Origin of the sequence: Kitasatospora sp. NPDC088160 (assembly GCF_044741445.1) — a bacterium.
GTDB lineage: Bacteria > Actinomycetota > Actinomycetes > Streptomycetales > Streptomycetaceae > Kitasatospora.
On the sequence record NZ_JBIUSS010000039.1, the window covers coordinates 1 to 57671 of the forward strand.

The 57671-nt window shown below is 73.5% G+C and carries 42 protein-coding genes; 9 read left to right on the top strand and 33 right to left on the bottom strand.

Annotated elements, in window-relative coordinates; translation table 11 throughout:
* Positions 1–313: 313 nt before the first annotated feature.
* The 9 genes from ACIOGZ_RS39065 to eccD all read right to left on the bottom strand — a co-directional run bounded on the left by ACIOGZ_RS39065 (position 314) and on the right by eccD (position 11345).
* On the bottom strand, positions 314–1999 hold the full coding sequence (locus ACIOGZ_RS39065; RefSeq protein ID WP_363586538.1) for a ribonuclease J: 1686 nt from the start codon (positions 1997–1999) through the stop codon (positions 314–316).
* A gap of 170 nt (positions 2000–2169) precedes the next feature.
* A complete protein-coding gene (dapA, locus tag ACIOGZ_RS39070) occupies positions 2170–3069 on the bottom strand; it encodes a 4-hydroxy-tetrahydrodipicolinate synthase (protein WP_063347602.1) in 900 nt (299 codons plus the stop codon).
* Between the two features lie 228 nt (positions 3070–3297).
* Positions 3298–4029, bottom strand: coding sequence for an FAD-dependent thymidylate synthase (gene thyX / locus ACIOGZ_RS39075; RefSeq protein WP_363586537.1), 732 nt, complete (start codon positions 4027–4029; stop codon positions 3298–3300).
* Positions 4026–4484, bottom strand: coding sequence for a tetratricopeptide repeat protein (locus ACIOGZ_RS39080; protein ID WP_363586536.1), 459 nt, complete (start codon positions 4482–4484; stop codon positions 4026–4028). The genes thyX and ACIOGZ_RS39080 overlap by 4 nt, the downstream gene beginning before the upstream one ends.
* A 7-nt stretch (positions 4485–4491) precedes the next feature.
* The gene (gene dapB / locus ACIOGZ_RS39085; protein ID WP_063347605.1) at positions 4492–5238 is read right to left on the bottom strand and encodes a 4-hydroxy-tetrahydrodipicolinate reductase; all 747 of its coding nucleotides are present in this window, start codon (positions 5236–5238) and stop codon (positions 4492–4494) included.
* Between the two features lie 14 nt (positions 5239–5252).
* Positions 5253–6605 carry a pitrilysin family protein gene (locus ACIOGZ_RS39090; RefSeq protein ID WP_350887436.1) on the bottom strand — a complete coding sequence of 451 codons (1353 nt, stop codon included), beginning with the start codon at positions 6603–6605 and terminating at the stop codon, positions 5253–5255.
* A gap of 114 nt (positions 6606–6719) precedes the next feature.
* Positions 6720–8927, bottom strand: a complete 2208-nt coding sequence (locus ACIOGZ_RS39095) for a polyribonucleotide nucleotidyltransferase (RefSeq protein ID WP_363586535.1) — start codon at positions 8925–8927, stop codon at positions 6720–6722.
* A gap of 460 nt (positions 8928–9387) precedes the next feature.
* On the bottom strand, positions 9388–9678 hold the full coding sequence (gene rpsO / locus ACIOGZ_RS39100; RefSeq protein ID WP_363586534.1) for a 30S ribosomal protein S15: 291 nt from the start codon (positions 9676–9678) through the stop codon (positions 9388–9390).
* A 209-nt stretch (positions 9679–9887) separates the two neighbouring features.
* A complete protein-coding gene (eccD, locus tag ACIOGZ_RS39105) occupies positions 9888–11345 on the bottom strand; it encodes a type VII secretion integral membrane protein EccD (RefSeq protein WP_363586533.1) in 1458 nt (485 codons plus the stop codon).
* A 358-nt stretch (positions 11346–11703) separates the two neighbouring features.
* On the opposite strand from eccD, the gene eccCa reads away from it, so the two are divergent.
* Positions 11704–15648, top strand: coding sequence for a type VII secretion protein EccCa (gene eccCa, locus ACIOGZ_RS39110; RefSeq protein ID WP_363632070.1), 3945 nt, complete (start codon positions 11704–11706; stop codon positions 15646–15648).
* Between the two features lie 482 nt (positions 15649–16130).
* Complete coding sequence (locus ACIOGZ_RS39115; protein WP_363632068.1) at positions 16131–17543, top strand: APC family permease; 1413 nt, start codon at positions 16131–16133, stop codon at positions 17541–17543.
* A 70-nt stretch (positions 17544–17613) separates the two neighbouring features.
* Here the strand turns inward: ACIOGZ_RS39115 and ACIOGZ_RS39120 are convergent, their stop codons facing one another.
* The 6 genes from ACIOGZ_RS39120 to ACIOGZ_RS39145 form a co-directional block, all read right to left on the bottom strand.
* A complete protein-coding gene (locus ACIOGZ_RS39120) occupies positions 17614–18852 on the bottom strand; it encodes a hypothetical protein (RefSeq protein ID WP_400989449.1) in 1239 nt (412 codons plus the stop codon).
* Positions 18853–18944: 92 nt separating this feature from the next.
* Entirely contained in the window at positions 18945–19487 is a 543-nt protein-coding gene (locus ACIOGZ_RS39125; RefSeq protein WP_350885682.1) for a SigE family RNA polymerase sigma factor, read from the bottom strand.
* Positions 19488–19617: 130 nt separating this feature from the next.
* Positions 19618–20850, bottom strand: coding sequence for a type VII secretion-associated serine protease mycosin (gene mycP / locus ACIOGZ_RS39130; protein WP_400989451.1), 1233 nt, complete (start codon positions 20848–20850; stop codon positions 19618–19620).
* Positions 20851–20950: 100 nt separating this feature from the next.
* Positions 20951–21247 carry a WXG100 family type VII secretion target gene (locus ACIOGZ_RS39135; protein ID WP_363586526.1) on the bottom strand — a complete coding sequence of 99 codons (297 nt, stop codon included), beginning with the start codon at positions 21245–21247 and terminating at the stop codon, positions 20951–20953.
* 102 nt (positions 21248–21349) lie between these two features.
* The gene (locus tag ACIOGZ_RS39140) at positions 21350–21655 is read right to left on the bottom strand and encodes a WXG100 family type VII secretion target (protein ID WP_350885676.1); all 306 of its coding nucleotides are present in this window, start codon (positions 21653–21655) and stop codon (positions 21350–21352) included.
* A gap of 181 nt (positions 21656–21836) precedes the next feature.
* A complete protein-coding gene (locus ACIOGZ_RS39145) occupies positions 21837–23570 on the bottom strand; it encodes a type VII secretion protein EccB (protein WP_363632063.1) in 1734 nt (577 codons plus the stop codon).
* Positions 23571–23749: 179 nt separating this feature from the next.
* Between ACIOGZ_RS39145 and eccE the strand changes: the two genes are divergently transcribed.
* The 3 genes from eccE (at position 23750) to ACIOGZ_RS39160 (ending at position 28194) form a co-directional block, all read left to right on the top strand.
* The gene (eccE, locus tag ACIOGZ_RS39150) at positions 23750–25183 is read left to right on the top strand and encodes a type VII secretion protein EccE (protein WP_400989452.1); all 1434 of its coding nucleotides are present in this window, start codon (positions 23750–23752) and stop codon (positions 25181–25183) included.
* Positions 25183–25950 (top strand): hypothetical protein, encoded by a 768-nt coding sequence (locus ACIOGZ_RS39155; protein WP_363586523.1) that lies wholly within the window; start codon positions 25183–25185, stop codon positions 25948–25950. Before eccE ends, ACIOGZ_RS39155 begins: the two co-directional genes overlap by 1 nt.
* Before the next feature lie 129 nt (positions 25951–26079).
* Entirely contained in the window at positions 26080–28194 is a 2115-nt protein-coding gene (locus ACIOGZ_RS39160) for a MinD/ParA family protein (RefSeq protein ID WP_400989454.1), read from the top strand.
* A gap of 55 nt (positions 28195–28249) precedes the next feature.
* Here the strand turns inward: ACIOGZ_RS39160 and ACIOGZ_RS39165 are convergent, their stop codons facing one another.
* The 10 genes from ACIOGZ_RS39165 to rimP form a co-directional block, all read right to left on the bottom strand.
* Positions 28250–29194, bottom strand: coding sequence for a bifunctional riboflavin kinase/FAD synthetase (locus tag ACIOGZ_RS39165; protein WP_363586521.1), 945 nt, complete (start codon positions 29192–29194; stop codon positions 28250–28252).
* Positions 29195–29259: 65 nt separating this feature from the next.
* Positions 29260–32880: a serine protease gene (locus tag ACIOGZ_RS39170; RefSeq protein WP_400989456.1), complete on the bottom strand. Its 3621-nt coding sequence runs from the start codon at positions 32878–32880 to the stop codon at positions 29260–29262.
* Between the two features lie 295 nt (positions 32881–33175).
* Entirely contained in the window at positions 33176–34105 is a 930-nt protein-coding gene (truB, locus tag ACIOGZ_RS39175) for a tRNA pseudouridine(55) synthase TruB (RefSeq protein ID WP_363586519.1), read from the bottom strand.
* A 34-nt stretch (positions 34106–34139) separates the two neighbouring features.
* A complete protein-coding gene (locus ACIOGZ_RS39180) occupies positions 34140–35243 on the bottom strand; it encodes a bifunctional oligoribonuclease/PAP phosphatase NrnA (RefSeq protein ID WP_363586518.1) in 1104 nt (367 codons plus the stop codon).
* 2 nt (positions 35244–35245) lie between these two features.
* Entirely contained in the window at positions 35246–35686 is a 441-nt protein-coding gene (gene rbfA / locus ACIOGZ_RS39185; RefSeq protein WP_350885658.1) for a 30S ribosome-binding factor RbfA, read from the bottom strand.
* 153 nt (positions 35687–35839) lie between these two features.
* Positions 35840–36136 (bottom strand): DUF503 domain-containing protein, encoded by a 297-nt coding sequence (locus ACIOGZ_RS39190; RefSeq protein ID WP_063347622.1) that lies wholly within the window; start codon positions 36134–36136, stop codon positions 35840–35842.
* A gap of 167 nt (positions 36137–36303) precedes the next feature.
* Positions 36304–39447 (bottom strand): translation initiation factor IF-2, encoded by a 3144-nt coding sequence (gene infB / locus ACIOGZ_RS39195; protein ID WP_400989458.1) that lies wholly within the window; start codon positions 39445–39447, stop codon positions 36304–36306.
* Between the two features lie 249 nt (positions 39448–39696).
* Positions 39697–39996, bottom strand: a complete 300-nt coding sequence (locus tag ACIOGZ_RS39200) for a YlxR family protein (protein ID WP_079135592.1) — start codon at positions 39994–39996, stop codon at positions 39697–39699.
* A gap of 94 nt (positions 39997–40090) precedes the next feature.
* Positions 40091–41101, bottom strand: a complete 1011-nt coding sequence (gene nusA / locus ACIOGZ_RS39205) for a transcription termination factor NusA (RefSeq protein WP_063347626.1) — start codon at positions 41099–41101, stop codon at positions 40091–40093.
* Between the two features lie 57 nt (positions 41102–41158).
* Entirely contained in the window at positions 41159–41713 is a 555-nt protein-coding gene (gene rimP, locus ACIOGZ_RS39210) for a ribosome maturation factor RimP (protein ID WP_350885651.1), read from the bottom strand.
* A 974-nt stretch (positions 41714–42687) separates the two neighbouring features.
* On the opposite strand from rimP, the gene ACIOGZ_RS39215 reads away from it, so the two are divergent.
* Entirely contained in the window at positions 42688–43122 is a 435-nt protein-coding gene (locus ACIOGZ_RS39215; RefSeq protein ID WP_400989474.1) for a ferritin-like domain-containing protein, read from the top strand.
* A gap of 87 nt (positions 43123–43209) precedes the next feature.
* Complete coding sequence (locus tag ACIOGZ_RS39220; RefSeq protein WP_363586515.1) at positions 43210–44133, top strand: aminoglycoside phosphotransferase family protein; 924 nt, start codon at positions 43210–43212, stop codon at positions 44131–44133.
* Between the two features lie 8 nt (positions 44134–44141).
* Here the strand turns inward: ACIOGZ_RS39220 and ACIOGZ_RS39225 are convergent, their stop codons facing one another.
* From ACIOGZ_RS39225 to dxr, 5 genes are all read right to left on the bottom strand, one after another.
* A complete protein-coding gene (locus ACIOGZ_RS39225) occupies positions 44142–44693 on the bottom strand; it encodes a GNAT family N-acetyltransferase (protein ID WP_063347629.1) in 552 nt (183 codons plus the stop codon).
* 70 nt (positions 44694–44763) lie between these two features.
* Complete coding sequence (locus ACIOGZ_RS39230; RefSeq protein WP_350885688.1) at positions 44764–45639, bottom strand: GNAT family N-acetyltransferase; 876 nt, start codon at positions 45637–45639, stop codon at positions 44764–44766.
* 157 nt (positions 45640–45796) lie between these two features.
* The gene (gene ispG, locus ACIOGZ_RS39235) at positions 45797–46957 is read right to left on the bottom strand and encodes a flavodoxin-dependent (E)-4-hydroxy-3-methylbut-2-enyl-diphosphate synthase (protein ID WP_363586514.1); all 1161 of its coding nucleotides are present in this window, start codon (positions 46955–46957) and stop codon (positions 45797–45799) included.
* Positions 46958–47100: 143 nt separating this feature from the next.
* Positions 47101–48405 (bottom strand): site-2 protease family protein, encoded by a 1305-nt coding sequence (locus ACIOGZ_RS39240; protein WP_363586513.1) that lies wholly within the window; start codon positions 48403–48405, stop codon positions 47101–47103.
* Between the two features lie 119 nt (positions 48406–48524).
* Positions 48525–49754 (bottom strand): 1-deoxy-D-xylulose-5-phosphate reductoisomerase, encoded by a 1230-nt coding sequence (dxr, locus tag ACIOGZ_RS39245; RefSeq protein ID WP_350885642.1) that lies wholly within the window; start codon positions 49752–49754, stop codon positions 48525–48527.
* Positions 49755–49838: 84 nt separating this feature from the next.
* On the opposite strand from dxr, the gene ACIOGZ_RS39250 reads away from it, so the two are divergent.
* Positions 49839–50507, top strand: a complete 669-nt coding sequence (locus tag ACIOGZ_RS39250) for an NAD(P)-binding oxidoreductase (RefSeq protein ID WP_400989460.1) — start codon at positions 49839–49841, stop codon at positions 50505–50507.
* Positions 50508–50596: 89 nt separating this feature from the next.
* On the opposite strand, the gene ACIOGZ_RS39255 is transcribed toward ACIOGZ_RS39250, so the two are convergent.
* The 3 genes from ACIOGZ_RS39255 to ACIOGZ_RS39265 all read right to left on the bottom strand — a co-directional run bounded on the left by ACIOGZ_RS39255 (position 50597) and on the right by ACIOGZ_RS39265 (position 56066).
* Positions 50597–52039, bottom strand: a complete 1443-nt coding sequence (locus ACIOGZ_RS39255) for an aldehyde dehydrogenase family protein (RefSeq protein WP_063347635.1) — start codon at positions 52037–52039, stop codon at positions 50597–50599.
* Positions 52040–52268: 229 nt separating this feature from the next.
* Positions 52269–53834 (bottom strand): PucR family transcriptional regulator, encoded by a 1566-nt coding sequence (locus ACIOGZ_RS39260; protein WP_363586511.1) that lies wholly within the window; start codon positions 53832–53834, stop codon positions 52269–52271.
* A gap of 153 nt (positions 53835–53987) precedes the next feature.
* A complete protein-coding gene (locus tag ACIOGZ_RS39265) occupies positions 53988–56066 on the bottom strand; it encodes an ATP-binding protein (RefSeq protein WP_400989462.1) in 2079 nt (692 codons plus the stop codon).
* A 240-nt stretch (positions 56067–56306) separates the two neighbouring features.
* Between ACIOGZ_RS39265 and gabT the strand changes: the two genes are divergently transcribed.
* Positions 56307–57647 (top strand): 4-aminobutyrate--2-oxoglutarate transaminase, encoded by a 1341-nt coding sequence (gene gabT / locus ACIOGZ_RS39270; RefSeq protein WP_363586509.1) that lies wholly within the window; start codon positions 56307–56309, stop codon positions 57645–57647.
* Positions 57648–57671 lie beyond the last annotated feature (24 nt).

Sequence of the window (57671 nt, forward strand, 5' to 3'; positions counted from 1 at the left end):
TGACTTTTGGCACGCTGTTGAGTTCTCAAGGAACGGACACTTCCTTCGGACCGCCTTCCAGCGGGCCCTCCGGGCGCTTCGTTCTTTCGTGTTTCCAGCTTATCAGATGTTTTCCGCTCCGTTTTCCGGAGTTTCATTTACCTGATCGGCTTTCGCCTTTCGGCGCTCCCGAACTCTACCAGAGTTTCTCGGGCCGTTTTCCGCGGTCATTCTCGAATTCGCATTCGAGAGACTTCCTGCGGGGCCGTCCCGTGGGGCAACCCGGAGAACATTACGCACCGGGCTGCCCCACGTCAAACCAGCCGTCGGAGGCTCAGACCTCGACGACGACCGGCAGGATCATCGGCCGGCGGCGGTAGTTGTCCGCCACCCACTTGCCGACGGTCCGGCGGACCAGCTGCTGGACCAGGCGGGGCTCCAGCACACCGTCGCTCGCCGAGCGGTCCAGGGCCTCCTGGAGCTTGGCGGCGACCGGCACGAACGCGTTGTCGTCGATGCCGGAGCCGCGGGCCTGGAAGGTCGGGCCGCCCACGATCTTGCCGTTGGTCGAGTCGACCGCGACGAAGACCGAGATGAAGCCCTCCTCGCCGAGGATCCTGCGGTCCTTGAGCGAGGCCTCGGTGATGTCGCCGACCGAGGCGCCGTCCACGTAGACGTACCCGGCCTGCACCTTGCCGACGATCCGGGCGACGCCCTTCTCCAGGTCGACGCAGACGCCGTCCTCGGCGATGACCACGCGGTTGCGCGGAATGCCGGTGGCGATGCCCAGGTCGGCGGCGGCCCGCAGGTGGCGCCACTCGCCGTGGACCGGCATCAGGTTGCGCGGCTTGCAGATGTTGAAGAAGTACAGCAGCTCGCCGGCCGAGGCGTGGCCGGAGACGTGCACCTTGGCGTTGCCCTTGTGCACGACCTTGGCGCCCCAGCGGGTGAGGCCGTTGATCACCCGGTAGACGGCGTTCTCGTTGCCCGGGATGAGCGACGAGGCCAGGACGACGGTGTCGCCCTCGACGATGCGGATCTGGTGGTCGCGGTTGGCCATCCGGGACAGCGCCGCCATCGGCTCGCCCTGGGAGCCGGTGCAGATCAGCACGACGTCCTTGTCCGGCAGGTCGTCGAGCTGCTTGACGTCGACGACCATGTTGCCGGGGACCTTCAGGTAGCCGAGGTCGCGGGCGATGCCCATGTTGCGGACCATCGAGCGGCCGACGAAGGCGACCTTGCGCTTGTACTCGTGCGCGGCGTCCAGCACCTGCTGGATGCGGTGCACGTGGCTGGCGAAGGAGGCGACGATGATGCGCTTGTCGGCGTTCGCGAAGACGTTCCGCAGCGCGGCCGAGATGTCCCGCTCGGGCGGGATGAAGCCGGGGACCTCAGCGTTGGTGGAGTCCACCAGCAGCAGGTCCATGCCCTCTTCGGCCAGCTTGGCGAAGGTCGGCAGGTCGGTCAGGCGGCCGTCGAGCGGCAGCTGGTCCATCTTGAAGTCGCCGGTGGCCACGACCATGCCCGCGGGGGTGCGGACGGCGACCGCCAGGGCGTCCGGGATGGAGTGGTTGACCGCGATGAACTCGCAGTCGAAGGGACCGATGCGCTCGCGCTCGCCCTCCTTGACCTCCAGCACGTACGGCCGGATGCGGTGCTCGGCGAGCTTGGCCTCGATCAGGGCGAGGGTCAGCTTGGAGCCGATCAGCGGGATGTCCGGGTTCTCCCGCAGGAGGAACGGGACGGCGCCGATGTGGTCCTCGTGCCCGTGGGTGAGGACGATGCCGTCGATCTTGTCGAGGCGGTCCCGGATGTAGGTGAAGTCCGGGAGGATCAGGTCCACGCCGGGCTGCTCGTCCTCGGGGAAGAGGACGCCGCAGTCGACGATCAGGATGCGGCCCCCGTATTCGAAGACCGTCATGTTGCGGCCGATCTCGCCGAGACCGCCGAGCGGGGTGATGCGGAGGGCGCCCTCCTTCAGGGCCGGGGGTGCGCCGAGTTCGGGGTGCGGGTGACTCAAAAGACTCTCCTCACGACGCACGCCATATGCCCGGGGTCCTCCCCCTGAAGACATATGGCGTGCGTACTCAGTGTCGTTTTCCTACTGGGTCGGTGCTCTCGCGCCGTCGGTCCGGTCCAGCGGCGGGCCCGTGAGGGTCCGGCGAGCCGGGGCGCGCACGTCTTCGTCTGTTACAGGTGTACCCCGCCGGCGGCGAGATCCTTCGTCAATCGTGCGATCTCCTCGGGAGTCGCGCCGACCAGCGGCAGCCTCAGCGGGCCGGCTGGCAGTCCCTGGAGCTCCAGCGCGGCCTTGGCGAGGATGACACCCTGCGTGCGGAACATACCGCTGAACACCGGGAGCAGGCCCTGGTGGATCGCCGTGGCCTTGGCCACATCGCCGGCCAGGTACGCCTCGATCATCGCACGCAGTTCGCCGGCCACGACGTGTCCGACGACGCTGACCACTCCGGCGGCTCCAACCGACAGCAGCGGCAGGTTGAGGATGTCGTCGCCGGAGTACCAGGCGAGGTCGGAGCGGGCGATGGCCCAGGCGGCCGCGCCGAGGTCGCCCTTGGCGTCCTTGTTGGCGACGATCCGCGGGTGCTCGCCGAGGCGGACCAGCGTCTCGTGGCTCAGCGCGACGCCGCTGCGGCCCGGGATGTCGTAGAGCATGACCGGCAGCCCGGTGGTGTCCGCGATGTGCACGGTGTGCCGGTACAGGCCCTCCTGCGGGGGCTTGCTGTAGTACGGCGTGACGACCAGCAGGCCGTGGGCTCCGGCGGCCTCCGCCTGTCGCGCCAGCTCGGCACTGTGGTGGGTGTCGTTGGTGCCGACGCCGGCCACCACGTGGGCGCGATCCCCGACCGCCTCCACCACGGCGCGGACGAGCTGGGCCTTCTCGGCGTCGCTGGTGGTCGGGGACTCACCGGTGGTGCCGTTGACGACGAGGCCGTCGTTGCCGGAGTCCACGAGGTGCGTGGCGAGGCGCTGGGCGCCGTCGAGGTCGAGTCCGCCGTCGGCGGTGAACGGGGTGACCATCGCGGTCAGGACCCGGCCGAACGGCGTCTGGGGGGTGGAGGTCGGAGCCATGCGTCCAAAGCTACTCGTAGGCGGTGGGGCGGTACCCACACCGGTCCAGTGTTCGGACAGGGGCATACCACGCGAAGCGGCGGAAACAGGCGGTGACATGGGATTCCGGTGCTGCCCGCTCGGGGGTTCGGGCAGCACCGGAATCCGTGTTCATGAATGTAGGGAGCGGCTAGAAAAGCCGCAATCCAGACATGCGTGACACTCCGCCCATATGCCTATCGTCCCAGGTCAGGGAGCGACCCGGCCGTGCTTCTCGAAGGCCGCATGGGTGAGCGGCATGAGCCGCGCCCACTCCTGCTCCATCTGCTCGGCGACCATCTCGATCTCGCGCTGCGGGAAGGACGGCACCGCCGAGTGCTCCCGCTTGGTCCGCAGCGACAGGAAGTGCATCAGCGAACGGGAGTTGCAGGTCGCGTACATCGAGGAGAACAGGCCGACCGGCAGCACCGCCCGGGCCACCTCGCGGGCCACGCCGGCCGCCAGCATCTCCTGGTAGCGCGCGTAGGACTCGCGGTACGCGGCCTCCATCGCCTCGGTGGTGGTCCTGTGCTGCTCGGGGGTGCCGTCGACGAACTCGTAGCGGCCCGGGCGGCCCTGCTGGACGAGCTTGCGCTCCTCCGCCGGGACGTAGAAGACCGGCTGCAGCTCGCGGTAGCGGCCGGACTCCTCGTTGTAGGACCAGCCGCTGCGGTGCCGGTGGAACTCCCGGAACACGAAGATCGGCGCGCTGATGAAGAAGGTCATCGAGTTGTGCTCGAAGGGGGTGCCGTGCCGGTCCCGCATCAGGAAGTTGATCAGGCCCTTGGACTTCTCCGGGTCCTGCTGAACCGCCTCCAGGGACTGCTCCCCCGCGGTCGAGACGCGGGCCGCCCAGATGACGTCCGAGTCGGCGGCCGCGCTGCGGACCAGCTCGACCGTGACGTCGCTGCGGAAGCTGGGGGCCGTCGGTTGGTCGCTCACGCGTTGCTCCTTGCGGGTTCGGTGCTGTGCAGCTTGATGGCGTGCTGCATGGTCTTGCGGGCGCGCGGGGTGTCGCCGGCGTCGGCGTACGCCACCGCGAGGCGGAACCAGACCCGCCAGTCGGCCGGCGCGGCCTCCGCCTCGGTCTGTCGGCGGGCGAACACCGCGTCGGCCGAGGCCCGGTCGATCCGCCCGCCGGTGGTGCGCTGGAGCTCGTCCACCGGCAGGCCGCCCTCGGCCTCCAGCTCCCGGGCGAGCTGCTCGCTGGCCCGGCCGAACCGGACGGTCTGGCGCAGGAACCAGACGCCGATCACCGGGATGACGAAGGCGCACAGGCCGATGCCGATGCCGAGCGGCTTACCGGTGGCGACCAGCTGGACGCCCTCCCCGACGCAGAGGAGGGCGACCAGCAGCAGCACGCCGGACAGGACGAAGAATCCGGTACGGGACGTCATGCCGGGCTCACAGGTCCAGGAAGTGTTCGAGGCCCAGGGTGAGCCCCGGCGTCTCCACGACCTTGCGCACACCGAGCAGGATGCCCGGCATGAAGCTGCTGTGGTGCAGCGAGTCGTGCCGGATGGTGAGCGTCTCACCGGTGTCGCCGAACATCACCTGCTGGTGGGCGAGCAGCCCGCGCAGCCGGACGGCGTGCACCGGCACCCCGTCCACGTCGGCGCCGCGGGCACCGGGCAGGCTGTGGGTGGTCGGGTCCTGCTGCTGCGGGCGGCCGGCCTCGGCGCGGGCGGCCGCGATCAGCTGCGCGGTACGGGTGGCGGTGCCGCTGGGGGCGTCGGCCTTGCGGTCGTGGTGCAGCTCGACCACCTCGACCGACTCGAAGTACTTCGCCGCGGTCTGGGCGAACTTCATGCCGAGCACCGCACCGATGGAGAAGTTCGGCGCGATCAGCAGGCCCAGCTCGGGGGCCTGGTCGAGCCAGCCGCGGACGGTGGCCAGCCGCTCGTCCGTCCAGCCGGTGGTCCCGGTGACCACGTGGATGCCGTGGTGCAGGCAGTAGTCGAGGTTGCCCATCACCGAGTCCGGGTGGGTGAGTTCGACGGCGACCTGGACGCCAGCCTCGGTCAGCTCCGCCGGCTCGGACCCGCGGCCCAGGGTGGCCACCAGTTCGAGGTCCGGCGCGGCCTCGACGGCCTTGACCGCCTCGGAGCCGATCCGACCGTTGGCACCGATCACGGCGACACGCAGCGTCATAGCGAAATGTCCTCTCACACCAGCAGATCGGCGAGCTTGGCGGCCCGCTTGTCGTTGACCGGTCCGATCAGCGCCAGCGACGGCCGGTACGCGCCCAGCACATCACGGGCCACCGCGTGGACGTCGTCCAGGGTCACGGCCGCGATCCGCGCCAGCATCTCGTCCACCGACAGGTGGTGTCCGTAGCTCAGCTCGGCCTTGCCAATCCGGTTCATCAGCGAGCCGGTGTCCTCCATGCCCAGCACGGTGGAGCCGGAGATCTGGCCGATCGCGCGCCGCAGCTCCTCTTCGGTGATGCCCTCGGCGACCACCTTGGCCAGCTCCGCGCGGCAGATCCGCAGCACCTCCTCGACCCGCTTGGGCTGGCAGCCGGCGTAGATGCCGAACAGGCCGCTGTCCGCGTAGGACGAGGAGTACGAGTACACCGAGTACGCCAGGCCGCGCTTCTCCCGCACCTCCTGGAACAGCCGGGAGCTCATCCCGCCGCCGAGGGCCGCGTTGAGCACGCCCATCGCCCAGCGGCGCTCGTCGTGCCGCGGCACCCCGGGCACGCCCAGCACCAGGTGGGCCTGCTCGGTGGAGCGGTTGAGCACCTCGACCCGGCCGGCCGTGCGCAGCGCCTTGACGCCGCGGCGGGCCTCGGCGGGGGCCGCGTCGGAGCGGGCCAGCACCGCCGCGAAGGCCTGCTCGACCTGCTTGACCACCGTGTGGTGGTCGAGGTTGCCGGCGGCCGAGACGACCAGGTTCTCGGGCCGGTAGCGGCGGCGGTAGAAGCCGGCGATCTGCTCCCGGGTGAGCACCTTGATGGTCTCCTGGGTGCCCAGGATGGGGCGGCCGAGCGGGCCGCTGCCGAAGATCACCTTGGCGAACAGGTCGTGCACCACGTCGCCCGGGTCGTCCTCGGCCATCGCCATCTCCTCGAGGATGACGCCGCGCTCGGCGTCGACGTCCTCGGAGCGGATCAGCGAGCCGGTGACCATGTCGCAGACCACGTCGATGGCCAGCGGCAGGTCGGTGTCCAGGACCCGGGCGTAGTAGCAGGTGTTCTCCTTCGCGGTGAAGGCGTTCATCTCACCGCCGACCGCGTCCAGGGCAGCCGAGATGTCCAGCGCGCTGCGCCGCGCGGTGCCCTTGAAGAGCAGGTGCTCCAGGTAGTGGGTGGCGCCGTTGAGCTGCGGGGTCTCGTCCCGCGAGCCGACGCCGACCCAGATGCCGAAGGTGGCTGAGCGCACCGTCGGCAGGGTCTCGGTGACGACCCGAAGGCCGCCGGGGAGGACGGTGCGGCGCACCGTGCCGGCGCCGTCGGCGCCCTTGAGCAGGGTCCGGGTGGAGCCGGGGCGCTGCTTCGCCGCCGGGGCCTGAGCCACGGGGGGTACCTCCAGAGGAAACACGCGTGGGAACGCATGGACGAACGCGGGGGCAACAGGGTGCGGCCCGCACGCCGGGAGGCGTACGGGCCGCAAGGGTCAGCTAGCGGCGCTTCACTCGGAAGCGGTCTCGCCGGCTTCCTCGCCCTCGACGACGGGGATGAGGGAGAGCTTGCCGCGCGGGTCGATCTCGGCGATCTCGACCTGCACCTTGGCGCCGACACCGAGGACGTCCTCGACGTTCTCGACGCGCTTGCCGCCGGCCAGCTTGCGGATCTGCGAGATGTGCAGCAGGCCGTCCTTGCCCGGCATGAGCGAGACGAACGCGCCGAACGTCGTGGTCTTCACCACGGTGCCCAGGTAGCGCTCGCCGACCTCCGGCATGGTCGGGTTGGCGATCTGGTTGATCGTGGTGCGGGCGGCCTCGGCGGCCGGTCCGTCGGCGGCACCGATGTAGATGGTGCCGTCGTCCTCGATCGTGATCTCGGCGCCGGTGTCCTCCTGGATCTGGTTGATCATCTTGCCCTTGGGGCCGATGACCTCACCGATCTTGTCCACCGGGATCTTGATGGTGATGATCCGCGGGGCGTTCGGAGACATCTCGTCCGGCGTGTCGATGGCCTCGTTCATCACGTCGAGGATGTGCAGACGCGCGTCCTTGGCCTGCTTCAGCGCGGCGGCCAGCACCGACGCCGGGATGCCGTTGAGCTTGGTGTCCAGCTGCAGGGCGGTGATGAAGTTGCGGGTACCGGCGACCTTGAAGTCCATGTCGCCGTACGCGTCCTCGGCACCGAGGATGTCGGTCAGCGCGACGTAGTGGGTCTCGCCGTCGATCTCCTGGGAGATCAGGCCCATGGCGATACCGGCGACGGCGGCCTTCAGCGGCACACCGGCGTTCAGCAGCGACATGGTGGAGGCGCAGACCGAGCCCATCGAGGTGGAGCCGTTGGAGCTCAGCGCCTCGGAGACCTGGCGGATGGCGTACGGGAACTCCTCGCGCGAGGGCAGCACGGGGATGATCGCCCGCTCCGCCAGCGCGCCGTGGCCGATCTCGCGGCGCTTGGGCGCACCCACGCGGCCGGTCTCGCCGACCGAGTACGGCGGGAAGTTGTAGTTGTGCATGTAGCGGCGGCGCGTCTCCGGGGAGAGCGTGTCCAACTGCTGCTCCATGCGCAGCATGTTGAGGGTGGTGACGCCCAGGATCTGGGTCTCGCCACGCTCGAACAGGGCCGAGCCGTGCACGCGCGGGATGGCCTCGACCTCGGCGGCCAGGGTGCGGATGTCGGTGACACCGCGGCCGTCGATGCGGACCTTGTCCTTGATGACGCGCTCGCGGACGACCTTCTTGGTCAGCGCGTTGTAGGCGGCGCTGATCTCCTTCTCGCGGCCCTCGAACTCGGGGAGCAGCTTCTCGGCGGCCAGCGCCTTGACGCGGTCCAGCTCGTTGTTGCGCTCCTGCTTGCCCGGGATGGTGAGGGCCTGGGCGAGCTCGTCCTTGACGGCGGCGGTCAGCGCGGCGAGGACGTCGTCCTGGTAGTCCAGGAAGACCGGGAACACGCCGGTCGGCTTGGCGGCCTGGGCGGCGAGCTGCGACTGGGCGGCGCACAGCACCTTGATGAACGGCTTGGCGGCGTCCAGACCGGCGGCGACGACGTCCTCGGTCGGCGCCTCGGCGCCGCCCTCGACCAGCTTGATGGTCTTGTCGGTGGCCTCGGCCTCGACCATCATGATCGCGACGTCGCCGTCCGGCAGGACGCGACCGGCGACGACCATGTCGAAGACGGCCGACTCCAGCTCGCTGTGGGTCGGGAAGGCCACCCACTGGCCGTTGATCAGCGCGACGCGGACGCCGCCGATCGGGCCGGAGAACGGCAGGCCCGCCAGCTGGGTGGAGGCGGAGGCGGCGTTGATGGCCACCACGTCGTACAGGTGGTCGGGGTTGAGCGCCATGACGGTGCAGACGACCTGGACCTCGTTGCGCAGGCCCTTGACGAAGGACGGGCGCAGCGGGCGGTCGATCAGGCGGCAGGTGAGGATCGCGTCCTCGGAGGGCCGGCCCTCACGACGGAAGAACGAGCCGGGGATGCGGCCCGCGGCGTACATGCGCTCCTCGACGTCCACGGTCAGCGGGAAGAAGTCGAAGTGCTCCTTCGGCTGCTTGGACGCGCTGGTGGCCGACAGCACCATGGTGTCGTCGTCCAGGTAGGCCACGGCGGAGCCGGCGGCCTGACGGGCCAGACGGCCGGTCTCGAAGCGGATGGTACGGGTGCCGAAGGAACCGTTGTCGATCACGGCCTCGGCGTAGAACACGTTCTCTTCCACCTGGAAGATCTCCTCTTTCGTACGTCTCCGGGAGAGCGTCCCCGCGCTGCCTGCCTGCCGGCTGGCCCTGGCCCTCCTGGCAAGGAGGACGGCAGTCGGGCCGGTCTTCGATCGAAGCCTCCGGGGTGCTCCGCTCGGTCTGCGGGGCTTCCGGGGGCCACTACCGAGGACCGGCGCCTCACGGCTGCCGGGCCGGGACGGGCGGTCCGCGTCTGGACGCTCTCTCGGATGCGGGCGGCTTCCGTTTGAAGCCTTCGGCCCGCGGGGGGTTCGGGTTCGTCTGCCCGGGTGGCGCGCTGGTGCGCCATCACCGGGCATGCCCACAACCCTACGGTGCAATCCTCGGCCACCTGGGGAGGTACGCGCGAGTTGTTATGTCCGGGCGCCGCGGCTCGGGGTGTCCGCGGCATACGCGCGAGGGGCGGCTCCCCGGTGTGGGGAGCCGCCCCGAGCGGCGGTCTTAGCGGGCGCCACCGGCGGCACCGCGGCGGATGCCCAGGCGGTCGACGAGCGTACGGAAGCGCTCGATGTCCTTCTTGGCCAGGTACTGCAGCAGGCGGCGGCGCTGGCCGACCAGGATCAGCAGGCCACGACGCGAGTGGTGGTCGTGCTTGTGGATCTTGAGGTGCTCGGTCAGGTCCGCGATGCGGCGGGAGAGCATGGCCACCTGGACCTCGGGGGAACCGGTGTCGCCCTCCTTCTGGCCGAACTCGGCGAAGATCTGCTTCTTGACGTCAGAGGCGAGAGCCACTGCAACTCCTTCAGGGTGTACCGAGCGGTCCTGGTCGACAACACAGGACTCATGAGGACTCGGTGTCGTGACGGAGCGCGGCCGGCGGTCTGCGACCCACCGGAGGCGGACACACGGCTGCGCTCGAAGGCCAAGGGTACCAGTGCCGCCCACCCGGCCGGTCGGCGGGCCGGACGGGCCGAACGGGGCGGGCGGCACGGGCCGGCCGGTCAGCTGGTGGCGCCGCGGACCAGCCGGTAGACGTCCAGGACGGCGAGCGCCAGCGGGACGAGGGAGATCAGGGTCAGGCTGTCGACCAGGTCCAGGATGCGCCCCCAGAACGGGGAGACGCCGAGCCGGGGCACCACCAGCGCGATCGCGGCGAGCAGCGCCGCGCCGAACGCGATGGAGGCGGCCAGCCAGACGGTGCGCAGGTCGACCTCGGCGGAACTGGCAGCGCGCAGGATGAACTGCGGGGTGTGCAGGGACAGGCCGATGATCAGCAGGGCCAGACCGAGCAGCCCGGCGATGGTGAGGCTGAAGACCTGCGCGGTGTAGCGGAACAGCCGGGCGCGCAGCATCGTGGCCAGGCCCAGGGCGAGCGCGAGCAGCTCGGGGAACGTCCGGTCGGTGAAGCCGAGGACGGCGCAGGAGCCGACCACGACCGCGGCGCAGCCGCCGACCAGGCCGACCAGGACCTCGTGGCCGCGGCGGGCCTGGTGGGCGATCCGCTCGTACTGGACGGCCTCGGCGCGCTCGGCCTCCTCGTCGTAGTCGCGGCTGCGGGTGCGGGTCTGGCCCGGGGCGCTGAAGCCGACGGGCAGCCGGGCGAAGCGGGCGGAGAGGCCGGGCAGGAAGCCGACGGCCGCGACGGCGGTGATGCCGGTGACGGCGGCGATGTGCCCGGCGGGGGTGTCCGGCAGCAGGACGGCGGCGAAGGTGGCGAGCGCGCCGGCGGCGGCGACCAGGGCGGCGGCGACGAACACCGCGTCCTTCTCGGGGAGCAGTCCCACCAGCAGCACGGCGACCACCAGGACGGCGACGCAGCCGGCCAGGAACTGGAGCCGGCCGGGGCCGTCCCACGGGTGGGCGACGGCGAGGACGCCGCTGCCGCCGATCATGGCGTGCGGCAGGGCGCCGAGGCCGAGCGCGAGGGCGGCGTGGGCGTCCTGGTAGACCCGGGCGCGGACGCCGGCCAGCGCGGTGAGGACGACGGCGGTGACGCCGGCCAGGACGCCGGGCAGGCCGTGCATGTCGTGGCGCAGGTCGGCGAACCAGAGCGCGAAGCCGAGCAGGACGAGCAGCAGCGCGGCGCCGATCAGGCCGAAGGCCCGCATGAGTTCGGCGCTCCAGAGTCGGCGGTCGGTCTCGACGGCGCTGGCGATCGCGTCGGCGACGTCGTCGTAGACGGCCGGCGGGAGGGACTCGGCGAAGGGGCGCAGCGCGAGCAGGTCGCCGTCGCGGACCTGCTGGGCGGCGAGCGGCAGGCCGCTGTCGAGGACGGTGCCGTCGCGGCGCACCAGGTGGAAACCGGTGGGCGCGCCGTCGGGCTGGCTCTGGTTGGCCAGGCGCAGCACCTCGGGGTAGACGTCCGCGAGCGGGACGTCCTCGGGCAGGGCGACGTCGATCCGGCGGTCCGGGGCGACGACGGTGACCCGGCAGTAGCCGGTCGCGGTGGTGTCGCTCATCGCCGCACCTCGGTCCTTCGACGCACTGGGCGCTCCCCCTTGTTGACGGTGCCGCGGCACGGCGGCGCTCGGTGTGGCAGTGGAACCGGCCCGACCGGGCCGCGAGTTGGCGCGGCGTTACCCTACCCGCTCGGTTCGTGCCCGGCCCCGGTGCGGGCCGGGCCCCCGGCGGGGGGTGCGGACGCGGGCCTGGCGGGCGGTGCGGGGGCGACCGTTAGGATCGGCCCCTGCGCGCGGTACGGGGGGCGGCGCCGTGTGGTGCGTCCTCGCCCTGGCGAAACCCGTACGAGCCGTACGAGTCCAGTTGCGTGAGGGCTGATGCCGAAGTGATCGATCGACGCCGCGGGGTGGATGACACATGGGTGTGATCACGGTCAAGCGCCCGGGCCGGGCCTATCCGCCGGCAGTGCCGGACGAGCCGGTGGAGCTGGTGACCCCGCCCGAACTGCCCCGGCAGGGCGGCGAGGACTGGCTGATGAGCATCCTCCCGATGCTCGGCATGGGCGGCTCGGCGGTGTTCTTCTTCGCGCCGGGTGCGGCGGCCCCGATGAAGATCATGGGCGGTCTGATGGTCGCCTCGACGGTCGGCATGGTGCTGGCGCAGATCGTGCGGGCCCGCAAGGGCGGTTCGACCGCGATGGCGGACGAGCGGCGCGACTACCTCAAGTACCTGCAGCAGATGCGCCGCCAGGTGCGCCGCACGGCGGAGCGCCAGCGCGGCGCGCTGCTGTTCCTGAACCCGGCGCCGGACCAGCTGTGGTCGATCGTGGCGGACGGCCGGCGGCTGTGGGAGCGCCGCACCGGGGACGGCGACTTCGCGCAGATCCGGGTGGGCCTGGGCCCGGTTCAGCTGTCGACGCCGCTGGTGGCGCCGCAGACCGCGCCGATGGACGAGCTGGAGCCGCTGTCGGCGGCCGCGATGCACTCCTTCCTGAAGGCCCACGGCACCTTGCAGGACCTGCCGCTGGCGGTGTCGCTGCGCGCCTTCTACCACGTCACGGTGTGCGGGGACGCGGACTCGGTGTACGGCAACGTGCGCGCGATGATCGCCCAGTTGACCACCCTGCACTCGCCGGACGACCTGCTGGTCGCGGTGGCCGCGGCGCCGGGCGCGGCGGAGGAGTGGGAGTGGACCAAGTGGCTCCCGCACAACCAGCACCGCAAGGAGGCCGACGGCGCGGGCTCGCGCCGGCTGATCGCCACCGACCTGGGCGAGCTGGAGTTCCTGTTGCAGGACGAGCTGGCCGGCCGCCAGCGGTTCGTGCGGGACGCGGCGCCCGCGCCGGACCAGCCGCACCTGGTGGTGGTGATGGACGGCGCCGGGGTGCCGCCGAACTCGCTGCTGGCGAGCCCCGAGGGCGTGCAGGGGGTGACCGTCATCGAGGTGGTGCCGGGCGACCTGGACGAGCCGAGCGGGCACCTGATGGTGACGGTGAGCCCGCAGGAGCTGGTGCTGCGCTCGGCCTCCGGGGCGACGTACACCGGCACGCCGGACCTGCTCTCGGTCTGGCAGTCCGAGGCGCTGGCGCGGCAGTTGGCGCCGTACCGGCTCTCGGCCGGCGGGGACGACGAGCCGCTGCTGTCGAACCTGGACTTCACCGACCTGATGAACTCGGGCGACCCGGGCTCCTTCGACGTGACGCGCAGCTGGCGCCCGCGCGCCCAGCACGAGCGGATGCGGGTGCCGATCGGGGTCGGCGCGAACGGCGAGCACGTCTACCTGGACATCAAGGAGGCCGCGCTGGAGGGCATGGGCCCGCACGGCCTGTGCGTGGGCGCGACCGGCTCCGGCAAGTCGGAGCTGCTGCGCACCCTGGTGCTGGCGCTGGCGATGACGCACTCCTCGGAGATCCTGAACTTCGTCCTCGCCGACTTCAAGGGCGGCGCGACCTTCTCCGGCATGGCGGACATGCCGCACACCTCCGCGGTGATCACCAACCTGGAGGGCGAACTCACCCTGGTCGACCGCATGCGCGACGCGATCGAGGGCGAACTGCACCGCCGCCAGGAGCTGCTGCGCTCGGCGGGCAACTACGCCAACATCCACGAGTACGAGCGGGCCCGGACGGCCGGCGCGGCGCTGGACCCGCTGCCCTCGCTGGTGCTGATCATCGACGAGTTCTCCGAACTCCTCACCGCCAAGCCGGACTTCATCGAGATGTTCATCCAGATCGGCCGGATCGGCCGGTCGCTGGGGGTGCACCTGCTGCTGGCCTCGCAGCGCCTGGAGGAGGGCAAGCTGCGCGGCCTGGACACCTACCTCTCCTACCGGATCGGTCTGCGCACCTTCTCGGCGGCCGAGTCGCGGGCGGCGATCGGGGTGCCGGACGCCTACCACCTGCCGCCGGTGCCGGGCGTCGGGTACCTCAAGTTCGGCGAGGACGTGATGGACCGGTTCAAGGCCGCGTACGTCTCGGGGCCCTACCGGGCGCCGGGGCAGCAGCGGTCGACCGGCGGGCGGCGGGTGAACGCCCGCCCGGTGCTGTTCACCGCGGCCCGGGTGGAGCCGCCGGAGCCGGCGGTGGAGGAGGAGGCGCCGCTCGCCCCGGAGCAGGACGACGCGCTGGTCGACACCGTGCTGGACGTGTTCGTGCAGCGGATGACGGGCCAGGGCCCGGCCGCGCACCAGGTGTGGCTGCCGCCGCTGGAGGAGGCGCCGAGCATGGACCACCTGCTGCCGCCGCTCCAGGTGGTGCCGGAGCGCGGGCTGACCGCGCCCGGCTTCCCGGCGGGCCGGCTGCGGGTGCCGATCGGCATCGTGGACAAGCCGCGCGAGCAGAAGACCGACGTCCTGGAGGTCGACTACGCGGGGGCGGCCGGCCACGGCCTGGTCGTGGGCGGCCCGCGCTCGGGCAAGTCGACGGTGGTGCGCACCACGGTGGCCTCGTTCGCGCTCACCCACACCCCGCGGGAGGTGCAGTTCTACCTGCTGGACTTCGGCGCGGGCAGCTTCCAGTCGCTGGCCGGGCTGCCGCACGTCGGCGGGGTGGCCGGGCGCCTGGACGTCGACAAGGTGCGCCGGATGGTCTCCGAGGTGCACGGGGTGCTGAACCGGCGCGAGGAGCTGTTCCGGGCCGCCGGGATCGACACCATCGGCACCTACCGGGCCCGCCGGGCGGCCGGGCAGCTGCCGGACGAGGCGTTCGGCGACGTGTTCCTGGTGATCGACGGCTGGAACACCTTCAAGCAGGAGTTCGAGGTGCTGGAGCCGGTGATCGGCGACATCGCCCAACGCGGCCTCGGCTACGGCGTCCACCTGGTCATCACCGCGGCCCGGTACGCGGAGGTGCGCCCGGCGCTGAAGGACCTGCTGCAGAACCGGACCGAGCTGAAGCTCGGCGACCCGATGGAGTCCGAGGTGGACCGCCGGGTGGCGCAGAACGTCCCGCCGCTGGCCGGGCGCGGCATCACCCCGGAGCGGCTGCACTTCCTGTCCGGCCTGCCGCGGCTGGACGGCTCCTGCGCGGTGGACGACCTCCAGCACGGGGTGGCCGGCCTGGTCGCCGCCGTCGACGGGGCCTGGACCGGGCCGCGCGCGCCGCAGGTGCGGATGCTGCCGGCCGTCCTGGACGGGAACTCGCTGCCGAAGGGCTTCGAGCGCCCGGAGCGCGGGATCGCCTTCGGCGTGGACGAGGCCGAGCTGGCACCGGCCTTCGTGAACTTCGAGACCGACCCGCTGTTCATCGTCTTCGGCGACACCGAGTCGGGGAAGTCGGCGCTGCTGCGGATGCTGGTCAAGCAGATCACCGAGCGGTACACCCCGGACCAGGCGGGCATCGTGGTCGGCGACTACCGGCGCGCGCTGCTGGGCGCCGTGCCGCCGGAGTACCTGGTGGAGTACGCGGCCGCGCAGCCGGCCATGGCGGCCATCGTGGACATGCTGCGCGGGGCCTGCGCGCGCCGCCTGCCCGGCCCGGACGTCACCGCCGAGCAGCTGCGCAACCGCAGCTGGTACAGCGGCAAGGACATGTTCGTGATCGTGGACGACTACGAGCTGGTCGCGACGGGCTCGGGCAACCCGCTGGCGCCGCTGGCGGAGTTCCTGCCGTTCGCCCGGGACATCGGCCTGCGGGTGATCGTGGCCCGCAGCGCGGGCGGCGCCGGCCGCTCGCTGTACGAGCCGGTGCTGCAACGGATGCGCGAGCTGGGCGGGCAGGGCGTGATCCTCTCCGGCAACCGGGACGAGGGCGCGCTGCTGGGGACGGTCAAGCCGATGCCGCTGCCGCCGGGGCGCGGGGTGTACGTGTCGCGCCGGGCGACCGGCGGGCAGATGGTCCAGACGGGCTGGCTGCCACTGGTGTGACGGCACCGGCGCACCGCGCCGGCGGCTACGGACAGTGATCGAGGGGTCGGGCTCACGGGAGCCCGGCCCCTTTCGCGTCCCAGGTGTCGAAACGTTACCTAGATCTTTCCGGCGCGGGGCTGCGGTTCCCGCACCCCGCCCGGGGGTTGCGGCCGCACAGGGGGGCGCCTGGGCGTATCGCCGTCCGACTCCACGGACACCTTTGAAAGGTGGCTTGCAACACTCTGTTCACCTTGGATTCAGTTGCAATGTGGCAGAGGTAACAAGTCGGGCAAAGCTCGCAATGACCGTACGTGATCATCGGATCGCATGTCTATGCCCTTCCGCGCAACGGATTCCGAAGCATTTCGGCCATTGACGCAATCAATACGCCCAGGTTCCATTGCGACCCAGGAGCGACCCCACCAGAACCCCGAGCAGACAGCCAGCGGAGGCGATACCGCTCCCACCCACAGGACCGCACAGAGCCGATCGGAAGCCACATGACCGACACGCTTCGCCCGCCACGCGCCGCGACCCCCGCGACGGCCGACACCGCCGCCGCCGCCGCGCCCCAGCAACTCAAGCGCTCGATCGGCGTGGTGGGCGGCACCCTGCTCACACTGTCCTGCGTCACCCCGGCCTCCACGCTCTTCGTGATCGTCCCGGAGCTGTTCTCCAGCATCGGCAGCGCCACCGCCCTGGCCATCGCCATCGGCACCGTGCTGTGCGTCGCCGTCGCGTTCTGCTACTCCGAGCTCGGCACCCTGATCCCCAGCGCCGGCGGCGAGTACGCGATGGTCGGCACCCTCGCCGGGCGGCTGGCCGGCTGGCTGGTCTTCGTGCTCTCGCTGATCGTCGTGATGATCGTCCCCTCGGTCATCGCCCTCGGCACCGCCGACTACCTCGCCCCCGTGCTGCACCTCGACAAGGCCATGACCGGCGCCGCCGTGATGCTCGCCGCCACCCTGGCCGGCCTGCTCGACCTGCGCGCCAACGCCTGGATCACCGGCGTCTTCCTGGTGCTGGAGGTCATCGCGGCCGGCGTCGTCTCGGTGCTCGGGTTCTCCCACGCCAACGGCGACGCCCCCAGCCTGCTGCACGGCGTGGTCACCGGGGACGGCGGCGCCACCACCACGGTGAGCATCGGCGCCATCGTCGGCGCGCTCGGCATCGCCCTGTTCATCACCCAGGGCTTCTCCACCGCCGTCTACCTCTCCGAGGAGCTGGAGAACCCCCGCCGCAACGTCTCGCGCACCGTGCTGTGGACGCTCGGCATCTCCTCCGCCGTCATCCTGGTCCCGGTCGTCGCCATCACCATGGGCGCCCCCGACCTCCAGACCCTGAGCTCCGGCGACATCTCCGGCATGGTCACCGCCTGGAGCAACTCCGCGGTCGGCACCTTCATCAGCCTCTGCGTCGCGCTGGCGATCATCAACGCCGGCATCGTCATGGTCATCCAGAACTCCCGGGTCCTGTTCGCCTCCGCCCGTGACAAGGCCTGGCCCGAGCCGGTCAACAAGGCCTTCGGCACCCTCGGCCGGTTCGGCTCCCCGTGGGTCGCCACCCTGGCCGTCGGCCTGCCCGGCGCCGCGCTCTGCTTCGTCAAGGGCGCACTGCTCAGCAACATCACCGGCGTCGCCGTCACCGGGATGTACCTGCTGGTCGCGATCGCCGCGCTGCTCTCCCGCCGCGCCCACCACAAGCACGCCGCCGCCTGGCGGATGCCGCTGTGGCCGGCCGTCCCGGTGGTGCTGATCGCCGTCCTCGTCTACGTGATGACCCAGCTGGACACCGAGCCCCTGCTGTGGACCGGCGGCATCACCGCCGCCGCCACCCTCTACTGGCTGTTCTACCTGCGCCCCCGCCAGGACACCCGCTGGGTGATCAGCCTCCCCGAGGACCAGCAGCCCTGACCCCCACCCCTCCCCCACACGGCAGTGCCCCGGGCTCCCCCTCGCCCGGGGCACTGCCACGTCCGCACCGCTACTTCTTCAGCTTCCACACCGGCGCGGTGGCGATCGCCTTCAGCTGGTCGTTGCTCAGCGCCGGGGTGCTGCGGATCGCCGGGGTCTGCTGGGTGCCGCTGTTGAACGCGCTGATCACCACCCGCAGGCCGTCCGCGTGCAGGGTGTCGACGGTCCACATGCCCGGGTTGGAGCCCCGCTTGCCGACCACCACCCTGGTGCCGTCCGGCTGTGCCCGGGCACTGCCGAACAGCTCCTCCTTGGTCTTGTCGTCGCGGGACCAGTCCTGCACGTTGATCTCCACCATGGACTTGCCCTTGCCGTCGTCGACCACGAAATTCGCGTAGCCAGGCTGTCCCCCGGTCTCCGTCTCGGTCAGCCCGGACGGCAGCAGCTTGGCGACAATCGCCAGGATCTCGTCCTTGCCGTACTCCTTGCCGTTGTCCGGCCCCGGCTCCGGCCGCGGCTCGGGGAACTTGGCGATGATCCCGTCCCAGGCCTTGTCGGTGACGACCGCCCTCAGCTGCTCCGGCGACAGCGGCGGCGTCCGACGGCTGTCCGGTGCGCCCTTCTCCGCCTCGGCGTTCCACTCCGTCAGCTCGATCACGCGGCCGTCGGCGCCGCCCAGCCAGGCGGACCACCTCTTGGTGCCGGCCTGCTTGTTCGGGTACTCGTAGCCCTGGAACAGGGTCAGCTTGCCGCCGCCCGGCAGGCCCGCGCTGGTGCAGGCGTCGTACGGGACGAGCTTCCGGTCCGGGCAGCCGTTCTCCGTCAGGACCGGGCTGCCGGCCCCGACCCGGTTGACCGAGACCGCCATCGCGGCCCTGCCCCGACCGTCGTCGAAGACCAGCGTGCCGCCCTGGCGTTGACCGGCGTTCTCGTCGCTGGTCCGGCCGCCCGGCAGCAGGCCCCGCAGGGTGGCCAGCACCTCCTCGCCGGTGACCTCGCCCGGCTCCGCGGAGGAGGCCGCCGCGACCGGGGCCGCCGAGCCGCTCCCGCTGCCGCCGGCGGTGCTCGGGGCGGCCGCGGGCACCGCACTCGGGCGCGGCGAGGAGCCGGTGAGGTACACCGCGCCGGTCCCCACCAGGGCCAGCGCGGCCGCGCCGCCCACCACCGCGGCGGTCGAGCGGCGGCGCCAGCGTCGGCGGCCGCGCTGGTACCCGCCCGCGAGCAGGTCGGACGGCTCGGTGCGGAAGCCCTCGCCCGTACGGGTGAGGGCGTAGAGAAGATCGTCCTCGAACTTGTCCGGTTCGGACATGGGTGGTCACCGTCTCCTTGCATCACGAAATTGCGTCACGAAATTGCGTCACGGGTTGCGTCACGGGTTGCGTCACGGACTACGAGCAGTGGTCAGCGGGCGGCGAGCTCGGCCAGCGAGTCGCCGAGCAGGCCGCGCAGCCGGGCCAGCGCCCGGGTGGTGCGGGTACGGACCGCCCCCGGGGAGGAGCGCAGCACCTCGGCGGTCTCCGCGACGCTGCGGTCCTCCCAGTAGCGCAGCACCAGGACGGCGCGGTCCTTGGGCGGCATCCGGCCGAGGGCGTCGAGCAGGGTCATCCGCAGCGCGCCGTCCGCCTCCCGCGCCTCCGACTCGGGCACGGCCCCGATGGGGCGCTCGGTGCTGGAGCGGCGGCGCTGCTGGGCGAGGAAGGTGCGCACCATCACCGTGTGGGTGTAGGCGGCCGGGTTGTCGATCCGGTTCCGGCCGCCAGTCCAGGCGCTGCGCCGCCAGAGCACGTACATCCGGCTGAGTGCCTCCTGGACGAGGTCCTCGGCGTAGTGGGTGTCGCCGCTGGTCAGCAGGCAGGCCGAGCGGTACAGGTGGCCGGTGCGGCCGGACACCAGCTCCAGGAACTCTGCGTCCTCGGCCTCCCGGCCCGCCCCGATCCACCCCATGCCCGCCGCTCCCCCGTGTCCGCGCTCCCCGACACTTCTTGGATGCGGTGAGCGGCCCACGACGTTACAGCCGTTCCGGAGGATTCTTCCGCGCACTCCCCGGGCACCGGACGGGTGCTGCGCACACGGATCAGTCGGCGGACCTGCGGCGGAGGTCGCGCAGGACGACGCCGCCGCCGATGAGCAGCGCGACCAGCAGCGCCCCGATGCCGAGGACGTACGTCGCGGTGCGGCCGTCGCGGTCGGCCTGGGTCTCGCCGAGGCCGACCGGCCGGGGCACGATCGGGGCGGCGGCCAGCTGGACGGGGGCGTCCGGGGTGGCGGTGAACGGCGCGCTCTCGGGGGCCTTGGTGACGGCCCTGACCGGGTCGACCACGCCCCAGCCGACGAACCGGTCCGGATCGCGCTGGGTGCGCTGTGCGGTCTGCTCGATCCAGGCCCGCACCTGGGCCGGCTTCCAGTTCGGGTGGGCGCCGACCAGCAGCGCGACGAGCCCGGACACGTACGGGGCGGAGAAGCTGGTGCCGTTGTCGACGCACTGGCCGCCCCTGGGGACGGTGGAGAGCATGTCGACGCCGGGTGCGGCGACCTTCACGAAGGAGCCGTACTGGGAGAACGGGGCGCGCTCGTTGTTGCGGTCGGAGGCGCCGACGGCGAGCACGGTCGGGAACGCGCCGGGGTAGGTGTCGCCCTCCTTGCCGTCGTTGCCGGTGGAGGCGACCACCACGACGCCGCTGTCCTCGGCGGCCTGGACGGCGGCCTTCAGCTCCTGGTACCCGCCGAAGCCGGCGGCGCCGGCGCCGCGGACGTCCTGGGAGATGTTGATGACCTTGGCCTTGGCCCTGACCGCCTCGTTGACGGCCTGGACCAGGGTGGAGACGTCGCCGTTGCCGTCGCTGTCGTTCTGGCGGATCGACAGGACGGTGGCGTCGGGGGCGAGCCCGACGAAGCCCGTCCGGTCGTAACGGCGGGCGGCGATGATGCCGGCCACCTTGGTGCCGTGGCCGACCGGGTCCTCCTTGGAGCTGCCCGGGACCTTCTCCTTGGTCTCCCGGTTCACCACCAGGTTGGAGCCCTCCAGGACCTTGCCGGCCAGCTGCGGGTTCTGGTCGTCCACGCCGGTGTCGATGACCGCGACGGTCACCCCCGCGCCGGTGGTCCGACCGCCCTGCCACAGCTCGTCCAGCAGCAGGCGCTGCAGCGACCACGGCACGGTCGGCACGTCGGGCGCGTTCTTCGGGCAGTCGCCCGCGGCGGCCAGCCCTGGTCCGCTGTCCGCGTGCGCCGGGGCGGCGAGCGGGCCGCCCAGCACGGCGAGCGCGGCCAGTGCCGCGGCCGCCTTCCGGTACCCGCGTCCGGACACCCTGCCACCCCTCATGTCGTCCACCCGTGCCGCGCGCCGAAGGGCGGGTACCCGGAGTCCGAGCACCCGCCCCCTCACGTTCCCGCTGGGGAACGCGTGGTCAGCTGTTCCCCCACAGCTTGGCGTTGTTGTTCTCGGTCGTCCGGTAGCTCTGCGCGGCGCCGTCCAGCGAGGAGGCGATCTGCGTGCAGACCTTCTGCAGGTCGGCGGCGCGCGCGTCCCACTGGGTCTGGTGGGCCTGGTAGCCCTGCTGGGCCGCGCCCTGCCAGCTGGACGCGATGCGGTTGACGTCGCCCTTGAGGTCGTTCAGCAGGTGGTCGATGCGACCGGCCGAGGCGCGCACTTCCTCGGCCGCGTGGTGGACGGTCTCGAAATTGACGAGGATGTGGTCGGACACGATGTCTCCCTTGACGAGGATGCGGAGCACCCCGCGCTCAGCCGCGGGCGCCCCACCGAGCGGAAGGTCGGAACAGAACGGTGATCAGCGCGGTGCGGCTGATCAGCCCTGGGCGTTGGAGAACAGCGCCTTCTGCTCTTCCTCGGTGCTCGCGTAGTGCTTGGTGGTCAGCTCGATCGCGTGCTGGATCGCGGTGAGCGACTCCTTCAGCTTCGCGATGTCGGTGTTGACCTGGTCCTGCAAGGCCTTGTAGGCGTTCGCCGCCTGGCCCTGCCAGCCGCCGGTGATGCCATCGACCGTGCTGATGAGCTTCTGCCGCTCAGCCTCGATCTTCCCGATCGCGTCCTCGATCCGCTTGGCGAAAGCCAGCATCTCCTGAGCCGTCATCGTGAACTGACCCTGAGCCATGCTCCACCATCCCCCATGAGACAGACATTGCGTGTACGGAGGGCAGCGCGGCCCGACCGTCCCATCACCCTAGTGATGTCCAGGAGCACTGTAGTCGGCACACGCAGCTCACCCAACACCGAACTCGGCGCAGTTACCAGACCATGACACTGAGGCCAATTCCGTTGCCGGGCTTGGTCGATCAGGCGTTCTGCGGCTGGGCGGCGCTCTTCGCCGTCAGCGGCGGGCCGGCCGGAACGAGGTCCGACCACTCGTGCGGCACCGGGAGCGGCTGGAGCTCCTTGTAGCCCAACCGGGCCTGGTTGGCGCCCGATTCGTCCTGCGGCGGCTGCTGGTCCGGCGTGGTGGCGCCCGGCTGCGGGGTGGGCGTCTTCGGGGCGCCGCCCTGGCCCGGCTGCGCGCCCTGGCCCGGCTGTCCGCCCGCACCCGGCTGCGCACTCTGGCCCGGCTGCGCGCCGGGCGGGGTGGTGGCGCCGCGACCACCGTCGCCGTTGGCCGGCACCGAGTAGCGCAGACCGGTCTCGGTGATCAGGAAGTCGGTGCCGGAACCGCCCGCCGCGTTGTCCAGCGCGCGGTAGAAGAGGCCGTGCCCGGGCGTCACGTACGCGGCGCCCGCGCCGTTGTTGTACGGCGCCGGGTAGGACGTCCCGGCCCAGACGCTGCGCCGGGGCGTGCGGCCGTCCTCGGCGACGCCGTCGAAGGTGCTGCACACGACCAGGCGCGCGTCCTGCCGGTCCTGCCAGTTGTTGGCCGGCGCACCGGACTTCAGCGGCCAGTCGTCCCCGGTGCTCGGCAGCCGGACGTCGTTGCCGAGCTTGGCGTGGTCGGCCGGGGTCATCTCGTCGCTGCGCGGCCGCTTGTCGCCGTCGTACTTGTAGAGGTCCTGGTAGTCCGGGTTCTGCCGGATCAGCTCCGCCTGGAACGGCGTCACCAGGTAGAGCCGGTCCTTGCCGACCACGTAGTGGCGGTCCTGGTAGTGCACCAGCCGGCCGATCCGGCGGTCGGCCTGGTTGCCCAGCTCCACCGAGGAGTTGGGGTTCGGGCTGTCCGCCACCCCGTCGACCTTCGGGAAGGTGATCGGGCTGCCGGTCACCAGGGTGTCCAGCCACTCGCGCTTGACGCGCTGCGGCACCGCGTTGGGCCCGAAGACCGCGGTGATCAGCGACTTGCGCTCCTTGTCGTCCGCCTGCGGCGAGCCGATGCCGTGCTTGCGGCCCTGCGCGTCGACCAGGAACACCTTCGCGTCACCCGGCCTGGCCGCGGGCTGGCCCGGCGCCGGCTGCGCGGATACCTGCTGCTCGTCCGCCTGCTGCACCAGCAGCAGCTGGTCCTGGCCGAGCATCCGGTCCTTGCCCGCCAGCGCCGCCGCGTCCGGGCCCGCCGCCACGAACACCGCCTGGTTGACGGTCTCCTGCTTGTCGTCCGAGCCCGGGCGGTCGCAGACCGACCACTTCATCGGCTTGTCCGCGTTGTCCCTCGTCGGCAGCTTGTCCGGCGCGTACGGGATGCCGATCGTCGGGCCGTGGTTGGGGTAGCTGTCGAGCACCCCGTCGTCGACCACCACCACCTTGGCGTCGGCCGGCAGCACCAGCCGCGCCGAGGACATGTTGAGCACCTGGTGCAGCCGCCTGGTCCGGCCGTCCGGGTCGGTCAGCACCACGTACCGGGTGGTCGACTTCTTGCCCTGGACGACGTTCTTGCCGTCGTCCCAGTGCAGCGGCGCGCTCGGCTTGAACACCCCCCACAGCCCGAACCCGGCGACGATCACCGCCCCCGCCAGCACGCTCGGCAGCACCGCCTTCACCGGGCGCGGCGCGTCCTCGTCGCTGCCGCCGCCACCGGGCAGCAGGAACGCCCCCACCGTGCGCTTGCGGGCGAAGGTGTACGCGTTCAGCTCGTCCCGGCGCGATGCCATCCTCGTCGTCCCCCTCGTCAGACACTGTCGGACCGGCCTGCACCGCCCCCCGCACCCGCCGGGCGGGAACCCGTACGAACCCTCTACGATGCGGCAGCAGACGGTGAGTACGGTACGGGTACGGTCCGCGCACCGGCCAGCCGGGCCGCGGCAACTGATCAGAGAGGGTCACCCGGGGGATGCCAAGCCAGACCGCTCCAGGACGCCGCGGACCGGCAACGGGCGGGAGGTCGCGCCGCTCCGGCCGGGCGCAGCGCGGCGGCCCCGCGCCCGGGACCGCGCCCGGGCAGCCACTGCCGCCCGTCGGCGAGAGCAGCAGCCGCGGTGACGAAGGCGGTCGCGGGCCCGTCCTGCTCCGGATCAACCCCCGGCCCGGGCTGCTCGGCGGGCGGCTGAGACTCCAACAGCTCGTCCTGGTCGAGGTCGCGGCCGCGCTGGTCGCGGTGGGCTGGACGATCAGCCGGCCGGTCGCCGCCGGCTTCGGCGCGGTCGCGCTGGTCCTGGTGGTGCTCGCCGTGATCCCGCTGCGCGGCCGGACCATCCCCGAAGTGCTACGAGTGCGCGCCGCCCTCAAGTCCCGCCGCCAGCAGGCCCGCGGCACGCTGCCGCCGGCCGGCACCGACCCGGCACTGGCCCCCGCCCTGGAACTCGAACCGGCGCTGCGCACCTGCACCCACGCCACCGAGGCCGACCTGGGCGGCCGCCCGGTCCGCCGGGAGACCGGCATGGTCGGCGACGGCACCTTCCTCAGCTCGGTCCTGCTCGTCCAGGCCAAGGACCAGCCGCTGCGCCCGGTGCGCACCGCGCTGCCGCTGCCCCTGGACGTGATCTGCTCGGCGCTCCAGGTCGACGACATCACCCTGGAGTCGGTGCAGCTCGTCCAGCACACCCAGCCGGCCCCGGCCCCGCACCTGCCCGAGCAGTCGCTGGCCGCCCGCGCCTACCGGGAGCTGCCGGACGGCACCGCCACCCCCGGGCTGCGGCTGACCTGGGTGGCGCTCAAGCTCGACCCGGAGCGCGCCGCGGCCGCCGTCCGGGCCCGCGGCGGCGGCGAGGAGGGCGCCCGCAAGGCGCTGCAACGGGTGACCGACCAGCTGGCCGGGCGGCTCAACAGCGCCGGGTTCAACGCGACCGTGCTGGACGAGCGCGAGCTGATCGCCGCGCTGGCCATCTCCACCTGCGCCAACCCGCTCGCGGTGGCCGGGCGCCAGGGCACCGGCAGCGGCGGCGGCACCACCCGCCGCACCCAGGAGGGCAGCCGGTTCTGGCGGATCGACGACCGCTGGCACAGCACCTACTGGATCTCCCGCTGGCCGCAGCTCAGCCGCCCCGGCGGCTCGCCCGGCCGGATCGCCGCACCCGACCTGGTCAACCTGGTCACCGGCTCCCCCGCGCTGGCCAGCACCTTCAGCCTGACCGCCGGGCGCGGCACCGGCGGCTCGGTGACCGTCAGCGGGCACCTGCGGGTGACCGGGCGCAGCGAGAGCGAGGTGACGCAGGTCGGCCGCCAGGTGGAGGCGCGGGCGCAGGGCGCCGGACTCGGCCTGGTCCGGCTCGACCTGGAGCAGGCCCCCGGGGTGCTCGCCACCCTGCCGCTGGGAGGAGCGTCCTGATGGCGTACCAGACCTATCCGGCCCCCGGCCCGCAGCACGGCGCCGAACGGCCCCGGGCGCGGTCCCGGATCCTGCCCGGCTTCGGGCTGCGCGGCCCGCGCCGGGAGAAGCACGTGCTCGACGCCGCGGACCTCGGGGCGCTGGCCTTCCCGGTCGGCGACGACGGCGTGGTGATCGGCGTCGACCCGCAGGGGCTGCCCGCAGTGCTCGGCCTGTTCCGGCCCAGCGCGTACGACCTGGTGCTGGTCGGCGGCGTGTGGACGGCGCAGGTCATCGCGCTGCGGGCGGCCGCGATCGGCGCCCGGGTCGCGGTGGAGACCGCGCGCGGGCAGCTGTGGGGCCCGCTGGCGCAGGCCGCGGGCGGCGGGCAGCCGTGCGTGACGGTCCACCAGGTCGGCCGACTCGGCCCGCAGGGCGCCTCGGTGGCCTCACCGGTCCTGGTCGTGCGCGACCTCGGCGCCCGCCCGCCGCGCAGCCGGCTCTCCGCCGCGCCCTGGCAGACCACCCTGACCCTGCTGCCGTACCTGGGCCCGAACGCGGCCCGGGTGCTCAACGCGGCCGACCTGGTGGGCGTGCAGCGGGTCTCCCCACAGGAGGCGGAGCTGACCGGCCGGGTGCTGTCGCTCCCGCCGGAGGACGTCGCCGCGCTGCCCACCCTCGGCGACGACCTCACGCTGTGGGCCACCCGGATGCGGCGCCAGTACGTGCGGGCCGTGGCCGGGCAGGCCGAGCAGCAGGTTCTCGGCGGTCCGCGCCGGATGGACTGAGCGGCGGCGCCGGGCCCGGGGGGCCGCTCCGGATCCGACGCCGCCTTCAACGGGGGTTGCCGCACGGCCTAGTCTTTGATGCGGCAACGGCACCGCTGAACAAGCGGCGGCGAACACGAGGGAGCCCTAGTGAGCAGCGATCGGGACGGCGTCTACGTCGGCGACAACGCGGCAGAGGACGACGACGACTGGTCCGACGCGCCCGACTACACTCCCCCGTCCTGGTACGTGCAGACGGACGCCTCGGCGGCCCCGGCGGTGCAGGCTCCGACGGCCCCGGCCCCGGTCCTGCAGGCTCCGACGGCGGCGCAGGCTCCGCAGGCCGCCGCTCCGGCGCCGGTGCCCGCCCAGGCCCCGACGCCGGCTCAGGCGCCCGTGCCCGCGCAGCCCGTACCCGTGCCGCCCGTGCCGCCCGCACAGCCCGTCCAGGCCGAGGCGCAGCACGTCCCGTTCCCGGCGTCCGCCCCTGCCCAGGCCCCCGCCCCCGCGTTCGAGCAGCCACCGGCCGTCGCCCCGGGCTGGCCGGCGGAGGTCCCGGCGCAGCCGCAGCCCGCCCCGGCCCCGCAGCCGCCGTACCCGGCCCCGGTCTCGGCCGCGCCGCCGGCGCAGCCCGCCCAGCCGGTCCCGCCGCAGACGTACCCGCAGCCGCCCGCGCAGCACCTGCCCCCGCAGCAGCCGCTGCCGCCGCAGGACGCGCAGTCCGCCGCCGCGTGGGCCGCCCAGCAGGCCGCCGCCCAGCCGCAGCAGCCGGCCCCGCAGCCCGCGCCGGTGGATCCGCGCCAGGGCGGCTGGCCGCAGCCCCCCGCCTACCCGCAGTCGGCCCAGCCCCAGCCGCACGAGTACCAGCCGTTGCTGCCGGGCTCGCCGCACGAGCAGTCCGGCGGGGTGCAGCCGTGGCCGCCGCAGAGCGCCGTCGCACCGCCGCCGGTCGCGTTCCCGCATTCCGCCGCCCCGCAGCCGCCCGTGGCGCACGGTGCGCCACTCGGCTACACCGCCGCGGTCGAGCTGTCCTCGGACCGGCTGCTGCGCAGCCAGCCCAAGCAGCAGCGCCAGCAGCCGCGGTTCCAGTTCGGCGGCAAGGCGGCAGCCGCCGAGAAGTCGCGCAAGCTGGAGATCATCCGCACCCCGGTGCTGAGCTGCTACCGGATCGCCGTGATCAGCCTCAAGGGCGGGGTCGGCAAGACCACGACCACCACCGCGCTCGGCGCGACCCTGGCCAGCGAGCGCCAGGACAAGGTGATCGCGATCGACGCCAACCCGGACGCCGGCACCCTGGGCCGCCGGGTCAAGCGCCAGACCGGCGCGACCATCCGCGACCTGGTGACGGCCATCCCGCACCTGCGCAGCTACATGGACATCCGTCAGTTCACCTCGCAGGACCTCAACTCGGGCCTGGAGATCCTGGCGAACGACGTCGACCCGGCGGTCTCGACCACGTTCAACGACTCGGACTACCGCCAGGTCATCGACGTGCTGGGCCGCCAGTACCCGATCATCCTGACCGACTCCGGCACCGGCCTGCTGTACAGCGCGATGCGCGGGGTGCTGGACCTCGCCGACCAGCTGATCATCGTCTCCACCCCCAGCGTGGACGGCGCCTCCAGTGCCTCGACCACCCTGGACTGGCTCTCCGCGCACGGCTACGCGGACCTGGTGCAGCGCAGCATCACGGTGGTCTCCGGGGTGCGCGAGACCAGCAAGCTGATCAAGGTCGAGGACATCGTCGCGCACTTCCAGACCCGCTGCCGCGGGGTGATCGTGGTGCCGTTCGACGAGAGCCTGGCGGCCGGCGCCGAGGTCAACCTCGACATGATGCGGCCCAAGGTCCGCGAGGCCTACTTCGAGCTGGCCACCCTGGTCGGCGAGGACATCGTCCGGGCCCAGCAGGCCGCCGCCCAGCAGTCCGGGTGGCAGCAGCAGGCGCAGGCCACGCCGTACCCGCCGCAGCCACAGCCGTATCCGGGTCAGGCCGGTCAGGCCGCTCAGCCCGCCCCCGGGGCGCCGTGGGCGCCGCAGCCCGGCCAGGCCCCGCCGCCGCCCCCCGGCTACGGCTACCCGCCGCAGCCGCCCGCCCCCACGGCCTGGCCGCAACCGGGCGCCCAGCAGCAGCAGGCCCCGCAGCCGGGCCCGGGCTACGGCTACCCGCCCGCCCAGGGCCAGCCGCCGCAGCCCGCCCCGCCGTCCCCGCCGGACGGCTACCAGCCGCCGCCCGGCTACGGCCACCCGCCGCAGCCCCCGCAGTGACGCCGAAGGGCCCGCCGACCAGGTCGGCGGGCCCTTCCCCGTGCTGCGGCAGTGCTCAGACGCCGTCGGTCAGCTCGCGGGCCTGCTTGACGTCGTCGGCCATCCGGTCGAGCAGCGCGTCGATGGAGTCGAACTTCTCCATCCCGCGCAGGTAGGCCAGGAAGTCCACGGCCACGTGCAGCCCGTACAGGTCCAGGCCGACCCGGTCGATGGCGTACGCCTCGACGGTGCGGGCGGTGCCGTCGAAGGTCGGGTTGGTGCCGACCGAGATGGCGGCGGGCATGCGCTCGCCGTCGGCGGTCAGCCAGCCCGCGTACACGCCGTCGGCCGGGATCGCGCTGTGCGGCACGGTCTCGACGTTGGCGGTGGGGTAGCCGAGCTCGCGGCCGCGCTGCGCGCCGCGCACCACCACGCCCTCGACCCGGTGCGGGCGGCCCAGCACCTCGCCGGCGCCGGCCATGTCGCCGGTCTCGACCAGCCGCCGGGTCAGGGTGGAGGAGAACGGCTCGCCGGCCCCGGCGGCGCCGCTCACCTGGAGGTCGACCACCTCGACGTCGAAGCCGGCCGAGCGGCCCAGCTCGGTGAGCAGCGCGACGTCCCCGGCGGCCCGGTGCCCGAAGCGGAAGTTGGGGCCCTCGATGACGGCCCGGGCGTGCAGGGCGTCGACCAGGACCTGCTGGACGAAGGTCTCCGGCGACTCCTGGGACAGCTCCGGGGTGAACGGCAGCACCAGCACCGCGTCCACGCCGAGGCCCGCGATCAGCTCGGCGCGGCGCGCCTGCGGGGCGAGCAGCGGCGGGTGGCTGCCCGGGCGGATGACCTCGCGCGGGTGCGGGTCGAAGGTCACCACCACCGCGGGGAGGCCGAGTTCGCGGGCCCGCTCGACCGCCCGACCGATGATCAGCTGATGCCCGCGGTGCACCCCGTCGAACGAGCCGATGGTGACGACGCTGCGTCCCCAGTCAGCGGGGATCTCCTCCAGGCCACGCCAGCGCTGCACCCTGACCGCTCCTTGTTCCGTACGGCGCGTACCCTCTGTACGCTCAAACGCTCAAACCCGAACCCCTATAGCGTGCCATGCGCCTGCTCCTGCTCCGGCACCGGAATACGGGTTGGGCGCACCGGCGGGTGCGCGGCGCGCCCGGGCACGGTCCGCTCCGCCTCGGCGGCCGCGTACTGCGGGTCGCGGCCGGCCACCACCAGGGCCCGCATCCGGGCCAGCCGGGGACCGTCCGGCGCGGTCGGGGCGGCGTCCCGCGGCCACTGGGCGAGCAGCTGCGCGAACGCCGCCGAGCGGCCGGCCCAGCGCACCAGCAGTTCGTCCGCGCCCGGCAGGCCGGGGGTCGCCCGGGCCAGCACCGCGCGGGCCCGGGCCGGGTTCTCGGCCGCGCAGTGCTCGGCCAGCCGCTCCACGGCCGCGGTCAGCACCGCCGGGTCGGTCTCGATGGCGAGCAGGGTGTCCAGCAGTTCGCAGCGCAGCGCGTCCGCTGCCGGGTCGGCCACCGGGACGGACAGCACCTGGGCGAACGGCCTCCGCACGCCCGCCGTCCGGGCGGCCAGCGCGCCGCCGAGCAGCACCCGCAGCTCCAGCCGGGCGGCCGGGCCGCCGGTCGCGGCGCGCTCCAGGCGGCGGCCCAGGTAGTCGACGGCGACCGGGCCGGCCAGGGCCGGGTGCTCGCGCAGCAGCCGGGCGGCCAGTTCGGCGCCCCGCCGGGTGGCCACCGGGGTGCGGGCGTCGGCGAGCACCCGCAGGGTCTCGGCGGCGGCTGCGCCGGGGGCCGCCAGCCGGTCGGCGAGCGCGGCCAGGACGGGTTCCGGGTCGCTCTCCAGGGCGGGGGCCAGCGCCCTGGGGGTGAGGAAGGCGTCGCCGCCCGCCCGGTGCAGGGACAGCGCGGCGGGGAGGTGCTCGGCCCTGGTCGCCGGGTCGCCGACCAGCAGGGCGAGGGCGGCGCCGTGCAGGCCCGGTTCGTCCTCGCGGGCGAGCAGGGTCAGCGCGGTGAAACGCAGCAGTCCGGCGGCGGCGCCGACGGCGTGCGGGGCGGCGTGCAGGGCGTGCACGGCGGCGGCGACGTGCCGCTCGGGCCGCCCGTCGTGGCTCCAGCGGTCCACCGCCCGGCAGAGCGCGGAGGGCTCCTCGGTGGCGAGCACGGTGAGCAGTGCGTCCGCCCTCGGGTGCGCGGCGTCGGCCAGGGCGTCGGCCAACTCGTCCAGGGCGAGCCGGCGGTGGGCGTGCAGCAGGTCGTGGGCGAGGTCGGCGACGGTGTGTCCGGGGCGGCCGGGCAGGCCGTGCGGATCGTCGAACCAGGCGCAGAGCAGCGGGAACACCGCGACGGGGTCGGCGCGCAGCCGTTCGGCCACCGCGCCGAGGAACGGCTGCCCGGGCCCGTCGGCGGCCACCAGGCGGCGCAGCAGCGCGAGTTCGGTCTCGGCGGGCAGGCCGAGGCCGGTCCAGAACGCCGGGCCGAACGAGCCGAGCCCGTCCGCCGGGAGCGCGTCCAACCCGCCCTCGGCGACCGCCCGTTCGGCGATCCGACCGGCCAACTGGTCGAGCAGCGCCCGGTGTTCGGCCGGATCGGGGCTGGCGGCCAGCCCGGCGGTGAGCAGCCGGCCCGCCCACCAGGCCGGTTCGCTGCCGGGCGGGCGCAGGTCCAGGGCGCGCCAGAGCCGGTGCAGCCAGGGGTCCAGGGCGGGTGCGCCCCAGGCTTCGGCCAGTCGGCGCAGCGCGGCGGCGACCGGGCCGATCCGGTGCCGGGGGACGCCGCGCGGGGAGCCCTCCGCTGGCGCGCCCTCCAGCCCGTTCGCGGGTGAGGAGGGCGTGTCCGCGGCCTCGCCGAGCAGCAGCCCCAGCGCGGCGTCCAGGTCCAGGTGCAGGCCCTGCAGCCAGTCCGCGAACTCCCCGTGCGCGAACCGGAATCCGGGCCCGGCCGGGACGAACAGGCCCTCGGCGAGGACGGCCGTGGCCCAGCCGCCGGCTGCCGGGAACAGTTCCTCGAAGGTGGCCCGGCCCAGGCCGCCCGGCCCGGCGCCGAGCATCCGCCGGGCCGCCTCGTGCACCCGTCCGGCCACCGCGGCCGCCAGCCGCCGCACCCGCCCGTGGGAGGGCCCGGCCGGGCGAGCGGAGCTCCGGCGGTGGGCGCCCGGGCGGCGCTGCCGGCCGTCCTCGACCAGCCGCCCGGCCACCCGCAGGCAACGCAGGTCCAGGTAGGCGGCGAACAGTTCGCCCCGGCGGGCCGGCTCCCCGCGCAGGCCCTCCGCCCACAGCTCGCCGGCCAGCCGGACGGCCAGCGGGTGCCGCGCGTCGGCGTCGGCCGGCCAGCCCGGCGGCAGCCCGTAGCGGCGGCGTACCCGCTCGGCCGCCTCGGCGGGGAGCGGGCCGAGCCGGTGCCCGGCGAGGCTGGGGGCGCCCGGGCCGCCGCCGCCCATCCGGACGGTGGGGGCGCTGGCCAGGTCGCCGCCCGGCTCCGGCGGGTCCGGGTACCGGGCGTGGCCGGTGCCGCTGCCCCACTTCTCGGCCGCCAGCCGCACCCAGGCCTCCTCGCCGCAGGCGGTCAGCAGCCGCGCCCCGCAGCCGGTCAGCCAGTCCCCCGCGCCGCGCAGCCAGCGCGGGTCCAGCGGCGCCGGGGCCTCCTCGGGGCCGTCCAGGACCACCAGCAGCGGCCGCCCGGCCGCCGCGCACAGCGCCGCCACCGGTTCCGGCGCGGGCGCCGGGATGCCCAGCTCGGCCGCGACGGCGGCCAGCGCCCGTTCCACCGGGGCGGCGAGCGAGCGGTCCTCGGCGCGCAGGTCGGCGCCGCGCAGCCAGAGGGTGGGCAGCGGCCGGGCGCCGCCGGCGCGGCGGGCGGCGAGGGCGGCGAGTTCGGTGGAGCGCCCGCTGCCGGGGGCGCCGACCAGGGCGGTGACGGTGGCCTGCGGCTCGTCCCCGGCCAGTCCGTCGGGCCGGTCGACCCGGTCGGCGGCGAGCCCGGCCACCCGGCCCGGGCCGGCCCCGGCGGCGGCCAGCTGGGCCGCGGTCAGCCGCAGCACGCCGGCCAGGTTGAGCGCGGGCCCGTAGCCGGGCACGGCCGCGCCGTTGCGCGCCAGCAGTTCGGCCAGCGCCGGGGCGACCGCGACCGCGCCGCCGCCGGCCGGCACCGCCGGGAGCGCGCCGCCGTGCTGCGGCCCGCGCAGCGCGGGCACGGCCAGGGCCACCACGGCGCCGCTGCGGGCGTCCAGCACCGGCGAACCGGCCGGCACCACGACGCCGGCGACCACCGGCGGGTCGAGCAGCAGCACCCCGCCGACCCCGCCGCACCCGGCACCGGCGGCACCGAGCAGACCGCAGCGCAGCGCCACCACCCGCCCGTCCTCGCCGGCCAGCGCGGGCAGCAGCACCGCGCGCCCGGCCCCGAGGGCCGCGACGGGCAGCGGCGGCACGGGCAGCCCGCCGACCGCGTCGGTGCGCAGCAGGGCGAGCCCGTGCTCGGGCAGCGGCAGGACGGCGTCCGGGCCGAGCACCCTGGTCTGCCCGCCGGGGGTGTGCAGGACGATCCGGTCCAGGCCGGTGACGCTCTCGTGGGCGGTGAGGACGGTGCCCTGCGGGTCGGCGACGAACCCTAAGCCGTGCAGTCGCCCGTTGAGGTCGCGGATCCGCAGCAGGTACCGCCCCGGATCTCCCGCCACGCCGTCGCCGTCCAGGAATCCCGGCATTCGCACTGCCCTCCCCGCAGGCCGGACGGCCCGGGGGCGGGCTCGTCACGGCGACCTGCTCGCCGCCGGGGAGCCTGCCCGCCCGGGAGGCGGCCCCACCGCGCCTGCGCCGCTCACCACGGGCGTTCACCTCGCGCGCTCCCCCGGGCGGGTGACCCCTCCCTCGCCGGAACGAACCCCCGGACCTCGCCGGAACACCCCCTGAACGAGCGAAGCCCCTCCCGGGACGCCCCCCGAACGAGCGAAACCCCCGCCGGAAGACTCCCGACGGGGGTGACGCGTGCGCTGCGGGGCGTCAGCCGACGAAGACCGCGACCGGCTTCGCCTGCCCGTCCGTCTCCTCGACCAGCGCGAGGAAGCGCCCGTCCGGCCCGAACACCGCGATCGGCCCGTCCACGCCCAGCCCGGGCGCCTTGAGCCGGGCACCGTGCGACAGCTTCTCCGCCGCCGACTCGTCCAGGTCCCAGCGTGGGAAGGCGGCGGCCGCGGCCTCCCCGATCGGCAGCACCTGCAGCCCCGTCGGGGACTCGCCGGTGACCGCGGCCTCCAACTGCTCCAGGGTGCGCGCCGACTCCACCGAGTACGGCCCGACCCTGGTGCGCCGCAGCGCGGTGAGGTGGCCGCCGACGCCGAGCCCGGCGCCCAGGTCACGGGCCAGCGCCCGGATGTAGGTGCCGGAGGAGCACTCGACGGTCACGTCCAGGTCGATCACCGGCGTGCCGTCCTCGGCGAGCGCCGCGCGCTGCCCGTGCACGGTGAAGGAGTGGATCGTGGTGGGCCGGGCCGCGAGCTCGAAGTCCTCGCCCTCGCGCACCCGCGCGTACGACCGCTTGCCGTCGATCTTGATCGCGCTGACCTTGGAGGGCACCTGCATGATCTCGCCGGTGAGCGCGGCGATCCCGGCGTCGATCGCCTCCCTGGTCACCCCGTCGGCCGGGGCGGACGCGGTGACCTCGCCCTCCCGGTCGTCGGTGACGGTGGTCTGGCCGAGCCGGACGGTCGCCTCGTACGTCTTGGCGGTGAGCATCAGGTGGCCGAGCAGCCGGGTGGCCCGCTCGACGCCGATCACCAGTACGCCGGTGGCCATCGGGTCGAGCGTGCCGGCGTGCCCGACCTTCCGCGTCCCGGCCAGCCATCGCAGCTTGGCGACGACCCCGTGGGAGGTGATGCCCTCGGGCTTGTCGACGATCACCAGGCCGTCCGGGCCGGTGCCTTTGCGCTTCATCAAGTTCTTTCTCTAAAAAGCGGTCAAGAGATGATCAACGTACCGGTCGCAGCGCGCTCCGGAACCGTTCGACCACCGCGGCCACGTCCTCCCGGGCGCTGAACCCGGCCGCGAAGACGTGCCCGCCGCCACCCAGCTCCGCGCAGGCGGCCGCGACGTCCACCGCACCCTTGGAACGCGAGGAGCCCCGCAGCGTGCCGTCCGGGTCCTGCTTGAGCACCAGCGCCACCTCGGCCTCGGCCGGGCGGCGCAGGATGTCGATCAGCCCCTCGATCTCCTCGACCGTGACGCTGAACAGCACCAGGTCCTGGTACGGCACCCAGGTCCACACCAGGCCCAGCCCGCCGGCCGCGTCCGGCTCGTAGACGGCCCGGTCGAGCGCGCCCGCGAGCACCTTGAGGTAGCCGAAGGAGGAGGTGTCCCACAGCTGCCGGGAGATCAGGTCATGCCGGATGCCGGTGGCCAGCAGCCGCCCGGCGAGTTCGTGGGTGGCGGGCGTGGTGGCCCGGTACTTGAACGAACCGGTGTCGGTGGCGACGCCGGTGTACAGGCAGGTGGCCAGGTCCTGGTCGAGTTCGACGCCGAGCCGGCGCAGCAGTTCGTCGACCAGGACGGCGGTGGCCGGCGCGGTCGGGTCGATCAGCTGGTGGGTGCCGAAGCCCGGATTGGAGGCGTGGTGGTCGATCACCACCAGCACCGGCGCGGCGAAGGCCTTGCCGTGCAGCAGGCCGAGCCGGCTCTCCGCGGCCACGTCGAAGCAGAGCACCAGCTCGGGGACGTCCGGCACCTCGACGGCCGGCACGATCAGCTCCTGGCCGGGCAGGAAGGCCAACGACTCGGGCACGATCTGCGGGTCGTCGCCGAAGGAGACCCGCACCCGCTTGCCGAGCCCGCGCAGCGCCAGCGCAGCCGCCAGCGAGGAGCCCAGGGCGTCGCCGTCCGGGCAGATGTGGCAGATCAGGTCGATCGAACGGGCCCGCCCGATCTCCGCCACCACCTGCTGCCAGAGCAGCTCGAAACCGCTCTCCTCGGTGCGCGGCCCCGGGAGCGCCACGAGGGCGTCCTCCACCGTGCTGGTGGAAGACGCCCCCGTGGTCGAACCGGCTCGCGAGGCGGCCTTCGCCGGCTCACCCGCCATGACTACTCGTCCTCGTCGTCACGCTCGGCCGCCGGAACCTTGTACGGGTCCGCCTCGCCGGCGTAGGTCGCGCCCGCGGCGGTGGTGCGCACCGCCGCGTCGATGGCCTTGGCCCGGTCGAGCAGGTCGTCGATGTTCCGGGCGTTGTCCGGCAGCGCGTCCGCGACGAAGGTCAGCGTCGGGGTGAAGCGCACCCCGATCTTGCCGACCTCGGAGCGGATCACGCCCTTGGCGCTCTCCAGCGCGGCGGCCGTGGCCTCGCGCTCGGTCTCGTCGCCGAAGACGGTGTAGAAGACGGTGGCCTCGCGCAGGTCCCCGGTCACCCGGGTGTCGGTGATGGTCACGAACCCCAGTCGCGGGTCCTTGATCCGCCGCTCCAGGGTCTGGGCGACGACCACCTGGATGCGGTCGGCGAGCTTGCGCGCCCTTGCGGTGTCGGTCACGTTGCCTCCTCGTGCAGTGGGTCCGGCATTCGGGTGAGCTACGCACCCTTCGGGGCCCACGCCCCAAAGTACCGGCCCGCGCCCGGCCTTGCGGGCGCTCTGGGTCCTGATCCGTGTGAGAACGGCGACTTCCGCCGATCGTCTCCACGGCTCTCATTCGTCGTCGTCGTTGTGGTACCTCCTCCTCGCGGAGAGGAGCTGCACCTCGGGGCGGCCGGCGACCAACCGCTCACAGCTGTCCAGGATCTCGGTGACGTACCCGGCATCGCCGGCCACCACCGCGAGGCCGATCTCGGCCCTGCGGTGCAGATCCTGGTTCCCGGTCTCGGCAGCGCACACGCTGTACTTGCGCTGCAGTTCGGCCACGATGGGCCGCACGATCGAACGCTTCTCCTTGAGCGAGTGGACGTCGCCCAACAGCAGGTCGAAGGTGAGTGTTCCCACGAACATGTATGACAGGTCTCGCCGACCTGGAAGGCCTCGGGGGGCAGCCCGGAACCGGGCTGCCGGTGCTACGTCTGAACGCTGCTGCATCTCGACTACCCCGGACCCTACACAGCGAGACCGGGGCCGGTCGACGGAAATACCACCCGTCGACCGGCCCCGGCTTTCACCGACTACGAACGCGGCTTCTCGCGCATCTCGTAGGTCTCGATGATGTCCTCGACCTTGATGTCGTTGAACGACCCCAGGGTGACACCGGCCTCGAAGCCCTCGCGGACCTCGGTCGCGTCGTCCTTGAAGCGGCGCAGACCCTCGATGGTGAGGCTCTCCGCCACGACCTTGCCGTCGCGGATGAGGCGGGCCTTGGCGTTGCGGCGCAGCAGGCCCTCGCGGACGATGACACCCGCGATGTTGCCGAACTTGGAGGAGCGGAACACCTCGCGGATCTCCGCGGAGCCGAGGCGCACCTCCTCGTACTCGGGCTTGAGCATGCCCTTGAGGGCGTTCTCGATCTCCTCGATCGCCTGGTAGATGACCGAGTAGTACCGGACGTCCACGCCTTCCTTGTCGGCCGCGGTACGCGCACGGCCTTCGGCGCGCACGTTGAAGCCGATGATGATGGCGTCCGAACCCATCGCCAGGTTGACGTCGGACTCGGTGATCGCACCCACACCGCGGTGCAGGATGCGGAGCTCGACCTCCTCGCCCACGTCCAGCTTGACGAGGGCGTCCTCGAGGGCCTCGACCGAACCGGAGACGTCACCCTTGATGATGAGGTTGAGCTGCTCGATCTCGCCGGCGGCGATGGCCTTGTCCAGGTCCTCCAGGGACACCCGGACCCGACGCTGCGCGAAGGCGGCGTTGCGGTCGCGGGCCGAGCGCTTCTCGGCGATCTGACGGGCGGTGCGGTCCTCGTCGACGACGATGAAGCTGTCGCCGGCGCGGGGCACCGAGGTCAGACCGAGCAGCAGCACCGGGCGGGACGGGCCGGCCTCGGCGAGGCTGTTGCCGTTCTCGTCCAGCATCGCGCGGACGCGGCCGTAGGCGTCGCCGACCACGATCGAGTCGCCGACGCGGAGGGTACCGCGCTGCACGAGCACGGTCGCCATGGCGCCGCGGCCCTTGTCGAGGTGGGCCTCGATGGCGATACCCTGCGCGTCCTGCTCGGGGTTGGCCCGCAGGTCGAGCGAGGCGTCCGCGGTGAGGACCACGGCCTCCAGCAGCTGCTCGATGTTGAGGCCCTGGCGCGCGGAGATGTCGACGAACATGGTGTCGCCGCCGTACTCCTCCGCCACCAGACCGAACTCGGTCAGCTGACCGCGGACCTTGGTCGGGTCGGCGCCCTCGACGTCGATCTTGTTGACGGCGACCACGATCGGCACACCCGCGGCCTTGGCGTGGTTCAACGCCTCGACCGTCTGCGGCATGACACCGTCGTTGGCCGCGACCACCAGGATCGCGATGTCGGTGGACTTGGCACCACGGGCACGCATGGCGGAGAACGCCTCGTGACCCGGGGTGTCGAGGAAGGTGATCGGGCGCTGCTCGCCGTTCACCTCGGTGACGACCTGGTAGGCACCGATGTGCTGGGTGATGCCACCGGCCTCGCCGGCCACCACGTTGGACTTGCGGATGGCGTCCAGCAGGCGGGTCTTACCGTGGTCGACGTGACCCATGACGGTGACGACCGGCGGGCGCGGGGCCAGCTGGTCCTCGTCGCCCTCGTTCGCACCGAAGTCGATGTCGAACGACTCCAGCAGCTCGCGGTCCTCGTCGTCGCGGCTGACGATCTCCAGGATGAAGCCCATCTCGCCGGCCAGCAGCTCGAGGGTCGCGTCGGAGACCGACTGCGTCGCGGTGACCATCTCACCGAGGTTGAACATGACGGAGACGAGCGCGGCCGGGTTGGCGTTGATCTTCTCCGCGAAGTCCATCAGCGAGGCGCCGCTCGACAGGCGAACGGTCTGGCCGTTGCCGCGAGGCAGCATCACACCGCCGACGGACGGGGCCTGCATGGCCTCGTACTCCTGGCGCTTCGCCCGCTTCGACTTGCGGCCACGCGCCGGGCGACCGCCCGGGCCACGACCGAAGGCGCCCTGCGTGCCACCACGGGCACCCGGGCCGCCGGGACGACCACCGAAACCACCGGGACGCGGGCCGAAGCCGCCGCCACCACCGGGGGCACCGCCACCGGGACGCGGACCGCCGAAGCCGCCGCCACCGGCCGGACGCGAGCCCGGACCGGCCGGACGACCCTGGAAGCCCGGACGGGCGCCACCGGCACCCGGACCACCCGGACGGCCACCGGGGCCACCGGGGCCACGGCCGCCGGGGCCCGGACGCGGGCCCGGAGCCGGACGCTGCGGCATCATGCCCGGGTTCGGGCGCGGCATGCCGGACGGGGACGGGGCGCCGGGGCGCGGACCGGCCGGACGCGGCATGCCGTCGGGACGCGGACGGTCGCCACCGGGACGCGGGGCGCCACGGTCAGCGCCGGGAGCACCGGCGGGACGCGGACGGTCGCCACCGGGACGCGGGGCGCCACGGTCGGCACCGGGAGCACCGGCGGGACGCGGACGGTCGCCGCCCGGACGCGGACGGTCGCCGCCCGGGGCGCCCTGACCGGCCGGACGCGCACCCGGCGCGCCCTGCCGGCGGTCGCCGGGGCGGGCCATACCGGTCGCGCTGCCCGAGGTGAACGGGTTGTTGCCCGGACGCGGGCCGGCCGGACGCGGACCCGGACGGGCACCGCCGGCGGCGGGACCGGCCGGACGCGAGGCCTGCGGGGCCTGCGGAGCCTGCGAGGCCTGCGGAGCCTGACGCGGGGTGTCACCGGCCGGAGCCGGCGAGGAGAACTCGGCCGCGGGCGCGGCCGGGGCCGCCGGAGCGGCGGGACGCGCCGCCGGGCGCGGACCCGGGGTCGGGCCACCCGCCGGCTTCGCGGCGGCGGGGGCCGCCGGGGCGGCGGGCGCGGCCTGGGCCGCAGGGGCCGCGGGAGCCGCGGCCGGGGTGGGACGGGGACCAGGGGTCGCGCTGGGGCGCGGACCCGGGGTCGGAGCACCCGGCTTGGGTGCACCCGCGGCGGCGGAGCCACCCGCGGGCTGGGGCGCCGCGCTCTTGCGCGGGCCCGGCTTGGCAGCGGAACCACCACCGGTGGGGGCCACACCAAGCGCGTCAGTCAGCTTACGTACGACCGGCGCCTCAATCGTCGAGGACGCCGAACGGACGAACTCACCGAGCTCGGTGAGCTTGGCCATGACGGCCTTGCTCTCCAAGCCAAGTTCCTTGGCGAGTTCATAAACCCGGACCTTAGCCACTTCACTCCTGTCTATGAGTCCGGGGTGTCTCGTCCGCCGGACCGTCGCTACTTCATGGGCGTACCCATCGCGTACTCATCGCGTACTCATCGAGAGCTCATCGCAATCTCGACCTACTTCCACATCGCGAGGTACCTGACTGGTGGCACGGCACGCGGCTGCCCGCGAACCGTGCTTGTTGCGGTGGTTCTCCCGCCGCACTGAGCGGCGGCCGTTGCGGGCGTCGCCCCACCGGGCGGCCTGAGGGACTCAGGGCGCCGGGGTGTCGACGGTCCGCTCCCCGATGAACTCGCGGAGCCGCTCCGTGTCGAGCGTCCCCTGGAGGCGGAAGGCCCGGGGAAACGCCCGACGGCGAACCGCGAGGTCGAGGCAGGCCGGATCGGGGTGCAGGTGAGCGCCCCGGCCCGGCAGTGCGCCACGGGGGTCGGGGACGCAGACGCCCTCGACCGCCGTGACACGCAACAGCTGGTGCTTGGCCGCTCGCTTGCGGCAGCCCACGCAGGTGCGTTCCGGGCGTGCTCGGACGTGCGTCCGGCCAGACGAAGGCAAGTCTACCCCTCCGAAGGGACATGGCGCCGCCCCGCCGATCCCGGGCGGAACGGCGGGGGGCTTTGACAGGACGAACGGCCGGTCAGCGCCGCGCTCAGCGGTCGGTGTCCCGACCGCCGTCCTCGGGCTGGCCCTCGGTGTCCGGCCGGATGTCGATCCGCCAGCCGGTGAGGCGGGCGGCGAGGCGGGCGTTCTGCCCCTCCTTGCCGATCGCCAGCGACAGCTGGTAGTCCGGCACGATCACCCGGGCGGAACGCTGGGCCAGGTCGACGATCTCCACGCTGGTCACCCGTGCGGGGGACAGCGCCGCGGCGACCATCTCCCGGGGGTCCTCCGACCAGTCGACGATGTCGATCTTCTCGCCGTGCAGCTCGCCCATCACCGCACGCACCCGGCTGCCCATCGGGCCGATGCAGGCGCCCTTGGCGTTCAGCCCGGCCCGGCGCGACCAGACCGCGATCTTGGTGCGGTGGCCGGCCTCACGGGCGATCGCCGCGATCTCCACGCTGCCGTCCGCGATCTCCGGGACCTCCAGCGCGAACAGCTTCTTCACCAGGCTCGGGTGCGTCCGCGACAGCGTCACCGAGGCCCCGCGCACACCGCGGCGCACCGCCACGACGTAGCACTTCAGCCGGGTGCCGTGCCGGTAGTCCTCGCCCGGGACCTGCTCCTGCGGCGGCAGGATGGCCTCCAGCTTGCCGATGTCGACCAGCACGTTCTTCGGGTCGTTGCCCTGCTGGACGACACCGGTGACGATGTCGCCCTCCTTGCCCGCGTACTCGCCGAAGGTCTGGTCGTCGGCGGCGTCGCGCAGGCGCTGCATCATCACCTGGATGCCGATGCTGGACGCGATCCGGCCGAAGCCGTTCGGGGTGTCGTCGAACTCCTTGGGCTCGACGCCCTCGTCCAGCTCGGCCGGGTCCTCCGTCGCCCACACGGTGACGTGGCCGGACTTGCGGTCCAGGTGCACCCGGGCGCGGCGGCGCGAGCCCTCGGTGCGGTGGTACGCGGTGAGGAGGGCGGACTCGATGGACTCGACCAGCAGGTCGAAGGGGATGTTCTTCTCGTTGACCAGCGTGCGCAGGGCACTCATGTCGATGTCCACGGCTACGCCTCCTCGTCTTTTTTCGTCACGTTCGTCATGGTCCGGGCGGCGCGCAGGTCACAGCGCACCGTCGTCCCCCTCCTCGGAGGCGTCGTCGTCCGCGTAGTCCGCGGCCTCGTCGAGGAGCTTGTCGTCCTTGCGGTTGAACTCGACCTGCACGCGCGCCCGATCCACCTCGGCGTACGCCAGCCGGCGCTCCTTCGGACGGCCACGGCCCTTCACCGGCTGCACCTCGACCAGCGCGCCGTCCTCGTCCGCCTCCAGCACCCGGGCGACGATCTCCCCGCCGTCGACCAGGTGGATCTTGGCCAGTCGGCCCTCCGCGCGACGCCAGTGCCGGGGCAGGTCCAGCGAACGCTCAGCGCCCGGCGAACCGACCTCCAGCAGGTAGGGCTCGTCGCCCATCAGGTCCGACTCGTCCAGAGCCTCACCGACCACCCGGCTGAACTCGGCGATGGCGTCCATGTCCACGCCGCCGTCGGTGTCGACGTCGATCTGCACCTGGCGGCGGCTGCCGGCCTTGGTGACCTTGACGTCCTCCAGGTCCAGACCGGCCTGCACGGCCAGCGGCTCCAGCAACGCGCGCAGCCGGTCGGTGTGGGTGGTGCTCATCCGGGTGGACTCCTCGGCCGCGTCTGCTGTTGTCAGAAGGTCGCTCCGCCCCCTCCGGCGCCGGTCCGGCGCACACCGGGTCACGGCAGCTCGGCCCAAAGCCTAGCCGGTGAAGCCGCGAACCACCGATTCCGGACCACCCCCGACCGGGCGCACGCCACCCACTGCGAGCAAGCTCACACCCGCTCCCGGGGCGTCCCTGGATCCGAATCCCCGCCCGGAATCGTGGGGATTCTGTAATCATTCACGCCTACGAAGGGCAGGCGGGGAGGCCGCCCTCCCGCACACGCCCCGGAGTGACACCCATGCAGCCGCCCAGCCGACGGACGTTCCTGACTCTCGGGCTGCTCGCCCTCACCGCCCTCACCGCCTGCACCGGCTCCCACGGCGGCAACGACACCACGCCCGGCAACCGCGGCCCGCTGCCGAACCCGGACGAACCGGTCATCCTGCGCTCGATCGCCGCCACCGACACGCTGCTGGCCGGCTACGACGCGCTGCTCGCCGGCCCGGGCGGCGCCCAGGCCGCCGTGCTGCAGCCGCTCCGGGCCGAGGTGGCCCAGCACCGCGCCGCCCTCGCCTACGGGCTGCCGGCCGCCTCCATCCCCCCGGCGTCCCCGGCCACGTCCTCGGCCGGCCCGGGCGGGACACCGAGCGCGCCGCCGAGCGGGGCAGCGAGCGGGGCAGCGAGCGGAACGCCGGTCGGCACCCCCGCCGCGCTCGCCGCACTCGAACGGCAGACCGCCCAGGCCCGCCTCACCGACCTGGCCGCAGCCCGGCCGCCGCTGGCCCGGCTGCTCGCCTCGGTCGCCGCCTCCGACGTGCTGCACGCCGTCGCCCTCGGCGACACCACCCCGCCGGTCGCCCCGCCCCCTGCCGCCACCCCCACCGAGGCGCCGACCGCGCCCCCGAGCGACCAGCCCACCGCTCCCCCCTCCGCCGGCCCGTCGGCCGACCCCGCCGCCGCAGCAGCGGTGACCGCCCTCCAGGGCGCCCTCGGCGCCGAACACGCCGCCGTCTACGGCTACGGCGTGGTCGGCGCCCGGCTCCCCGAGGACCAGCAGCGCACCGACGCCCGCACCGCCTACGCCGCCCACGAGGCCCGGCGGGACGCCTGGCAGCGGCTGATCGGTTCCCTCGGCGCCACCCCGGCCGCCGCCGCCGGCGGCTACCAGCTCCCGTTCGCCGTCACCGACGCGGCCGGCGCCACCAAGCTCGCCGCCCACCTCGAAACCCGGCTCACCACCGTCTACGCCGACCTGGTCGCCGCCGTCCCCGGCCCCCAACGGGGCACCGCCGCCGACGCCCTGCGCGACAGCGCCCTGCGCGCCCACCGCTGGGGCGCGGCCGACCCCGCCTTCCCCGGCATCCCCGAGCCCCTCCCCACCCCCACGGCCACCAGTCCCTAGGGCCCGCAGCGCTGACCTGCGGTTTCCCGTTCATGGCCGACAATGGACGGGTAACACCAACGGGGGAGCGTCAACCGGAAGGCCGGCATGTCGGGAGCAGCACCGCAGATCACCGTCCCCGCCTGGCTGGCGCGCGGCGTCGCGGCGAGCGAGGGCGAACCGGGCCGGCAGTGGCTGGCCGGGCTGCCCGCGCGGGTGGCCGCCCACCTGGCGCGCTGGGACCTCACCCTGGAGCGGGTGCTCGACCCCGGCGGCAGCCTGAGCCTGGTCGCCTACGTCCACCGCGACGACCTCTCCCCCGCCGTCCTCAAGACCGGCCTGCGGACCCCCGAGACCGCGCTGGAGCACGCGGCGCTCGCCCACTGGGCCGGGCGCGGGGCCGTCCTGCTGCTGGACACCGACCCCGCCGAGGGCGTCCAACTGCTGGAGCGGCTGCACGGGGACATCCCGCTGCGCTCGCTCGCCGAGGCGAAGGCGATGCTGGAGGCGACCAGCCTGCTGCACCGGCTCTGGAGCACCCTGCCCGAGGACCACCCGTTCCCGACCCTCGCGGCCCGGACCGCCGACACCGCGGAACGGCTGCGCGGGCACCGCGCCCTGCCCGGCGCCGCCGAGGCCGAGCCGCTGATCGCCGAGGCGCTGGACACCGCCGACGGCCTGGCCGGCTCCGCCGCCGAGACCTTCCTGCTCCACGGGGACTTCCACCACGGCAACGTGCTCGCCGCCGACCGAGCGCCCTGGCTGGCGATCGACCCGCGCCCGCTGGCCGGCGAGCGCGCCTTCGACCTGGCCCGGCTGGCGCTGGACCGGGCGGACACCCTGGTCGGCTCCCCCGGCGTGGCCGCGGCCGTCCGCCGCCGGCTGCACCAGCTCGCGGACGCGCTGGAGGTGGACCGGGAACGGCTGCGCGGCTGGACGCTGTTCCGGGCCGTCGACCTCGCCCTGCGGGCCCTGGCGGCCGGCCGCCGGGAGGACGCCGAACTCTACCTGGAGTTCGCCGGGGCGCTGTAGGGCGAGCCCTACGCCTCGCCCGGCCCGCGCAGCGGAAGCCGGGCCCCCATCACCGCGTACAGCCGGTCCGTGGCGGGAAAGCGCACCGCACGGGCGAGGTCCTGGTAGCCGAGCGCCCGGTAGAGCCGCCGGGCGGGGGTCTCCGCGTCGATCGCGGAGAGGATGCTGCGCTCCAGCCCGGAGCGCTCGCAGAGGGTGCGGATCAGCCGGGAGCCGACGCCCTGGCCCTGGTACTCGGGCAGCACGTGCAGCTCGGTGACGGCGAACACGTCGTCCAGCCAGGCGTCGTGGCCGCGCGCGTCCAGGTAGGGCTCGATCACCGTGCTCCACCAGTGGTCGCGCTGGTTGGGCATCCCGTAGCCGAAACCGACCAGCCGGCCGCCGCTCATCGCGCCGAGCGCGATCACCCCGGGCTGGTGGGCGTGCCGGCCGACGATGTGCAGCCGGACCGCGACCTCCTCGGCCGTCAGGCCGAACGCCACCGCCTGGACCTCCAGCGCCTGCGGCGCCCAGGCCGCAAGGTCGATGGCCTCGATCGTCACCCCGGTCAGCTGATCCATGCCTCGGACGTTACTACCCGTGGGCCGCCGGCGCGGGCGAAGATCGGAACCGAACTCCCGGGGAGCGGACTCAGAACAGCACGCTCATGAACGCGCCGACCTCACGGAAGCCGACCCGCCGGTAGGCGGCCCGGGCCCGCAGGTTGAAGTCGTTGACGTAGAGCGAGACCACCGGGGCGATCTCGCGCAGCGCGAGGTCGAGGACGGCGGCCATGCCGGTCTCGGAGAGGCCCCGGCCCCGGTACCCGGGGGCGACCCAGACGCCCTGGACCTGACAGGCGCCCTCGGTGACGGCGCCGATCTCGGCCTTGAAGACGACCTCGCCGTCCTCGGTGAAACGCGCGAACGACCTCCCGGCGGAGACGAGTTCGGCGACCCGGGCCTGGTAGAGCAGGCCGCCGTCACCGGCCAGCGGGGAGACCCCGACCTCCTCGGTGAACATCGCCACGCAGGCGGGCATCAGCGCGTCGATCTCCTCCCGCCGCACCCGCCGCACCAGCGGGTCCGGCGCGATCTCGGCGGAGGGCACGGCGGTGGCCAACAGCGGCTGGTGGGCGCGGACTTCGCGGGCCGGGCCCCAACTGCGTTCCAGCAGCGCCCAGAAGGCGGCGGTGGCCCCGGCCGGGCCGACGATCGAGGAGCAGCGGCGGCCCTGCCGGCGGGCCCGCTCGGCGAAGGCGGCGACGGCCTCCGGCCCGGCGTCGACCAGGACGAGGTTGGCCCCGGCGTAGCAGAGCGCGGCGAGGGCGCCGTCCCCGTCGTACCAGCCCCACATCTCGCCGCCGAGCCGCCAGGGGTCCAGACCGACGGCCTCGACCCGGGTGGCGACGAAGGAGTTGGCGACCGGGTCGCGGTGGAGGATCTCCAAGGCGTCCGCGAGGTCGGGGGGCTCCAACACGCGGGTGGTGGCCAGGGCGCGGGCGGCCTGGAACGAGCCGGGGAGCATCACACCTCGATCGAGCATCGAGACAGCACCTCACTGAGACGAATCTGGCCGCACCCTACTCCGTGGCCCCACCCGGCTACGGCCGCGGGGCCGTCCGCGAACGGACGGCCCCGCTTCCGGAAGACTGCGCGCGGCGCACCGCGCGGACCCTGTGTGGTCAGTCGGCCGCGACGACGGTCGGCGTACCGGCCTCGACGCCCGCCTCCTGCATCTGCTCGGCGAGCTTGAGCGCCTCCTCGATCAGGGTCTCGACGATCTTCGACTCGGGGACGGTCTTGATGACCTCGCCCTTGACGAAGATCTGGCCCTTGCCGTTGCCGGAGGCGACGCCGAGGTCGGCCTCGCGGGCCTCGCCCGGGCCGTTCACGACGCAGCCCATGACGGCGACGCGCAGCGGCACCTCCATGCCCTCCAGGCCGGCGGTGACCTCCTCGGCCAGCTTGTAGACGTCGACCTGGGCGCGGCCGCAGGACGGGCAGGAGACGATCTCCAGGCCGCGCTGGCGCAGGCCGAGCGACTCCAGGATCTGGTTGCCGACCTTGATCTCCTCGGCCGGCGGGGCGGAGAGGGAGACCCGGATGGTGTCGCCGATGCCCTCGGCGAGCAGCGCGCCGAAGGCGACCGCGGACTTGATGGTGCCCTGGAAGGCGGGGCCGGCCTCGGTGACGCCGAGGTGCAGCGGGTAGTCGCAGGCGGCGGCCAGCTGGCGGTAGGCGTTGATCATCACGACCGGGTCGTTGTGCTTGACCGAGATCTTGATGTCGCGGAAGTCGTGCTCCTCGAACAGCGAGCACTCCCAGAGCGCGGACTCGACCAGGGCCTCGGGGGTGGCGCGGCCGTACTTCTCCAGCAGGCGCTTGTCGAGCGAGCCGGCGTTGACGCCGATCCGGATCGGCACGCCGGCGTCCCTGGCGGCCTTGGCGATCTCGCCGACCTTGTCGTCGAAGGCCTTGATGTTGCCCGGGTTGACGCGGACCGCGGCGCAACCGGCGTCGATCGCGGCGAAGACGTACTTCGGCTGGAAGTGGATGTCGGCGATCACCGGGATCTGGGACTTCTTGGCGATGATCGGCAGCGCGTCGGCGTCGTCCTGGGTGGGGACGGCGACCCGGACGATCTGGCACCCGGATGCGGTGAGCTCAGCGATCTGCTGCAGCGTGGCGTTGATGTCCGAGGTCACGGTGGTGGTCATCGACTGCACCGAGACGGGAGCGTCACCGCCGACCGGTACGTTGCCGACCATGATCTGCCGGGATACACGGCGCTTGGCGAGCGGCTTGAGCGGCAGGGACGGAATACCGAGCGAGATCGCGGTCATGTGCGCAGGGTTCCCCGGGGTTGAGGTGTGGTCGACCGCCCGGCCAGTGGGACGGCCGAGGCCGGGCGCGCCTCGATCGCGCACCCGGCCTCCACGGTACGGCACGGCGCCGGACCCCAGCACACCCGCCGTACCCGAACGCTCTAGCTGATCTTCACCGGGTTCACCAGGTCGGCGACCATCACCAGCAGGGTGAAGCCGATGAAGACGCTGGCCACGACGTACGCCACCGGCATCAGCTTGGCGACGTCGAAGGGCCCGGGATCGGGCCGCTTGAACAGCTGAGCGAATCGGCGGCGGACCGATTCCCACACCGCGCCCGCGATGTGGCCGCCGTCCAGCGGGAGCAGCGGCAGCATGTTGAACAGGAAGAGCGAGAGGTTGATCCCGGCCAGCAGGTTGACGAACATCGCCACCCGCTGGCTGGCGGGCAGGTCCATGCTCACCAGTTCACCGCTGACCCGGGCGGCGCCGACCATGCCGATCGGCGAGTCCGGGTCACGCGGGGAGTCCCCGACCACGGCGTTCCACAGACCGGGGATCTTGCCCGGCAGCGCGGCCAGCGACTTCACCCCGTTCTCGGCCATGCCGACCATCCGGTCCAGGGACTGCCCGAAGCTCTGCTGGACGACCCCCTGCTTGGGGGTGAAGCCGAGAAAGCCGGCCTGCACGGTCTGGCCCTTGAGCGGCACGCCGTTGCCGTCGTACTTCTGCACGTCGTTGACGGCGATGACGGGCTTGAGGACGAGTTGCTGCCCGCCCCGGTCGACCAGGATCTCGACCTGCTGGCCGGCCGACTTCCGGATGTCCGCCTGGAGCTGGTCGTAGTCGCGGATCCGGTCCCCGCCGAAGGAGAGGACCTTGTCCCCCTGCCGCAGCCCCACCTCGTTGGCGGGGGTCTTGGGCGCGTCCGCGGGGCACACGTCGGTCGGCGAACCGGCCTTGACCACGCACTGGGCGACCGAGCCGATGGTCGGCACCGCCGTCGAGACGCCGAAGCCCATCAGGACCGTCAGGAACAGGCCGAACGCCAGGACCAGGTTCATGAACGGCCCGGCGAACATGACGATGACGCGCTTCCACGGCTTGCGGGTGTAGAACAGCCGGTGCTCGTCGCCCTCCTGGAGCTCCTCGTAGGAGGCCTCTCGGGCGTCCTCGATCATGGTGCGCCAAGGGGAACTGCTGCGCTTGGTGATCCGGCCGTCCGCACCCGGCGGGAACATCCCGATCATCCGGATGTAGCCGCCCAGCGGGATCGCCTTGAAGCCGTACTCGGTCTCGCCCTTCTTCCGCGACCAGACGGTCGGGCCGAAGCCGACCATGTACTGCGGCACCCGGATGCCGAACAGCTTGGCCGTCGAGAGGTGGCCGAGCTCGTGCCAGGCGATCGAGACGAGCAACCCGACCGCGAAGACCAGGATGCCGACCACCGTCAAAACCATTGCCACCGCTGGCCCTCCGTCATGCCGCTCCGCTCGTCGTCTTGTCTTACCGCAGTCACGCCCGGCCGGACACCCGGTACGGGTACACCCGGCCGGAAACGGCCCACGCCGTCAACCCGCCGCCGTCAGCCCGCCGCCAGCTCGCGGGCCCGGGCGCGGGCCCAGTCCTCCGCGTGCAGGACGTCCTCGACCGTCAGGGAAGTTCCCGGCACGGGCGTGCCGTGCTCGGCGACGACCTTGGCAACAGTGTCCACGATTCCCGTGAAAGCGAGGCGCCCCTTCAGGAACGCCTCCACGCACTCCTCGTTGGCCGCGTTGAAGACCGCCGGCGCGGTACCGCCCAGGGTGCCCACCTCGCGGGCCAGCTCCACCGCCGGGAAGGCCTCGTCGTCCAGCGGGAAGAACTCCCAGGTCGCGGCCTTGGTCCAGTCGCAGCCGGGGGCGGCGTCCGGCACCCGCTCCGGCCAGCCCAGACCCAGCGCGATCGGCATCCGCATGTCCGGCGGGCTGGCCTGCGCCAGCGTCGAACCGTCGGTGAACTCCACCATCGAGTGCACCACCGACTGCGGATGGACCACGACCTCGATCCGGTCGAAGGGCACGTCGTACAGCAGGTGCGCCTCGATCACCTCCAGGCCCTTGTTCACCAGGGTCGCCGAGTTGATCGTGACCACCGGGCCCATCGCCCAGGTCGGGTGCGCCAGCGCGTCCTGCGGCGTCACCCCGGCCAGCTGCTCACGCGTCCGGTTGCGGAACGGACCGCCGCTGGCCGTCACCACCAGCTTGCGGACCTCGGCCCGGGTGCCGCCCGCCAGCGCCTGGAACAGCGCCGCGTGCTCGGAGTCCACCGGCACGATCTGCCCCGGCCGCGCCACCGCCTTCACCAGCGGGCCGCCGACGATCAGCGACTCCTTGTTGGCCAGCACCAGCACCCGGCCCGCCCTCAGCGCGGCCAGCGTCGGCCGCAGCCCGATCGACCCGGTGATGCCGTTCAGCACCGAGTGGCACTCCATCGCGGCCAGCTCGGTCGCCGCGTCCGGCCCCGCCAGCACCGCCGGCAGCGCAGCGCCCGCCGCCTTCGCCGCCAGCGCCGCGCGCAGCGCCGGCTCGGCCGCCGGGTCCGCCACCGCCACCGTGTGCACGCCCAGCCGCAGCGCCTGCTCGGCGAGCAGCTCCACCCGGCCGCCGGCCGCCGACAGGGCGACCACCCGGAACCGGTCCGGGTTGCGGAGCACCACGTCGATGGCCTGGGTGCCGATCGACCCGGTCGAACCGAGGATCACCAGCTCCCGGGGGCCGGAAGGGTCCTGCACGGTGGGCGTGAACCGCAGCTGCGGGTGGGCGAGCGAAGTCATGCGCCCATTGTGTCCTGCCCGGGGCCCCGCGCAGGACGCCTCCCGACAGGACGCCGGTCCGCGCCCCGGGCTACCGTCGGAGCCATGCGTACCGTCATCGCCGGGGGCCACGGACAGATCGCGCTGAAACTCGAACGGCTGCTCGCCGCGCGCGGCGAGCAGCCCGCCGGGATCATCCGCCGCCCCGAACAGGCCCGGGACCTCACCGACGCCGGCGCGGAACCGCTGCTGCTCGACCTGGAGTCCGCCACCGCCCCGCAACTCGCCGAACTGCTCGCCGGCGCCGACGCGGTGGTCTTCGCCGCCGGCGCCGGACCGGGCAGCGGCGCCGCCCGCAAGAACACCGTCGACCGCGACGCCGCCGTGCTGCTCGCCGACGCCGCCGAACTCGCGGGCGTCCGGCGCTACCTGATGGTCTCCTCGATGGGCGCCGACGCCCACGCCCAGCACCCCGCCGACGAGGTCTTCGAGACCTATCTGCGGGCCAAGGGCGCCGCCGACGACGCCGTCCGGGCCCGCACGGCCCTGGACTGGACGGTGCTGCGCCCCGGCCGCCTCACCGACGGCCCCGGCACCGGCCTGGTCCGGCTCGCCGCCTCGGTCGCGCGCGGCGCCGTGGACCGGGCCGACGTCGCCGCCGTCCTCGCCGCGCTGCTGCGCGCACCGGGCACGGCCGGGCAGACGCTGGAGCTGGTCGCCGGCGACACCCCGGTCGAGGAGGCCGTCTCCGTCGCGGGCGGACACAACGGCTGACACGGGCGGACACGACGGCTGGGCCGACCGGGCCCCGGAACGGGCGAAGGGCCCGGTCACCGGACCGGGCCCCTCACTCACGGGTTCGCTCAGAGGTCGAGGCCGCTGAGGACCAGGACCTTCTCGACCGTGTAGTCGTCCATCGCGTACCGGACGCCCTCACGGCCGACGCCGGAGTCCTTGACGCCGCCGTACGGCATCTGGTCGGCGCGGTAGGACGGCGCGTCGCCGATGATCACACCGCCGACCTCCAGCTCCCGGTGGGCGCGGAAGGCGGTCTGCAGGTCGTGCGTGAACACGCCCGCCTGAAGGCCGAACGCCGAGTCGTTGACGGCCGCGAAGGCCTCGTCCACACCGTCCACCCGGTGCAGCGACAGGACCGGGCCGAACACCTCGGCCTTGGCCAGGATCGCGTCCGCGGGCAGCTCGGCCAGCACGGTCGGCGCGTAGGTCGCACCCTCGCGGCCCCCGCCGGCGAGCACCTTGGCGCCCTTGGCGACCGCGTCGTCCACCCAGGACTCCACCCGCTTCGCGGCGTTCTCGTCCACCAGCGGGCCGACGTCCGTCGCGTCGTCGTTCGGGTCACCGGTGACCTGGGCCTTGACCTTGGCCACGACCTTCTCCACCAGCGCGTCGTACACCGACGCGTCGGCGATCACCCGCTGCACCGAGATGCAGGACTGGCCGCCCTGGTAGTTGGCGAACATCGCGATCCGGGTGGCCGCCCAGTCCAGGTCGGCCTCCGAGGACCAGTCGGCGAGCACCACGGCCGCGGCGTTGCCGCCCAGCTCCAGGGTGCAGTGCTTGCGCGGCACCGAGTCCATGATCTGGTAGCCGACCTTGTCCGAACCGGTGAACGAGATCACCGGCAGGCGCTCGTCCTGCACCAGCGCCGGCATCCGGTCGTTCGGCACCGTCAGGATGCTCCACGAACCGGCCGGCAGGTCGGTCTCGGCCAGGATCTCGCCCAGCACCATCGCCGACAGCGGCGTCGCCGGGGCCGGCTTCAGGATGATCGGGGCACCGACCGCGATCGCCGGGGCGACCTTGTGGGCGACCAGGTTCAGCGGGAAGTTGAACGGGGCGATCCCCAGCACCACACCGCGCGGGAAGCGGCGCACCACCGCGAAACGGCCCACGCCGCCCGGGTCGGTGTCCAGCCGCATCGTCTCGCCGTTGGTCCGGCGGGCCTCCTCGGCCGCCCAGCGGAAGACCGACACCGCGCGGCCGACCTCACCACGGGCCCACTTGATCGGCTTGCCGTTCTCCGCGGTGATCAGCTGGGCGAGCTCCTCGGTGCGCTCGGCCAGGCGCTTGGCCACGTGGTCCAGCGCGGCCGAGCGGACGTGCGCCGGGGTGGCGGCGAACACCGGCAGCGCGGCGACGGCGGCGTCCAGCGCCTCCTCGACCTGGGCCTCGGTCGGGATGCTCACCTTGCCGACCAGACGGCCGTCCCAGCTGTTGTGCACCTCGAAGTCGGCGTCGCCGCTCGCCCGTCGGCCGGCCAGCCAGAAATCGTACGTGGTGGTCACCGTGGTACCGGCCCTCTCCTCGTCGTCATCGGGCCCACGGGTGTGGGACCCGAACCCGAGGGTAGGTGGGGCGGCGCACCGACCGGATTGGCCGACTCGGAGCGTTCGCCCCCGACGCTGCTCCATCCCGTCCAGGGCCTCCCGGGCTGAGCCCGGACGGGGCCCGGTTTGGTGCGGCTCGGTGCGGCCCGGTGCGGCTCTGTGCGGCTCTGTGCGGCTCGGGTGCGACCTACTCCTCGCCGGAGCGCAACGCCAGCCACAGCTCCATCCGCACGTCGGTGTCGTCCAGCGAACGCCCCAGCAGCTCCTCGACCCGCCGCATCCGGTAGCGCAGCGTGTGCCGGTGCACCCCGAGATCGGCCGCCGCCGCGTCCCACTGCCCGTGCCGGGACAGCCACGCCCGCAGCGAGGCCACCAGATCGCCGCGGGCCGTCCGGTCGTGCTCGCGCAGCGGCCGCAGCAGCCCCTCGGCGAACGCCGTCACCGCGTCCTCGCCGAGCAGCGGCAGCAGCGACCCCGCACCGACCTCCTCGTGGTCCACCGACCGCCGGCCACCGCGCAGCGCCACCGCCAGCGCCCGCTCGGCCTGCGCGTGCGCCGTCCCCGCGTCCTCCAGCGCGGCCGGCGCCGACACGCCCAGCGACAGGCCCTCGTGCTCCTCCACCGCACCCAGACAGGCCCGGTGCACCGCCCCGTTGTCCAGCGCCAGCACCATCAGCCGCGCCCCGTGCGCGCCGTCCTCCCGCGCCACCAGCAGCTTCTCGCCCACCCGGGCACCCGCCTGCTCGGCCCGGTCCCCCAGCTCCCCGAGCGCCTCCGCGGCCTCCGCGTTCGGCCCGGCCCCGGCCACCAGAACCCGTATCGTCCCCTCCGGCATACCGCCGAACAGCCCCACCGCCACCTGGCGGGCCGTCGCCACCTCGCCCGCCAGCACCATCCGCAGCAGCGCCGCGCCCATCCGCTCCTCGGCCTGGCGCAGCTCGCGCGAGCGCTCCAGCGTCAGGGTCAGCAGCGCCACCGCCGCGTTCAGCACGTACCGCTCGGTCGGGGTGATCCGGTCCTCGGTGCCCACCGCCAGGAAGCCCCGGGCCCGCCGGTCCGCCCCCAGCGACTGGACCACCACGTAGTCCTCGTCCGCCGTGTCGATCCCCGGCGCCCGCCCCTGCAACGCGGCGCTCGACGGCGCCGGACGCCGGCGCAGCCGGTCCACCTCCGCCGCCAGCCGCCCCGCCCGGCGCGCCGCCCAGTCCGGCGCCACCACCGACAGCGCCCCCGAGCCGTCGTACAGCGCCGCCCAGCCGCCCAGCCGGGCCGCCAGCCGGCGCACCACCGCCGTCGTACCGTCCTTGCCCAGCGCGGCCCGGGTCAGCTCCTCCTGCGCCTCGAAGGAGGTCGTCACCGCCTCGTACTGCTCCGCGGCCAGCGCCGCGGACACCACCTTGCTGATCGCGATGAACGGCGTCGGCTCCGGCACCCGCAGCAGCGGCAGCCCCCGCTGCGCGGCCGCGTCCACCAGCGGCTGCGGCACCTCCGTATGCGACAGCCCCACCCCCAGGCCCAGCCCCACCACCCCGGCATCGGCCAGCCGGTGCACGTACGCCTGCAACTGGGCCGCCGTACGGCCCAGCTTGATCCCGGTGGTGAGCAGCAGCTCGCCACCCTCCAGGAACGGCGTCGGGTCGTCCAGCTCGCTGGTGTGCACCCAGCGGACCGGCCGCTCCAGGTGGTCCGCGCCGGCGAGGACCGTCAGATGGAGCGAACTGTTGCGGACAACGGAGGCGAGTGTGGGGGGCATGGCACCTTCGGGGGATCGACCTGACCGCGCCGTTGCGGCCGGGCGAGGAGAGGGCAATGGGACAAGTGAGAGTCTCTCCCCCTCATTATGGACGCTCCGGACAACCGGCACTGCCGAATCCACCGTGACGGCGAGCTTCCGCCCCTCGCCCCGTCAGCCCCGAAGATCCACCAGCAACGGCGGCACCTGCTCCCCCGACACCGCGGTCAACGACACCACCGCGTGCCCCGCCGGCAGCGCGTGCGCCAGATCCGACGGCGACCAGCGCAAGCGCTCCACGTCCCGCGTCGTCACCGACTCCGTCTGCGCCGCCGTCCCCGACAACGCCCGCCGCCCCAACCGCCCGGCCCGCCGCACCACGCCGCCCGAGGTGTCGGGCGTGTGGGTCACCGCGGTCTCCTGCACCAGGTGCGTCCCCCAGGCCTCCGAGAACAGCCGGCCGTCCCACGGCGCGATCCCCGGGAACGCCATCCGGCAGCCGACCGCGCCGAACAACGGCGCCCGCAGCGCCTCCGGCAGATCCACCAGCGTGCGCAGCAGCAGCACCGCGCCCGCGTTCGCCCCCCGCATCCGCTGCACCCCGCGCACGGCGGTCGCGTCCAGCGCCGCCGAGGCGTCGTCCACCACCAGGCCGGCGAACAGCGAACGGTCCGTACGGGCCCCCGCCGCCTGCACGAACTGCCCCACCACCAACCGGGACAGCATCCGCGCGGCCTCCGGATGGCTGCGCTCCGGCAGCTTCACCCGCACCCGCAACGGATGGTCCAGCACCCGCATCGCGAACGGGGGCCGCCCGGTGCCGTCCGTCGCGAAGGCGCCCTCGAAGGCCGGCCGGTCCAGCAGCGCCAGCCGGTCCGCCAGCAGCGCCCCAGGATCGTCCGCCCGGCCGCGCTGACGCTCCCGGTGCTCCAGGTCCCGCTCGTACACGGCCAGCCGGCCCGCCACCCCGAGCGCCTTCACCAGGGCCGCCAGCACGTCCGGCTCACCGGCCAGCAGCGCCCGCAGCTCCCGCACCCCCGGATAGCGAGCGTACGCGGCGTGGAACGGGCCCACCACCTGCTGCAGCGCCGTCCGGGCGTTCTCCGCGCGCGCCGTCAACTCGTCCGGCAGCAGCGCCTCGGCCAGCCGGGCGGCCGCCTCGTCCGGATCCTGCGCCGCACCGTAGAGGTCCAGCCCGTACACCGACGCCGGATCACCGGGCGCGATCACCACGTCGTACCAGGCGTCCGGGCCGAGATCCGTGTCCGCCGCCCCCACCACCACCACGCACGCGGTGCCGGCCAGCGCCTGCAGACACAGCGCCTCCGCCACCGGCCGCGCCAGCCGCGCCGTCTTCCCCGTCCCCGCCGGACCCACCGCCAGCAGCGACGTGCCCAGCAGCGCCGGATCCAGCGCGAAACCGGCCGCCCGATGACTCAGCGGGTTCTTCGGCACGTCCTGGGCGGTCCCGAGGCAGACCTGGCCCAGCAGCAGATCGTGCCGCTCACCCCGGTCCGCCAGCTCCCGCGACTCCGAAGGGTGCGCGAAGGCCGCCCCACCGCGCGCCACCACCTGCTCGACGAAGGCCGGCACGAACGCCGGATCCGCCTGCGCCGACTCCCACGCCCGCTGGATCCGCACGTAGTCGACGTCCCCGACCGCCTCCCGCTCCAGCCGCCCCGCCGCCTCGGCCGCCCCGCCCTGCCGCAGCCCGCCCCACGGGTCCAGCCGCCGCACCACCTGGGCCACCGCCACACCCTCCTCCGCGGGCTGCTCCTGCGTCACCGCCCGCGACAGCAACGGCGACACGTACCGCCGCCACACCTCGGGCCAACGGCCCATCCGGCCGAAGAGCTTGATGACGAGCGCGGCCACCAGGAGGTTGACGGACACGCCGACCACGGTCACTTCGGTATCGGTGGGATTCTTCACCCAGACCGTCAGCACGATCAGGCGAAGCACCAACTGGGTCCCGTACAGGAACGCGAACCACCCCACCACCGCGTTGAGTCCCGCCCGCAGGAGCAGCGGCCAGGCCGCGACCTGGGCCGCCTCCGCCCGCTCCGGGTCGATGGGGCGGTAGCCCAGCCGGTAGACGCCGGGTTCGGCTTCCGGGCGCGGGGCCGCGGCCCAGGTGGGGAGGTCGAAGGCGGGGGCCCCGTCGGTGCGGGTGCCGGGCCGCTGGTGCGGCATGGGGGCCGGGGGTCTGGTGGTGGTCCGATCGGTGTGGTGGTGTGCCCCGTCGTGCGCCATGTACGGCCCCGCTCCCTCGCCCGCCCGGCCCGATCGCCGTCGGTGCCGCCATACCCATGCCGCCGTACCGGCGACACGCCCGCGCTCAATGTAGTGGAGCGGGGCCTGCTGGTAGTCGCACCACCCGCGCTGGCCGTGCCGGACAAGTCGGACGGCTCAGTGCTACCGAGTGGCGCATGCCCGGCCGGGGAGGGCGGCCGTAGCCTGCGAAGCACCGAGCCGAGAAGTCTGGAGAACACCATGAGCGCCGCAACGCCGCTCCCGCAGGAGCGCCGCCTGGTCACCGCGATCCCCGGTCCGAAGTCGCAGGAGCTGCAGGCCCGCAAGCTGGGTGCGGTGGCGGCCGGTGTCGGCACCACCCTGCCGGTGTACGTGTCCCGTGCCAACGGCGGCGTGCTGGAGGACGTGGACGGCAACTCGCTGATCGACTTCGGCTCCGGCATCGCCGTGACGAACGTCGGCAACAGCGCCGAGGCCGTGGTGGCGAAGGCGAGCGAGCAGCTGGCCGCCTTCACCCACACCTGTTTCATGGTGACCCCGTACGAGGGTTACGTGGCGGTCGCCGAGCAGCTGAACGAGCTGACCCCGGGTGACCACGACAAGCGCACCGCGCTGTTCAACTCGGGCGCCGAGGCGGTCGAGAACGCGGTGAAGGTGGCCCGCGCCTACACCAAGCGCACCGCCGTCGTGGTGTTCGACCACGGCTACCACGGCCGTACGAACCTGACCATGGGCCTGACGGCGAAGAACATGCCGTACAAGCAGGGCTTCGGCCCGTTCGCCCCGGAGATCTACCGGGTGCCGGTGGCCTACCCGTACCGCTGGCTGACGGGTGCGGAGAACTGCGCCGCCGAGGCCGCCGCGCAGGCGATCGAGGTCATCAACAAGCAGATCGGCGCCGAGAACGTCGCCGCGATCATCATCGAGCCGATCCAGGGCGAGGGCGGCTTCATCGAGCCGGCCAAGGGCTTCCTGCCGGCGATCGTGGAGTACGCGAAGGCGAACGGCATCGTGTTCGTCGCGGACGAGATCCAGACCGGTTTCTGCCGTACCGGCCAGTGGTTCGCCTGTGAGGACGAGGGCATCGTCCCGGACCTGATCACCACCGCGAAGGGCATCGCCGGCGGTCTGCCGCTGGCGGCGGTGACCGGTCGCGCCGAGATCATGGACGCCGCGCACGCGGGCGGTCTGGGCGGCACCTACGGCGGCAACCCGGTGGCCTGTGCGGCCGCGCTGGGCGCCATCGAGACGATGAAGGAGCAGGACCTCAACGGCAAGGCGCAGCGGATCGGCGAGATCATGCTGGGCCGCCTGCGGGCGATGCAGGAGAAGTTCGACATCATCGGCGAGGTCCGCGGCCGCGGCGCGATGATCGCCGTCGAGCTGGTGAAGCCGGGCGGCAAGGAGCCGAACGCGGAGGCCACCGCGGCCATCGCGAAGGCCTGCCACGCCGAGGGCCTGGTGGTGCTGACCGCCGGCACCTACGGCAACGTGCTGCGCTTCCTGCCGCCGCTGGTCATCGCGGAGCACCTCCTGGCCGAGGGCCTGGACATCCTGGAGGGCGCTTTCGCCGCCGTCTGAGCGGTGTCGCCCGTCAGGTCGTGA

What these genes read in the sequence shown, in the direction of transcription:
- dapA (WP_063347602.1), bottom strand. Translation starts at nt 3,069, where the DNA reads ATGGCTCCGACCTCCACCCCCCAGACGCCGTTCGGCCGGGTCCTGACC.
- ACIOGZ_RS39080 (WP_363586536.1), bottom strand. Translation starts at nt 4,484, where the DNA reads ATGACGTCCCGTACCGGATTCTTCGTCCTGTCCGGCGTGCTGCTGCTG.
- dapB (WP_063347605.1), bottom strand. Translation starts at nt 5,238, where the DNA reads ATGACGCTGCGTGTCGCCGTGATCGGTGCCAACGGTCGGATCGGCTCC.
- eccD (WP_363586533.1), bottom strand. Translation starts at nt 11,345, where the DNA reads ATGAGCGACACCACCGCGACCGGCTACTGCCGGGTCACCGTCGTCGCC.
- eccCa (WP_363632070.1), top strand. Translation starts at nt 11,704, where the DNA reads ATGGGTGTGATCACGGTCAAGCGCCCGGGCCGGGCCTATCCGCCGGCA.
- ACIOGZ_RS39115 (WP_363632068.1), top strand. Translation starts at nt 16,131, where the DNA reads ATGACCGACACGCTTCGCCCGCCACGCGCCGCGACCCCCGCGACGGCC.
- ACIOGZ_RS39120 (WP_400989449.1), bottom strand. Translation starts at nt 18,852, where the DNA reads ATGTCCGAACCGGACAAGTTCGAGGACGATCTTCTCTACGCCCTCACC.
- ACIOGZ_RS39125 (WP_350885682.1), bottom strand. Translation starts at nt 19,487, where the DNA reads ATGGGGTGGATCGGGGCGGGCCGGGAGGCCGAGGACGCAGAGTTCCTG.
- ACIOGZ_RS39140 (WP_350885676.1), bottom strand. Translation starts at nt 21,655, where the DNA reads ATGGCTCAGGGTCAGTTCACGATGACGGCTCAGGAGATGCTGGCTTTC.
- ACIOGZ_RS39145 (WP_363632063.1), bottom strand. Translation starts at nt 23,570, where the DNA reads ATGGCATCGCGCCGGGACGAGCTGAACGCGTACACCTTCGCCCGCAAG.
- eccE (WP_400989452.1), top strand. Translation starts at nt 23,750, where the DNA reads ATGCCAAGCCAGACCGCTCCAGGACGCCGCGGACCGGCAACGGGCGGG.
- ACIOGZ_RS39155 (WP_363586523.1), top strand. Translation starts at nt 25,183, where the DNA reads ATGGCGTACCAGACCTATCCGGCCCCCGGCCCGCAGCACGGCGCCGAA.
- ACIOGZ_RS39170 (WP_400989456.1), bottom strand. Translation starts at nt 32,880, where the DNA reads ATGCCGGGATTCCTGGACGGCGACGGCGTGGCGGGAGATCCGGGGCGG.
- truB (WP_363586519.1), bottom strand. Translation starts at nt 34,105, where the DNA reads ATGAAGCGCAAAGGCACCGGCCCGGACGGCCTGGTGATCGTCGACAAG.
- ACIOGZ_RS39180 (WP_363586518.1), bottom strand. Translation starts at nt 35,243, where the DNA reads ATGGCGGGTGAGCCGGCGAAGGCCGCCTCGCGAGCCGGTTCGACCACG.
- ACIOGZ_RS39190 (WP_063347622.1), bottom strand. Translation starts at nt 36,136, where the DNA reads ATGTTCGTGGGAACACTCACCTTCGACCTGCTGTTGGGCGACGTCCAC.
- rimP (WP_350885651.1), bottom strand. Translation starts at nt 41,713, where the DNA reads ATGAGCACCACCCACACCGACCGGCTGCGCGCGTTGCTGGAGCCGCTG.
- ACIOGZ_RS39220 (WP_363586515.1), top strand. Translation starts at nt 43,210, where the DNA reads ATGTCGGGAGCAGCACCGCAGATCACCGTCCCCGCCTGGCTGGCGCGC.
- ACIOGZ_RS39225 (WP_063347629.1), bottom strand. Translation starts at nt 44,693, where the DNA reads ATGGATCAGCTGACCGGGGTGACGATCGAGGCCATCGACCTTGCGGCC.
- ACIOGZ_RS39230 (WP_350885688.1), bottom strand. Translation starts at nt 45,639, where the DNA reads ATGCTCCCCGGCTCGTTCCAGGCCGCCCGCGCCCTGGCCACCACCCGC.
- ispG (WP_363586514.1), bottom strand. Translation starts at nt 46,957, where the DNA reads ATGACCGCGATCTCGCTCGGTATTCCGTCCCTGCCGCTCAAGCCGCTC.
- dxr (WP_350885642.1), bottom strand. Translation starts at nt 49,754, where the DNA reads ATGACTTCGCTCGCCCACCCGCAGCTGCGGTTCACGCCCACCGTGCAG.
- ACIOGZ_RS39250 (WP_400989460.1), top strand. Translation starts at nt 49,839, where the DNA reads ATGCGTACCGTCATCGCCGGGGGCCACGGACAGATCGCGCTGAAACTC.
- ACIOGZ_RS39260 (WP_363586511.1), bottom strand. Translation starts at nt 53,834, where the DNA reads ATGCCCCCCACACTCGCCTCCGTTGTCCGCAACAGTTCGCTCCATCTG.
- ACIOGZ_RS39265 (WP_400989462.1), bottom strand. Translation starts at nt 56,066, where the DNA reads ATGGCGCACGACGGGGCACACCACCACACCGATCGGACCACCACCAGA.
- gabT (WP_363586509.1), top strand. Translation starts at nt 56,307, where the DNA reads ATGAGCGCCGCAACGCCGCTCCCGCAGGAGCGCCGCCTGGTCACCGCG.